We start from the raw sequence: 57,671 nt of genomic DNA, 5'->3' as shown, positions 1-57,671 counted from the left end.
GGGGAGGTAACCGCAGGAACGTCTGCCGGAGCCGCAGTAGGCGGAGCAGGCGGACTGCTTGCCGGGCTCGGCATGCTGGCCATTCCGGGCCTTGGTCCGATCGTTGCAGCCGGATGGCTTGCGGCCACGGCGGTCGGGGTTGGTGTCGGCGCGGTCGGAGGAGCGGCAGCTGGCGGCATAGTCGGCGCGCTCAAGCACGCCGGACACACGGATGAAGAGGCGCAAGTCTATTCCGAAGGCGTGCGCCGGGGAGGCGTGTTGCTGAGCGCAAAGGTCGACGATAGCGACCTCGAACGCGCCAATGCTGCGGTCAATACTGCTCCCTCGGTGGACATTGGCGCGAGAGAGGCGAGCTATCGTGCAAACGGGTGGACGCGTTTCGATGAATCAGCGCCTGCTTATTCCATCGATGAGATCGATCGCGATCGCGCGATATACGGACTGCCGCCTCGAAATTGATAGATAACGTCGCCGCTTGATCACCAGCAAAACGAGGACGGCCCGCTTTCGAAAAAGGCGGGCCGTCTTGCAGGCCTTCCATCGGTACCGTTGCCAGAAAACAATTTTCATTGCACGGGTTGAGCAGATGATGGTCCGCGCTCAGGCGGACGATTTTGATTTGTCGGACGAATGGCCGCTGCTCGCGGCCAATTTTCTGTGATTTCGGGGGTTGGGGAAAATGTCGCCTTCACAGGCACCCGAGAGGGTGATGCCAAAATCCGGGCCAAAATCCGGTCTCGATGGCCGGGTGTGGCTGGGCCTTGTGGCCGTGGTGCTGTTTTTTCTCATCAGCGGCACGGTGGCCTTCCGTAATATCGAAATGCTGCGCGACGACGCAGCGAGGATCGCGCATTCGCACGATGTCATCGCCTCGCTCGATGAACTCCTTTCCGTCATTCAGGATGCCGAAACCGGCCAGCGCGGCTATCTGCTGACGGGCAACGAGGAGTATCTCGCGCCCTATACGGCGGCGGTTCCCCGGCTTGGTTCCAAGCTCGATGCCATCGGTGTGCTTACCACGGACAACCCTTCGCAGCAGGCGAGACTGGCGACGCTTCGCCGTCACACCGATTCCAAGCTGGCGGAGCTGGGCCAGACCATCGACTTGCGCCGCAAACAGGGCCGCGACGCGGCGCTTGCCGTGGTCTCCACAGATCGCGGCAAGATCGAGATGGATGCGATCCGTGCCCAGCTGGGCGAGATGCAGCAGGAAGAACTGCGGCTGCGCCAGCTCCGGCTCGACGAAATGGACGGCGCCTACAAGAGCGCCTGGACCAGCGGCGTGCTCTCGACCGTGCTGGGCATTGCCCTGACACTGGTAATCGCGTTCCTGCTTCGCCGCGCGACGATTGCGCGGGACCGGCAGCAATGGCTTCAGGCGGGGCAGGCCCAGCTTGCCGCGGCCATGTTGGGAGACCCTTCGACCGGGCAGCTGGGCGAGAACATTCTCACGTTCCTCAGCAAGTTCCTCGATGCACAGGGCGGCGCCATCTATGCGGGCGACGGCGCGCGCTACCAGCGGGTGGCGACGCTGGGCGTGCCTGCCGAGGCAGGCGTGCTGGAGAGTTTCACGATCAAGGACGGCCTGCTCGGCCGCGCCGTCGCCGAGCGCGAACATACGGTGCTGAGCGATATCCCCGACGGCTATCTGACCATCGGATCGGGGCTGGGCCACGACAAGCCGCGCCATCTGGTGATCTCGCCGGTCTGCGCGGACGAGGCGGTGCACGGCGTGATCGAACTTGGCTTCCTGGGCCCTGTCGATGACCTGGCCGTGGCGTTTCTGTCCGAGGCTTCGGCGCCCATCGGCGTCGCCTTGCGCTCCGCAAGGTTCCGCACCGAACTGCGCAACCTGCTGGAGGAAACGCAGCGCCAGTCGGAAACGCTGCAGGTCCAGAGCGAGGAACTGCGCGTCTCCAACGAGGAACTGGAAGAGCAGGGCCGCGCGCTCAAGGAATCGCAGGTCCGGCTCGAACAGCAGCAAGTGGAGCTGGAGCAGACCAACGCCCAGCTGGAAGAGCAGGCGCAGCAATTGGAGAGCCAGCGCGACGACCTTGCGCGGTCCAACACGGCGGTCGAACAGAAGGCCAGCGAACTGGAGCGGGCCAGCCGCTACAAGTCCGATTTCCTTGCGAACATGTCGCACGAGCTGCGGACGCCGCTCAATTCGCTGCTGATCCTGTCCAAGCTGCTGGGTGACAATCCGGCGGGCAATCTCACCGAAGAACAGGTGAAATACGCCGTTACCATCCAGTCCTCGGGCAATGACCTGCTGGCGCTGATCAACGATATCCTCGACCTTTCGAAGATCGAGGCCGGCCACGTCCAGGTCCGGCCGGAGACTGTCGCGCTCGACCGGCTGGTGACCGACATGCGGCAGCTGTTCGAGCCGGTGGCGAGTGAGCGCGGGCTGGAATTCGGCATTGCCGTTTCCTCCGATTGTCCCGACACGATCGATACCGATCGCCAGCGGCTGGACCAGATCCTCAAGAACCTGCTGTCCAACGCGTTCAAGTTCACCGAAGCGGGACGGGTCGATCTTTCGATTGCACGCGGCGGCGCGGATCGGCTCGCCATTTCGGTGCGTGACACCGGCATCGGCATCGCCGAGGACCAGCAGCGCGAAGTCTTCGAAGCTTTCCGTCAGGCGGATGGCACGATCAGCCGCCAATATGGCGGGACGGGGCTGGGCCTGTCGATTTCACGGGAATTGGCGCGGCTGCTCGGCGGGGCAATCGAACTGGAGAGCAAGCCCGGCGAAGGCAGCCGTTTCACGCTGTCCATCCCGCTGTCGCTCGACCCGACGGCCGCGCCGCGCAGCGAGGGGCTGGCAATCGCCGCGGGCACGCCTGCGGTTCGCCGCGTGGAACCGCAAGTCCCCAAGGCTCCGGTGCGACTGCCGCGCCGGGTGGAGGACGACCGCGAGCGGCTTGGCGCCGCCGACCGGATCCTGCTGGTGGTCGAGGACGACGGAAGCTTCGCGGGCATCGTGCGCGATCTGTCGCGCGAACTGGGTTTCCAGTGTCTGGTCGCGGGAACCGCAGGCGAAGCGCTCGAACTGGCGCGTCAGTTCAAGCCCAATGCCGTGGTGCTCGATCTGGGCCTGCCGGATCAATCGGGGCTGGTCCTGCTGGATCACCTCAAGAGCGATGGGGCCACGCGGCACATCCCGGTCCACGTCGTATCCGCGAGCGACCATGCCCAGACCGCGCTGTCGCTGGGGGCGATCGGCTATCTGGTCAAGCCGGTGAAGCGCGACGAGCTGGTCGAAGTGCTCAAGGCGCTTGCCGCCAAGATGGCGCAGAGCGTGCGCCGCGTCCTCATCGTCGAGGACGATCAGGTGCAGCGCGACGCCGTCGCCAGCCTGCTCGCCACGGCGGGCGTGGAGACGGTGGGCGTGGGCACGGCGGCGGAATGTCTGGAGCGACTTGAACGCGAGACTTTCGATTGCATGGTGCTTGACCTGAACCTGCCCGATGCATCGGGCTTCGCACTGCTGGAGACGCTGAAAAAGGAAGGCCGCCACGGCGTCCTGCCGGTGATCGTCTATACCGGGCACGACCTGTCGCCCGACGACGAGCAGCGTCTGCGGCGCTATTCGGATTCGATCATCATCAAGGGCGCGCGTTCGCCGGAACGGCTGCTGGACGAGGTGACGCTGTTCCTCCACCAGGTGGTGACCGAGCTGCCGCCCGAACAGCAGCGCATGATCCAGCAGGCGCGCAGCCGCGACGCCATTCTCGAAGGACGGCGGATTCTCCTTGTCGAGGACGATGTGCGCAACGTCTACTCGCTGACCAACATCCTCGAACCGCGCGGCGCGATCATCGAGGTTGCCAGGAACGGGCGGGACGCGATCGACAAGCTGGAGAAATCGGCCGCTGACGGCGGCACGGCCATCGACCTCGTGCTCATGGACGTGATGATGCCGGTGATGGACGGGCTGACGGCAACGCGGGAGATTCGGACCGATCCGCGCTGGAAGAAGCTGCCGATCATCACGCTGACGGCCAAGGCCATGCCGGACGACCAGCAGCGCTGCATCGAGGCGGGCGCGAACGACTACATGGCCAAGCCGCTCGATGTCGACAAACTGCTGTCGCTCGTCCGCGTCTGGATGCCGCGCTAAATGTCGGACGCGGTCGAGGATATCGAGATCCGGTTGCTGCTGGAAGCGCTGTTCCAGCGCTACCACTACGACTTCCGCAAATACTCGCAGGCGTCGCTGCGCCGCCGCCTGCGTCAGGCGCGCGGGCAGCTCGGGTTCGAGACGTTTTCAGGACTTCAGGAAGCCCTGCTGCACGATCCGGCCATGCTGCCCCGGCTGCTGAGCTTTCTGACGGTCCAGGTCAGCGAGATGTTTCGCGACCCGTCGTACTTCAAGGCGATCCGCGAGAAAGTGGTGCCGCATTTGCGCACCTACCCCTCGCTCAAGGTCTGGATCGCCGGGTGCAGCGCGGGGGAGGAACTGCACTCGTTCGCGATCCTGTTCCGCGAGGAAGGGCTGGAGGAACGGACGCTGTTCTACGCGACCGATATCAGCCAGGACGCGCTCGACATGGCCTCGCGCGGGATCTACTCGCTCGACCGGATCAGGACCTTCACCGAAAACCATCGTGCCTCGGGCGGCCGGTCGTCGCTCTCGGACTATTACAGCACGGCCTATGGCAACGCCGTTTTCGACAAGAGCCTGCGGGATCGTGTGGTATTCTCGGACCACAGTCTGGTCACCGATGCCGTATTCTCGGAGATGCACCTGATTTCCTGTCGCAATGTGCTGATCTATTTCGACCGCGAGTTGCAGGACCGGGCCATTGGCCTTTTCCGGGATTCGTTGATCCGCGGCGGCTTCATGGGTCTGGGCGCCAAGGAAAGCATGCGCTTTTCGGCCCATGCCGACGCCTTCAGCGACTTCGTGCGCGAGGAAAAAATCTACAGAAAGCGCGAGGTATGACGGCCGATATTCCCATCCCGCGCACTCCCGTCCCCCGCGCAGTTGTGATCGGCGCCTCGGCCGGCGCCATTCAGGCGCTTTCGGAGGTCCTGCCCGCACTGCCGCCGACGTTCCCGCTGCCGATCCTGATCGTGGTCCATATCCCGGCGGACGGCGGCAACATGCTGGCGCCGCTGTCCGAATGTCCCGAGGCGCGCGTGCTGTCGCTGGCCGGGATCGCGGACTTTCTCCTGGAAGTCGGGAAGGGTGAGGGCGCATGACTCCCCCGGTTAAATTTCTGCTGGTCGACGATCTTGATGAGAACCTCATCGCGCTTGCGGCGCTGCTGAAGCGCGACGGACTGGTCCTGCTGACCGCCCGCTCGGCGGACGAGGCGCTAGAATTGCTGCTCGAACACGAAGTGGCGCTGGCGTTTCTCGATGTGCAGATGCCCGAAGTCGACGGTTTCGAACTTGCCGAATTCATGCGCGGCAGCGAGCGTACGCGGCATATTCCGATCATCTTCGTCACGGCCGGAAGCGCCGACAAACAGCGCCGATTCCGGGGCTATGAGGCAGGTGCCGTCGATTTCATCCAGAAGCCGATCGAAGCGGACATCCTGCGCAGCAAGGCGAATGTCTTCTTCGAACTCCACCGCCAGCGTCAGCTGGTGGCGGCACAGCGCGACGAACTGAAGGCGGCCTCGCAGGCGCTTCAGGAAGTGGATCGGCGCAAGGACGAGTTCCTGGCGGTGCTGGGGCACGAATTGCGCAACCCGCTGGCGGCGCTCAGTTCCGGCTTGCAACTCCTGCAACGCCGCTCGGCGGACGAGAGCGTGACGATCCGCGAGAGCATGGAGCTTCAGATATTCCACCTCTCGCGCCTTATCGAGGATCTGCTCGACACCGCGCGTATCAGCGAGGGCAAGATCTCGCTGCAAAAGGAGCGCATCGAACTTCAGACCATCCTGCGTTCTGCCATCCAGGGGTGCCGGAACAATCTGGAAAGTGCCGGGCACCGGTTCACCACCGACATTCCGGCCGAGCCGGTCTGGCTGGAGGCCGACCACACCCGTTTGGCGCAAGTCGTCGCGAACCTGCTCAACAATGCCGGGAAATATACGCCGAAGGGCGGCGAGATTTCGCTACGGGCCCGCGCGACGGCAGACTATGTGGAGATCGAGGTCGCCGATAACGGCGTGGGTATTCCGGCTGATATGCAGTCGCGGATTTTCCAGATTTTCGTGCAGGTTCCCGATCACCGGCAACACGCGGCGGGCGGGCTTGGGGTCGGCCTCGCGCTGGTACATCAGCTTCTTGCCCTGCACGGCGGAACGATCACCGTGGCCAGCGGCGGCGCGGGCAAGGGCAGCGTGTTCACCGCACGGATACCCCGAGGGACGGCCGACCGTGCACTGGCTTGATGCGTCGCTACCAAGCTATGCCAATATCGAGGACAAAAGCCTGTACGTTCGACCATGGTGAGACGATCACGTCCGGACCGCAGGCTTGAAGTTCGGGTGGTGGCGGGAGTGCCCCCTGAAGGCCCTCAAATTTGCATCGTCGTTCAACGAGACGAGCAATTTAATCGGACCAAGCCTGGTGTTCGTTTACGAATCGGCAAAATCGCCCTGCGACACGCTTACAGCTCACTGCAATTGACCTGTAAGAAAGCGCCATATCAGCCATGTATCGCCGGAAATGCGCGCCTCAGAAGCGAAAGCAATTCCGCCTTGCACTGCTACCCGGGTATTTGTCCCTTCCGAGACACGGCGGGGCGTTGGTTAGGTATCCGCGTTTCGATGGCGATACTTATGCCTTAAGGGGAGGCTTGACGTGATCGGTAAATTTGTCTCTTCCGTCGTTGGCCGCAAGATTGCCCACGACACAGCGAGAGCCTGGCGACGCTGGCGGTTCGGCGAGCGAGAAAGGAACAGATGGGCAGCTTTCCGGTCGCGAACTCGGCAAGTGAGCCTAGCCTGCCAGAGCCTCATCCCCTCCCCGTTCTCAGTTCAAATGCTCTGCTACAGGCAGCCCTATTGTTATCAGTCATCGTTGCGGCAAGGCGTAGGCAATCACTTCATCGCCGATCGGCGTCTCCATGAAGTGATGGCCACCGGGTGCGATGACCAGGTACTGCCGGCCGTTGACCATGTAGGTCATCGGTGTTGCCTGGCCGCCCGCCGGCAGCACGTCCTTCCATAGCACTTTGCCTGTTTTCAGGTCGATGGCACGGATTAGGTTGTCGGTAGCGGCCGCTACGAAGATTACGCCTCCCGCCGTTACGACGGAGCCGCCGTTGTTAGGGGTGCCGATGGTCCAGGGCAGCATCGAAGGGATGCCGAACGGGCCGTTGGTGCGCGCTTCGCCCAGTGGCTTGTCCCAGATCGTGCGGCCCGTTGCCATGTCGATGGCGCGGATACCGCCGTAAGGAGGCTGTTTGCAGAGCATGCCGGTCAGCGGCAGACGCCAACCCGCATTCACGTCAATGGCATAGGGGGTGTGGGCTTGCGGGTCGCCCGCGCCCTCGGCGCCGCCGATTTTTCCTCGGGCCTGGTCGCGCGGGGCCCACCCCTTCCGATCGGCCTCGGCGCGCGGAACGAGCCGGACATAATTGGGCATGTCATTGTAATTGGCGACGATCACCCCGCGACGTGGATCGACCGCGATGCCGCCCCAATCGGTGCCGCCGTTGTAGCCGGGATACTCGATCGAGCGACGGTCGCTCTCTGGCGGCGTAAAGAAACCTTTGTAGCTCGCTTTGCGGAACTGGATGCGGCAGATCATCTGGTCGATAGGTGACATGCCCCACATGTCGCGTTCGGTGAGGTTGCCTTTGCGCAGGGTATGCCACAAGGAAACCCGCTGAATAGGTGCGCGCTGCTGCGGCTCCACCCCGCCGCCCGGCGCCTTGATTGTGCCGACTGGCGTAAGCGGCTGGCCCGTGCGGCGGTCCAGCACGTAGATATCACCCTGTTTGGAAGGCAGCACCAGCGCAGGGGTGCCCTTGTAATCCACCAGCGTCGCCTGGGCTCCGAAGTCATAGTCCCACACATCGTCGCGAACGGCCTGGAACTTCCAGCGCGGCTTGCCCGTGGTCACGTCCAGCGCCACCAACGAGGTCGAGAAGTCGCGTTCCTGAGGGCGGCGCAGACTGGAGTAGTAGTCTGCCGCCGAATTGCCCATCGGCAGGTAGACGAGTCCCAACTGCTCGTCCCCGCTGGCGATCGTCCACATGTTCGGAGTGCCGCGCGCCCAGGTCTGGCCCGGCGGCGGGTAACCGTTCCAGTCGGGATGCATCATGTCCCAGGCCCAGCGCAGTTTGCCGGTGACCGCGTCATACCCCCGGATGACCCCCGATGGGGCCCAGCGATCCTGGCCGTCCAGAACCTGGTGGCCCGTCACCACCACGCCCCGCACGATGGTCGGCGGGGAATTGATGGAGACGTAGCCCGGAGGCGTGTCTCCCATTCCGATCTTGGTATCGACCTCGCCGTTGGAGCCGAAGGCGGCGCAGCGAACACCTGTCCGGGCATCGATCGCGAAAAGGCGCGCATCAAGCGTGCCGTAGATGATGCGCTTCGCGCAGGGTTGATCTGCAGGAACGCCGGGAACTACGAAGTAGCTCACTCCGCGGCAGGCCGCCGTGTACGGGATCGCTTCATCGGAAACTTTCGGGTCGAACCTCCAACGCGGCTTACCGGTCGCAGGGTCAAATGCGACCACGATGTTCTTGGGAGTGCAAACGTAGAGCATGTCGCCGATTTTCAGCGGTGTGTTCTCCCCTCCGTAGGTCTTGGCGACTTTGCTCGAAGAAGGCATGTCGCCGGTGTGTGCGACCCAGACGCGCTCCAGATTTTTCACATTTTCCGGCGTGATCTGTCCTAGCGGTGAGAATCGACGCGCCGCATCGGTGCCGCCATAGGCCGGCCAGTCATCACCTGCGGCAAAGCGCGACGGATCGCCCATTTCGAAACGAAGATCGGGAAGCGGAGAATTCGGGCCGGTCTCGGCCATGCGAGCGAACATCAGCCCGGTCACCGCCGTCAGCAGCACCGCTGCAGCACTGGCGCACAGTGCCAACTTCCAGCGATGTGGACTTGCGGACAGCGTGGGCATCACCAACAGGGTCGCGACCAGCAGTACCAGCGGCGCAATCACGCGCGGCACCAGAGCCCAGTTGTTGGGCCCCGCTTCGGCAAGCGCCCAGATGACCGTCAGCACAAAGATTCCGCAGTACAGCCACCCTCCCAGGATGTTGTGGCGGATCAGCAGCGCGCCGGAAACCAGCAGCGCGATGCCGGTGAGGACGTAATAGAGCGAGCCGCCAAGCACCGCGAGGTAGAAGCCGCCGATTGCCAACAGGAGGCCGATCAGAGCGATGACGGTTCCGAGAATGAGGGATGGCAAGCCACTTGCCTTGCGCTGCATCCGGGGAAAATCCATCATTCGCGCTCCACAAATGTTCACGGCCGTCTGGTGTGAATGGCGCACCTCCTGGAATGTTCCGTGCCTTCATAACTTACGGGTTGGAATGGAGAGTTCGGCGGCAGCCATGCAGCGAAGGAACGCTTTGGAACGCTCGCCTCCAGCAGGGCCCTAGGCTGGAGGCTGGAGGCTGGAGGCGGGGGGCGTTGATCATCGAGCAGGAGAACAGCGCGGCTCACAATGCTGAAAATATCTCGGATCTTTGGATTGTTTTGAGCCGATCGCGGGCTGCCGTTCCAAAGAATGGGCAGCGTTAATTTTCAGGACTGCGGCTGCCTTATGTTTGCCAACACCGCGTTCCCCGAAAGCGAGCGCCCCCGCAGGATCAAGGGGGCAAATCTGCCCTCTAGGGCAATAGGGCGCGAGGTGACTGCGAACTCAATTTGCGCATCGCGTTCGATCATGCGCGAGGATGCGCGTCAGAAGAAAGGGCGAGGTGGACCGCCGTTTTACCTGCTTGCGGCCCACCGATAAATTACGCCGCTCGCCTCAAGCAGTCTGTCTCGTTGCCGTGAAGATCTCGCATCCAGCAGCCGATTTGTTCATTCACCGCTCGATGAAGAGCTTTCAGACGCCGAATCTCGTGCTGACTCGCTCGACCATTCGCTTCGATGATCGCGATTTCCAATTCCAAGCGTTCGCGCTCTTTGCGCAGGAGGCTGAAGAGTTTTTCGGCCATCGTCATGCCTCGCGGTTACCAAGAGTTCGCATGGCAGATATAATGCCGTTGAACCGGACCGGTTCCGATGCGCCCGGCGGCCGCTTCGGATCTGGCGCACCCTCCGCGGCAGATTCATTTAAAGTCCATGACGCCAAGATCGCGCGCTTTACCTCAGGCTCAAGCTGAGGGCGTTCGATGAATTCGAGCGGGTGACGAAATTTGGTGAGGGACATTGCGTTGTCTCCTTTCTTCCAATGCTCCTCGTTGCGACAGGCGGGACCTGTCGGCCAAAATATGTTCAGACTCGCGATAACGATCAAGACCCAAAATTGAGGATTCGATTTCAGTGCTTGGCAAACAGGGCATTCAATGGCGCGTTGCTGGGAAGAAGTGCTGCTCTGTCCGCGACGACAAAGCTCCTGCCCTATCCCTGCAAACAGAGCAGAAATGGCCGTTAACCGGCCATGGCATGCCGCGACCCAGATGCGTGAGAATTGACTGCAGCCACGTAGTAGTGCGGCTCCCTCAGAGCCGAGTGGACACGGCGGTCCATCACGCAGGAGGAGGTGGCTGTCATTGAGGTGGTCACCGTGATTTTCGGATCGGCTTGGGCTGAAAGCTGAAACCTCATAGAAGGCTCACGATCACCGATCAGGTGACGCACGCGTTCGCTGCCAGAGAAGGCCCCGCACGCAGTGTTCCACGCATAATGACCTCGTTCGCCGCCGAACGGCTGATGGAGATGGAAGGCCTTAACCTTTCCTGACCAGGCTAACGCCGAAGCGAGCGAACCCTGGCCTCAGCTTTGCCGGCTGCGGGGCACGATTGCATCATGCCTCCTGAGGGACCCTAACTGTAGCTTCGTTGCAGGAAATGAGCGCTGCACACTGTATGCGGCTGTAATTCCTTTACTCGCTGGCAAAAATTGCTCTCCGATTTTCTTACAGGTCTATGCGGATTGACCTGTAAGAAACTTCTGCATCAGCGAATGCACCGCTGCAAACGCGTCTCGCAGAATTGGCAGAGTCTGTCCTTGCGCTGTTACAAGACCGACGGCGAAGGCATCTAAAGGGTCGCGCCTGTTCGAGTGCCCCGAGAGCCCGTAAACTAAAAGGCCAGGAGTGCCGCCCAGCCCGCGGTGAAGCCGGACGGGACGTCTGGCGCAGCTTGCCATAGAATGGCATCGAAGGTTAGCCATTCCTTGCGGTTCATACCCTTCACCCCGCCAGAGGCCCTACGATCCGGAGGCGGGCCCGGACCATCGCAGGTTGAGTTCTCCGCCCACGATATAGATTTTCGCCCTAACTCCGCGTGCATGCTTCCGGCTTCTGACCTGGTTCCCGCTTTGGTGATCGAGGAGCAAACGAACTGTCTAAAGATCTCTCAGCCTCCGCCTTGAAATCAAAGGATCAACATCGGCCCTTGACTGGCTCAGCGAATTCCCGGGGCATGATTTTGCATGTTCGCCACGATGACGTGGTTTCGAGCTGAGCTTAAACGTTCGACGATTTCGCAGAACGTAGGCGATATGCCGCTCCCCTCCAATATATCCCATTCAGTCTCCCGCTTCGCGGGATGGGCAAAAATGCTTGGCGGGAGGAAATTTAGGAAGGATTGTCTACTTTTATCGAGATAAATTATAAGAGAGTAAGTGAAATTTAAATACCCTCGAATCGTCGACTCTAAATTGTGAAAAATCTGGAGATTCGAAGGCCAAAGACGCGCTATTTGACTCTGGCACAGATCGGATTCTGGATAGGGTCACTTGGTCATTGGCGCGTCCGACGTTGAGCCTCCAGATGATCAATCTTTGATCTGGTGGTCAAATCGGAGCGCTAAATGTAAATTGAGCCGCTGCATTTTGTAACATTACCGGGGGTCGCCTGGTTTGGGCAGGCCTGGATGGACATCAGAGACGCTCTTAAGAAACCTTACCGCGCATCCGTGATCGGATAATCGATTAGGCGCGGCCTTGAGAGGCCCATCTTTTGCTGCGGCGGAACAAGCGTTCTTGATCACAAGGGATCCCGTCTGGAGGAAGCGAGCATGAGTCCAGTTGAAACGACGGAGCCCGACAATGCGCTGTGGCATGCAATGTCCGTGGCGCAGGTCACACAACAATTCCGTGTCGATCCAGTCAACGGCCTCGACACGCACGAAGCTTCTGATCGATTGCGAATTTACGGACTCAATCGCTTGCCACAGGGCAAAAAGAAAGGGCCACTCATTCGGTTCCTTGCCCAGCTCAATAATATTCTCATTTATGTGTTGCTGGCCGCCGGATTCATCAAGCTAATGCTGAGCCTTTGGCTCGACGCATCGATTATCTTTGCTGTTGTCGTGCTCAATTCTCTTTTAGGCTTTGTGCAGGAAGGACGGGCGGAAAAGGCGCTGGATTCCATCCGGGATATGCTTTCCGCTGAGGCCCGTGTGCGGCGCGGGGGAGAAGCGCGCCTGATCCCGGCGGAGAATCTCGTGCCGGGCGACATTGTATTGCTGGAATCCGGAGACAAGATCCCGGCAGATCTGCGGCTTGTGGAAACGAAGAATTTGCGCACCGAAGAGGCGGCATTGACCGGAGAGTCCGTCCCGGCAGAGAAGACCAGCGAGCCTGTGCCAGCTCAGGCCACGGTCGGCGACCGTGAAAATATGGCTTTCTCCGGCACGATGGTCGTTTCCGGCCGGGCCAGCGGCATCGTGGTCGCCAGTGGCAGCCAGACCGAACTGGGCCGCATCAACCAGATGCTTGCCGAGGTCAAAACCGTTGAGACGCCGCTGCTACGGCAGATCAAGACGTTTGGCTACGTCATTACCGCTTCCATCGCGATAATCAGCGTACTGCTCTTCGCTTGGGGGCATTGGCTTGGGCAGAAGACTTTCGTGGAGCTGTTCCAGGCAGTCGTAGGCATCGCTGTGTCTTTGATCCCGGAGGGTTTACCTGCGCTGATCACAATCACGCTTGCCATTGGTGTGCAGCGCATGGCCCAACGCCATGCCATTATCCGGCGGTTGCCCGCAGTGGAGACGCTGGGCTCGGTTGCGCGCATATGTTCGGATAAGACCGGCACCCTGACGCTCATGGAAATGATGGTGACCTCTCTCGTCACCGCGGATTCCAGCTACGAAATCACCGGGAACGGTTACGCCCCGGAGGGAAGCGTGATGGCCCAGGGCAAGTCAATCGACGCAACGACGGAAGTGCTAAGACAGATCGGCCGTGTGTCGCTGCTTTGCAACGACGCCGAGCTTTTTGAAGAAGACGGCAAGTGGAAGGTCGAGGGGGATCCGACCGAAGGTGCACTTTTTCCGTTGGCTTTTAAGTTTGGCATGGACCGCGCCAAGGAACGGCTGGCCGCGCCGCGGATAGATGCCATTCCCTTCGAATCCGAACACAAGTTTATGGCCACGCTGAATCGCGCAGCGGATGGCGATATGCTGTTGGTAAAAGGGGCACCGGAAGTGATCCTCGAGCACTGCAACCGTCAGCAGACGGCTACAGGTCCGGTGCCGCTCGATCGCGAGCGGTTCATGCGCGAGGGGGATCGGCTCGCAGGACAGGGCGAGAGGGTGCTGGGGCTTGCGTGGTTGCCCCAACCAGGACTGGCCGCCGGCACTCTGGCCCCCGACCGCTTGCCCAAGACGCTCATTCTGCTCGGGCTCGTGGGCCTCATGGACCCGCCGCGCAAGGAAGCCGTAGACGCCGTAAAGGAATGCCACGATGGCGGCATCCGGGTAACGATGATCACTGGGGATCACAAGATAACGGCCGCGGCCATCGCCAAGATGCTGGGCATCGGTGATGGCAGAACAGCCGTGGCCGGCACCGAAATCGAGGCTATGAATGACGCAGCACTGCAAGAATGCGTTCGCGAAGTCGACGTCTTCGCCCGAGCAAGTCCCGAACACAAACTTCGGCTCGTCAAGGCAATCCAGGCCAATCGGCAGATCGTCGCGATGACCGGCGATGGCGTGAATGACGCACCGGCGCTCAAGAAGGCCGACATCGGCGTCGCCATGGGCATCAAAGGGACGGAAGTGACAAAGGAGGCCGCAGGGATGATTTTGGCCGATGACAATTTTGCGTCGATTTCCGCAGCGGTGAAGGAGGGGCGCACAATCTACAATAACATAGAGAAGGCCATGCTTTTTCTGTTGCCGACCAATATTGCCCAAGGCGGGGTAATTGCGGTTGCCATCCTGTTCGCTTTCACCCTGCCGATCACCGCTCCGCAAGTGCTATGGGTGAACATGGTGACTTCGGTAGCCTTGGGCCTGGCCATTTCGTTCGAGCCGCATGAAGTCGATGTGATGCAGCGACCCCCTCGAGAAACCGACCGTCCGATCGTCACGGGATTCGGAATATGGCGTATCCTTTTCGTCGGGGCAGCTCTGGTCCTTTATACCCTTGCCACATTCTTCTGGATGAAAGGGCAGGGCGTCTCGGATACGCTCGCGCGCACCGCAGCTGTCAATGCGATAACGGTGGGCCAGGCTTTCTACCTGCTCAACAGCCGTTATTTACTCGATTCGTCTCTTAAGCTGCGTGCGCATATGGACAATCCCGTGCTTTGGTACGGAATTGGGATCGTCGTGATTTTGCAGCTCATGTTTACTTACGTTCCGCCGTTTCAGGCCATTTTTGATACGGAGGGCTTGTCGGTGTCGGCTTGGTTGTGGCTACTCGCGGGCGGCGCCATTGTTTTCCTTGTCGTGGAACTCGAAAAATTCGTGATCCGGTCGGTCCCGGCATTGAGAAGGGCCGCACTCCCCTCTTGAGACTGAGCGGTCAACTTTGCGTGAGCAATCGAAACGCAGACGATCCGAAGGGGAGCCGCCTACGGCAATTGGACAACGCGCCGCATCGCAAACATATGGAAATATCATTTGATGCGCACCCAGGCCTTGCACCGGCATGCCGCCGATTGCCACGCTGCGACATCGCTGGCAGCATCGGGGGCTTAAAAAGAGCGCGCCGCTATTCCGTTCGGAACTGTCGCTCTTAGGCAGCTCATAACTGCGGCATCTCGGATATAGCGCGCCTTGCCGCGTTCAATCCGATACCAAGCGTGTTCTTGGGACCTTTTTCGCGTCTCGTGCACTTCAGTAGCAGGCCACATGAAGTGCCACAGGAGAGTTCGATGAGCATTAAAGGTGAAATCAAGGAAGCAGCCGGCTACGTGAAGGAAGAAGCCAACGAGCACGGCAAGTCGGCCAAGAGCCAGCAGAAGGCACAGGAAGGCCGCGATCTGCGAAATGAAGGCCGCATCGAGGACGGCAAGCCCCCCAAGACGGGCAAGCCGGGTTCTGATAAGGCCTAAGAACACATTGAGGCCGCTCTTCGTTTGGAAGAGCGGCCTTTTGCTGTGCCCGGCAGTCGCCACAACGACAAGCGATAGCCACTAGGCTGACTTGTCCAATTTCCGGGCGAACTGCGATGCATGAGCGGCATATCGGCCGCGATCGGGCGAAGCCAATACATCTGTGAACAGAGTTTTGGCGAACCTTCCAGCTCCGGCCGGCCGCCTCGCGGCCGCCTTCAGGCCAGATCGCGGACTTTGGGCTCGCGGCCCCAGTTTCTGCTCGCGCCGCGCTTCAGAAAATCGCTGACGGGAATGACGCCTTCGTCCTTTTGGACACCGGCCTTATCGAGGATCACTTGTGTCCCGGGGCAATGGGCAATCGTCTTGCAATGACCATAGGCGTCCATGAACCATTGCACGGCTGCGCCTTGCGTCGCCAATTTCTCTGCCGCCTCCGGCATCAGGATCGAGGCGACTGCGTCGAAGATGACCGAAGGAGAACCAGCGAGCTGGCCGTCGGCCTCCAGTGTTCCGCCTTTAACGGGGATGCCGCCGACTTTGGGTGCCACCAGAAAGGCGGTTCCACCTGCACTCTCGATATCTTTCTTGAGACTGTCGATCGCCGCCTTGTCTGACCCTTCAGCGAAAAGGATGCCGATCTTGCGCCCTTGCAGCGTGTCGAGCGCTTTCTTCTGAATCGAGAGCGCATCTGAGGGTTTCATCTGGATCGGCGCGCGCGCCGCTTTGGCCTTTTCAGGCACGTCGATGGCGAGCCCTTCGGCGACACGCCGGGCAAGGTCCTCATCGATGTTGCGCAAATGTGCGACGACCCGCAGCCGCACGTGCGCAAGAGCGACTTTCGATAGTTCGAAGACGATGGCCGAGGCGATGTGCGCCTGCTCATTTTCGGTCTGCGAGTGATAGAACAGCGCAGCCTGACTGTAATGATCGGCAAACAGCTCCGCGCGGATGCGCAGCTTTTCGGCCGGGTCATTACGTTCGGCATTTTCGGGGAAGCTGGCGAAACCAGTGTCCGGGCACGCGCGTGGGCCGGCATCCTCTCCCGCTTGCGCCAGACTGTTCGGCTCGTAATTGGCGCGGCCGGTGGGCACCAGGGTCTGCATCATGCCGTCGCGCTGGAAATTGTGGAACGGGCACTTGGGCGCATTGATGGGGATCTGGTGGAAGTTGGTTGTACCCAGCCGCGACTTCTGGGTGTCCAGATAAGAGAACAGGCGGCCTTGCAACAGCGGATCGTTGGTGAAATCGATGCCGGGGATCACGTTGCTGGGCAAGAAAGCCACTTGCTCGGTTTCGGCGAAGAAATTGTCGACATTGCGGTCGAGCGTGAGCCTGCCGACCACTTGCAGCGGAATCTCCTCTTCAGGGATCAGCTTCGTCGCATCGAGCACGTCGTAAGGCTGCCCGGCGGCCCATTCCTCGTCGAAGACCTGCACGCCCAGATCCCAGGCAGGGAATCCGCCACCGGCAATCGCTTCGAACAAGTCGCGCCGGTGGAAATCGGGATCGGCACCGGCGATCTTCACCGCCTCGTCCCAGACCAGCGATTCCATGCCCAGTACAGGCCGCCAATGGAACTTGACGAACTTGCCCTCTCCGCTTTCGTTGACGAAGCGGAAGGTGTGCACGCCGAAACCTTCCATCATTCGAAAGGAACGGGGAATCGCCCGGTCGGACATGGCCCACATGATCATGTGCAGCGATTCCGGCATCAGCGAGACGAAGTCCCAGAAGGTATCATGCGCCGATGCGGCTTGCGGATAGCCGCGATCCGCCTCCATCTTCACCGAATGGACCAGATCCGGGAACTTGATGGCATCCTGGATGAAGAAGACCGGGATGTTGTTGCCCACCAAGTCCCAGTTGCCCGTCTCGGTGTAGAATTTGACCGCGAAACCACGCACATCGCGAGGCGTGTCGACCGATCCCGCGCCGCCGGCGACGGTCGAGAAGCGCACGAAGACCGGGCACGTCTTGCCGGCCTCCTGAAAGATCGACGCCTTGGTCAGCTCAGGGATGGCTTGAGTGCACTCGAACACGCCATGTGCACCGCTCCCCCGGGCGTGGACGATGCGCTCGGGAATGCGTTCGTGATCGAAATGGAAGATCTTCTCCCGGAGGATAAAATCTTCCAGAAGTGCCGGTCCGCGTTCGCCGGCTTTCAGACTGTTCTGATTGTCAGAAATCCGATGCCCGAAATTGTCCGTGAGATAAGCGCTTGGAGAAGTCTGCTTTCCGGCCACATCCTGATGGAGTTCTCCTGCATTGCCGGCATGGGCTTCAACTTTGTCTTGCCCGGAGCCAGGAGGAATGCTGCCGAGCGCGTTATCCATGGCAGGGCTGCGATCATCCTTGGGGGAGGGCATGTGGACATCTCCTGAACGGTAGCCGAGGTAGCATGCGTGCGCCTGGCGAGCTCCCTTCTCAAAGTCGCGCGATGGAGCCGATGTTCCCAGGCAAACGTTCGCCTCGTCCCATAATGAGTGTATTCTGGCGCATCCCGTAAAGCCTTGTCGACTGTGCTGATGTTAACCCCGCTTTCAGCCTCGACACGCTTCTGTTCATTTAGGTTGAAATTGTTTAGAAGTTATGTGCCGGACCGCCGAAATGCGCGAAGCGGTAAACGCGTGCGTGTTCAATGGTCCCTGGTATGCTATGCGTTCGCGACTTTCGCTTTTCCCGAGTGCAATAATGACCGATGTTCTGAGTGCTAATTTCGCAGCGTCGGTTGTCGGTACGACTAATGCGTCCGGGTGCGATTTTACCGATATCGAGCTCCTTCACACCATCAGTGTCGAGCTGATCGGTGAACATGATCTTACCCGCCTTTACGGGAAGATCGTGGACGCTGCGGTATCGATTACGCGCTCGCAATTCGGGACGATGCAGTTGCTGTGTCCGCCGGATGATCCTGCTGGGAATGGCGGGAAACTTCAACTCTTGAGCCACCGCGGCCTGCCACCCGAGGCCGTCGAGTTCTGGCAGTGGGTGAGCCCCGCCGCCTACAGCAGTTGTACAATGGCCCTCAAGCTCGGCCAGCGCGCGATCATCCCTGATTTTGAGGAATGGCGGGATATTGCCGGGACGGAGGATCTGACCGCTTTCCGCCGCGCAGGAATTCGATCCGCTCAGACGACACCGCTCCTCTCGCGCAGTGGACGTCTGCTTGGGATGATCTCGACACATTGGGCCGAGCCGCATCAACCGTCAGAACGCGATATTCGCCTGCTCGACATCGTGGCGCGGCAGGCGGCGGATCTTCTCGAGCGGACGATTGCCGAAGAATCTCTGCGTGTACGGGAACAGGAACTGGAGCGCACCTGCAAAGCTTTGCGTCAAGCCGAAGAGCACCAGCGTGATGTCGAGGCGGCTTTGCGACATTTCAATGAGACTCTGGAAAAGCGCGTCGAAGAACGCTCGCTGGAGTTGATGGTTTCCGAGAACCAGATTCGTCATATGCAGAAGATGGAAGCGATCGGGCAACTGACTGGCGGAGTTGCCCATGATTTCAATAATCTTCTGACGATCATACGCTCGTCTGCGGATTTGCTGGCCCGTCCGAATATCACTCCGGAAAAACAGCAAAAATATGTCACTGCTATCGCTGAAACGGCTGACCGCGCGGCCAAACTCACCGGCCAACTCCTTGCCTTCGCACGACGACAAGCGCTGCGCCCGGAGGTCTTTGACCCTGCCGTGAGGGTGACTGCCATAGCGGATATGATCCGAACAGTCGTCGGCTCGAGGATCGACCTGCGCGTCGATGGTGATGTCGGATCCTGTTATGTCGAAGTCGATGTCAGTCAGTTCGAAACGGCAGTTGTGAACATGGCAGTGAACGCGCGCGATGCGATGAACGGAGAAGGTCGACTGGTCATCGGGATCGACGCGGTCGAGGCGATTCCGCCGCTGCGTAGCCATGCCGGTTCAGAGGGAAAATTCGTCAGAATATCCGTTGCCGATGATGGATCGGGCATACCCGCTGATCAGCTCGATCATATTTTCGAGCCCTTCTTCACCACGAAGGAAATTGGCAAGGGAACAGGTCTGGGGCTGAGTCAGGTTTACGGCTTCACGAAGCAGTCCGGCGGCGAAATCGGCATAGATAGTGAATTGGGGCAGGGCACTACAATTAGCCTCTACCTGATCCGGGTCGAGGCTTCGCAGGAACTCCAGAGGTCTTTGGTCGAAAATCCAACGTCAGCAACCGAAGCGAGTATACTGATTGTGGAGGACAATGACCAAGTGGGCGAGTTTGCTTCGCAGCTGCTCGTGGACCTTGGTTACAAGACGTTCTATGCGGCCAGCGCATCCGAGGCCCTCGCCGTGCTGGAAAGGGAGCATGAGGCGATCGACGTCGTCTTTACCGATGTCGTTATGCCGGGAATTGACGGGGTCGAACTCGGCAGAAAGGTGCGTGCCCGTTGGCCCAATGTCAAAGTGGTGCTGACTAGCGGCTACAGCCATGTTCTCGCTGAAGAACCCAGCCAAGATTTCAAGTTGCTGCACAAGCCTTATTCGATAGATGAGTTGGCGAAGTTATTGGTTGAAGTTTGCGGCTTGGCTAATTGAAATGGAAAGAAGTTTGGCTGGCACCGCCTGCTTTCGTGTACGCGCCCGCGCGCGGCGTAGTTAGGGGACCCTACGCCCGGAACGCCAGGGCATCGCGCTGCCCCTCGCACGGCGCCAGTTCGAGCCAGAGGCTTTGAGGTCGCGAATGGGTTTCCAAGATTGGCGCAGGCGAAACGTCAAAGCAATTTATCGAGCGTGATCGGCAGATCGCGCACCCGTTTGCCCGTGGCGTTGTAGACCGCATTGGCAATGGCAGCGGCGGTGCCGGTTATCCCGATCTCGCCGATGCCGCGGGCGCCCATCGGGGTGTGGGGATCGGCTATGTCATTCCAGATCACGTCGATTTCCGGAACGTCCATGTGCACGGGTACGTGATATTCCGAGAGGCTGGGGTTCATCACCCGTCCGCTGCGCTCGTCGAACTGGGTCTCCTCCATCAGCGCAAGGCCCATGCCCATGATGATGCCGCCCCGAAATTGGCTGGCGGCAGTCTTCGGATTGAGGATGCGCCCGCAGTCGAACGATCCGAGGAAGCGGCTGATGCGCGGCTCGCCTGTCACCGCATTCACGCGCACTTCGCAGAACATCGCGGCATGACTGTGCATCGACCAGTGCATGGTTTCGAGCGGATCGGGCGGCCTCGCCTCGACGGTGAGGCTTTTCTGCCCGGCGCGCCGGAGAATCGAGGCATAGCTTTCCTGGCGATCGGGCGCGTCGTGCTTGCAGAGGCCCCCGTCGCGCCCGGCCACTTCGTCCGGACCGAGCCCTGCGAGAGGGGAATCGTTCCCGGCGATCCGCAGCAGTTCTCTCACCAGCGCGCGGTGCGCTGCGATAACCGAGGCACCGATGGACGCGGTCTGCTGGGATCCTCCCGCCAGCACCACGCCGGGAAGAGTGGAATCGCCATAGTTGAACGCAACCGCATCGAGGGGGAGGCCCAGACGTTCGGCCGCGACTTGCGTTTGGGCAGTCGCAGTGCCCATGCCCATTTCGTGCGCAGCGATATCCACCGCGGCGCGGCCCTCGTCGGTCAGCGTGATCCGCGCGGCGCCGCCGGGCATGCGGTAATACGGATAAGTGCCGGTGGCGCAGCCCATGCCGACCAGCCATTCCCCGTCGCGGTGAGCTGCGGGGCGCGGACTGCGCAAGTGCCAGCCGAAGCGCTCGGCCCCGGCGCGCCAGCTCTCGGACAAGTGGCGCGAGGAGAAGGGCAGGCCGGAGAGGGGATCCTTCTCCGGCTCGTTGCGCAGGCGCAGTTCAATGGGATCCATGCCGAGCGCTTCGGCAAGTTCATCCATGGCGCTCTCCAGCGCAAAGGTGCCGACGGATTCTCCCGGCGCGCGCATGAAGGTGTTGGCCAGCATGTCCAGTTCCACGGTCTGCACATCGAGCAGCAGGTTCTCGGCGGCGTAGGCGCTTCGCGTGGGCATGATAAAGGGTTCGGGGAGGACGTTGTGCCTGGTCTTGGCGGTGGTGCCCGTATGGATCAGCGCCGCGAGTTGGCCTTCGCGGTTTGCGCCGAGAGCGACGCGCTGCTCTGTCAGCGATCGCCCGCCGACCAGCCGGTAGACACCCTCTCGCGAGAGCACGAGGCGGACCGGGCGCCCCGCCAACTTTGCCGCGGCAGCGGCGATGATCTGATGCTGCCACAGACACTTGCCCCCGAAGCCGCCGCCAACGAAGGGTGACGTGACGACGACCTGGTTCTCCTCTATCCCGAACATGCGCGCAATCGACCAGGCGGTGTGGGCGACGAGTTGGGAAGCATCGTGAATGCGCAGTGTGTCGCCGTCCCAGGCGACGGTTGCGGCGTGAAGCTCGATGGCATTGTGATTGTGGCGCGGCGTTCGATAGGTGCGATCGATCCGCACTTCTGCTGCGGCGAGGGCGGCCTCGGCATCGCCGCTGGCATTGTGGAGCGGCTGCCCCATGAACAGGCCGGGCGCAGTGCCCTGCGCCATGGCCTGCGCGAAGCTGGTGATGGGGGGCTCTTGCGCATACGTCGCGCGGACAAGCGAAGCGGCATGATCGGCCTGCTCCTGCGTCTCGGCCAGAACAACGGCGATGGGCTGGCCGTTCCAGTGTACCCGATCATCCTGCATCACCGGCAGATCGTCCCCGCCGGCCGCCTTGGCAGCCGACATGAACACCGGCGGCGGATTCAGGCGCGGGGCATTGAGATGCGTCATCACTGCGACCACGCCGGGCGCCGCTTCTGCCTCGGCAGTATCCAAAGCAGTGACGCGGCCGCGCGCGATCGTGGCGTAGGAAAGCGCGCCGTAAACCATGCCTTCGAATGAGAATTCGGCCGCGAACCGTGCATTGCCCGTTACCTTGAGCGGGCCGTCGATGCGGGAGACGGGCTGGCCGACGTGGCCATGGCGATGCTGGATCAGCGGGTCGGGCTTGCCACCGGGAACCCAGCTGTCGGGCGCCAGCGCAACGGCCTTGGCCATCATTCCCTGCATTGCGCCCTGGGCCGCCTGCTTGGCGTCTTTTGCGATGCTCATGCCTGCTCTCCTGCCAGTTCGCTCAACACGGCTGCGATCGTGCGACGCGCCAGTTCGATCTTGAAACGGTTGCCCGGCAGCGGCTGGGCTGCGGACAGTTCCGCATCTGCTGCGGCGAGAAAGACGGCCGGTTCCGGTGGTTTGCCGCGTATCAGTGCTTCAGCCTCGTGAGCGCGCCACGGTTTGTGCGCTACCCCGCCCAGTGCGAGACGGACATCGGTGATGATGCCGTCCTGCACGTCCAGCGCCGCAGCGACCGAGATCAGTGCAAAGGCATAGCTCGAGCGGTCGCGCACCTTGCGGTAAGTGGAGTGCCGGGCAATGGGGAGCGGGGGCAGGACCAGGGCGGTGATGAGTTCGCCGGGCTCCAGGCATGTGTCTATCTGCGGAAGATCGCCGGGCAGGCGGTGGAGCTCGGCGAAGGGGAGACTGCGCGCGCCGTGCACGCTTTCCACATTCACGGCCGCGTCGAGCGCCGCAAGCGCCACGCACATATCGGACGGATGGACAGCGACGCAGGAAGGGGATGCGCCGAGAATTGCGTGGTAGCGGTTGAAGCCGTCGATGGCATCGCAGCCCTCGCCGGGCTGGCGCTTGTTACAGCGGGACCCGCCGTTGTCGTAGAAATAGGCACAGCGCGTGCGCTGGAGCAGGTTGCCGCCGACCGTTGCCATATTGCGGATCTGCGCGCTGGCGCCCGCGACGATGGCGCGCGAGAGCATGGGATAGCGGGTGCGGATCAGTGGATGCTCGGCAACCGCGGTATTGCGCGCAGCGGCGCCGATTACGAGCCCGCCATCGGCGCTTTCACCGATATCGGCGGGCATGCCGGTGACGTCGACGAGAGCAGTGGGGCGCTCGACTGTCTCGCGCATGAGGTCAACCAGATTGGTCCCGCCGCCGAGGAAGCGGGACCCGGCAGCCTGCGCTTGCCGCACGGCATCGCTGACATCGGCGGCGCGGGCATAGCGAAACGGGCTCATGGCACCAGTTCCGCGAACGTCTCGGCAATGGCCTCGACGATGCCGTTGTGCGCGCCGCAGCGGCAGAGATTGCCGCTCATCCGCTCACGCAGTTCATCGTGGGTGAGCGCGATCACGGGGGCGGCAAGGTCCCGCGTGACATGGCTGGGTACGCCGCGCCGCAGTTCGTCGGCCATGCCGATGGCAGAGCAGATCTGTCCCGGTGTGCAATAGCCGCATTGGAAGCCGTCATGCTCGATGAAGGCCGCTTGCAGGGGATGGAGCCCCTCATCCGTAGCAAGGCCCTCAACCGTAGTGATCGCCCGCCCTTCGTACTGCACCGCCAGGGCGAGGCAGGACAGAATGCGTTCGCCGTCGGCGAGGACTGTGCACGCCCCGCATGCGCCCTGGTTGCAGCCCTTCTTGGTGCCCGGCAGGTGAAGATGCTCGCGCAGCAAGTCGAGCAGTGACACGCGTGGGTCGTCGGGCAGGGAAACTATCGTACCGTTGACGGCGATGGTCATCGCAGTGCCTCCGTAATATCGGCAACCGGTTATTGTCTGCGCCTGGCGCAGTGCCATCCACCCAACGTCACGGATGACGCTTGGTGCCTGAGCAGTGGACCTTCTTCGACATTGGGCTGCTCGAGGCGAGCTCCGAACGCGGCCCTCGTCGGGTGAATAATTTAATAATTCTCATCATCTGGGCACCGCAGCGTCCAAACAGGCCTCCAGGTTCGCCCATCAAAATCGCACAAGTTCGGCACTTATCGTTCAGCGGAGACGTTTTCGTTGGCATCCACAAGCTGGGAGGTCCGCGTGAATTATGTCCGATCGACGCTCACGCGCTGCGGCGTTCTCATGGCGCGCCCCGCGGCGTTTCTCATTCTAGCGGTCTACTGCGCTGCATGGGCCATTTTTGAGCCGAAGACACTGGACTGGCATGGCTATGCGACGCTGGCCACATGGCTGATGACACTGTTTATCCAACGGGCCGAGCACCGCGACACACAGGCTATCCATGCCAAACTCGATGAGTTGTTGAGGCATGATCCCAATGCTCGCACATCACTGGAACACGAGGATGAAGCTGAGCCGGAAGTCATTGAGCGCCACAGACAGGAAGATCAAACCTGATCCCTGCCCGGCAGGGCCATGCCCTTTGCTCGCCATGCCGTTTCGCAAGGAATTTCAACGAGAAACGGGCTCAAATTCATGCCGGAACAAAATACTTCGGCCTTACCCGTTTTCCCGGCTTCTCGTGCGTCGCAAACTCGCCGCAACGTTTACACAAAAGGCCCACCGGATCGCCTCGGAAAGCCCGGGCGGCGGCCGCCCCGCGCCGCCTGATAGACATGCCGCCGCTCAGTCCGATATCATGGGGCCAATCCCGCGTCCGGCTGCGCCGGCCGCTTCAGGCAACCGGTGGCCTGGCCCGCACGAGCCTCGCCGATGGCATAAAGTGTGCGCATATTGTCGCGATCGAACAGCGGGGCCTTGGTATCGATTTCGGCAGGCACCAGTGCACAGAGATGAAACGGTATGCCGCGGTCCCGTGCAAAGGCCTTTAGCTCGTCGGCATTGTTTCGATCGAGCTGGCCGAGAACCGTCCCCAGGGCATGCGACATGATGGTCAAGGTTCTGGGCTTCACCACCTCGAAATCGGGCTCGAGGACACCGTTGTATATGAGGAAGATCGCGGCATTGGATCGCGGGGCGGCCGGGTTGGCCGCGATCAAGCCTGTCGGCAGCGTGAAGAAACCGCCGATGGCGCCGCCGTCGACGTGCATCTCGCTGATCCGGCGACCGCCGATTGTCGTGTCGATCAGTACTGGCGGGAAAGCGCCGGGAATGCTCGCCGAAGCGAGCAGGACACGCCGAAACAGCGCGGCACGTTCGGGTTCATTACTCGCAGCGATAGCGCTCATGTCCCAGATCGTGCCCTGCTGAGCGTCGAGCTGCGTGGTCATGACCAGCAGACGCCGCCCCCGCCGATGCTCGGCAGCTATCCGGTCGAGCAGGGCGGGGGTGACATAGCGCGCGATCAGCGCGGCGAGCGGCCGGCTGTCGAGCAGGCTCGGACCGCCGAGAAGGCCGCCAAGCACGCGCTTGCGGTAAATGTCCTTGCTGCTGATATTGGTGTAGATCGCCGTGAGAGTCGGATCTTCCGCAGACCCCAGAAACGCAAAGGGCGCGATCAATGCCCCGGTGCTCACCCCGGTAACGATATCGAATTCGGGCCGGGTTCCCGTCCGGGACCAACCGGTCAGGAGGCCGGCACCGAACGCCCCCTTATCCGAGCCGCCCGAAAGCGCTAGCAGTGTTGCAGGCGCCGCGAGCCCGCTCTCCGCGCGATCCTGGCGCAGGATCTCGCCCCACCGGCGATAGGCGGCGTCATCGCCTTTCGCCCAAAAGCGGACAGGCTGCGCCTGCACGGCCGACGCCTGAGCCAGATCGCCCACACTGTAAGGGGATCTGGGCGGCATGGTCGCACATGCAGCCAGCATCGAACTCATCAGCATTGCCGCGAGCAGACGTGAAAAGCTCATACGTCGATTGGCCAGCGTGAGAGCGGCAGCCATGCGCTTTGGCTGAGAACCCGCACTGCAATGAGAAATTGAAGCCCGGTCAGGAGCTCGGTCAGGAGAAGCTGCCACGAAGCCAGTCTCTCCGAGCACGCGTCGAAGACAGTTTATCGTCGATAGGAATGCAACCCCACGAGAGATTTCCAGATCTGCCTCCATTCAATCAGCGCGATATTCCAGAACGTTCTCCTCGCGCATCGGTGGCGGATCGATAAGCAGGCACGTGCATTTTTGCAGCTGCGATTACTGGATCTGTGCCGGCACATCCCTCTGGAACGCGAAAACGATGGCGGCGTTAGCTTTCAAAGGAGAGTGAGGATGATGGAATGGCCGTGGAAAGAGCATCATTCCCAAAGCGCCTCGCGCGGCGTCAGGCCAAAATCCCGGCGGTGCTACCCGGCGCCTTGTCAGCAACGGCCCGCCCATGAAGCGTCTTGGCTCGGCCGGGCTCGGCGATTCTGCAGACCGGGCTGACGCGCCGCCGAAATCCTGCAGCAGCGCTTCAACGCCGTGGCGGATGTCGAGGGCCGCCTGGAGCGAAATTCTCGTCAGAACCTTCAGGGAGACGAGCGATGACAACATAAGCCTCGTGGCGGCAGGCGTGGCCTACTACGGCTTCCTGGCCCTGGTCCCGCTGCTGGGCGCTGCCATCCTCAGCTACGGCCTTGTCGCGGATCCGCAGGATATCGTGCATCATGTCACAAGCATGAGCGAGGTGCTGCCTGACCAGGCTGCCAAGCTGATCGGCGAACAGCTGCTCAATCTTGAACAGACCTCTGCGCAAAAGAAAGGTTTCGGACTGTTCCTGGCGCTGGCGCTCGCTTTATTCGGTGCCCGCAACGGCGCCGCGAGCATTATCACGGCTCTCAACATTGCATATGAAGTCGAGGAAACGCGCGGCTTTCTTTGGGTCAATGCCCTCGCTTTTCTCATCACAGCAGGCGCTGTATGCGTGGGCATCGTCGCGGTCATCGCTATTGCTAGCCTGGGACATCTCGAAGATCTGTTGCCGGGGCTCCCCCAGGCGGTTCTGGTGGCGGGAAAGGTGCTTTCCTATGTCTGCCTCGTGCTTGCCGGTGCGGCCGGCGCCGCGACGCTTTACCGGTTCGCTCCATCGCGCCACAAGGCGCGCTGGGTTTGGCTCACACCGGGCTCGGTGATGGCCGCCGTTCTCTGGCTGGCAATGACGGCGATTTTCGGGATCTACGTGGCGAATTTCACCGATTACGGCGCAACCTATGGCTCGCTCGCGGCGGTGATTGTCTTGCTGACCTGGCTATATCTGTCGTCCTACGTCCTGGTTCTTGGCGCTGAACTCAATTGCGAAGTCGAACAACAGACGACCGCTGACACCACAGAAAAAGTCGAGCAGGGTGGTTGAAAGTGACTGGCGTCCGGTCAGACCAAAACCTGGTCCACCGGAGTGGTGCATCTGTTCACATTATGTTCGCATCGTGCTAGACCGGTCCCATGGAAGCTGCTACTGATCCTCCAGCCACCGCGATGGGGAACCCGGGCCAGCGGGATAGCTCGCCGCGCGCTGGGAGCCGCCGATGAGCAGGAGAGGTGGGAGCGCAGACCTCCCCCTCCATGGCGGACGGGTGCCGGCATGGCTCAGTGAACGCATGGCCAAGCTCGGTGCCGTGATTACCGAGGCCATCGTCGTCGAATATGGCCGCGATGAGTTCCTGCGGCGGTTGTCCCATCCCTTCTGGTTTCAATCGCTGGGTGCCGTCATGGGAATGGATTGGCACTCATCGGGCATCACCACGAGTGTGCTTGGCGCGCTTAAGCGAGGATTGGCTCCTCTGTCGGGGGATCTTGGGCTGCATGTCTGCGGCGGACGGGGCAAGCACAGCCGTAAGACGCCGGCCGAGCTTCTGCTGGTGGGAGAGCGCACCGGCCTTGACGGCGCTGCCCTGTCCCGCACCAGCCGCCTTGTTGCCAAAGTCGACAGCGCGGCAGTTCAGGACGGCTTCGATCTCTATCTGCACGGCTTTATCGTTGCGAACGACGGGCGCTGGGTCGTGATCCAGCAGGGCATGAACGATAGCCGGCGGCAGGCCCGGCGCTATCACTGGCTCAGCGAGGGTATCGAGGACTTTGTCGATGCGCCGCACACCGCGATCGAAGGGCAGAGCCAGGGGGAAATCGTCAACCTGACCGACCGGCGCGCGGCAGGCTCGCGCAGCGGTCAGCTTGATTTGCTGGGAACCGCAGGCCCCGATGGTATCTTGCGGGAACTGCGCCGTATCACGCCGCAAGCCCCACCTGAGCAAGGCATGCTGCCCCATCTGGTCATGCCGGATCACCACGAGGTCCGTCCGGAAAACATCATCGAGAAGCGCCTGCACGGTGCCCTGGCCGCGGCCGCGGAAATGGGACCCAAGGATTTCTCGCAGCTCCTGCTCGTGCCGGGCGTGGGCGCGCGTACCGTTCGCTCGCTGGCCATGGTTGCAGAAGTCGTGCACGGCGCGCCGTGCCGGTTTAGCGATCCGGCTCGCTTCTCGATGGCACTCGGAGGCAAGGACCGGCATCCATTTCCCGTGCCGACCAAAGTCTACGATCATACGATCGCGGTCATGAAGTCCGCCGTGCGCAAGGCCAAACTGGGCCAGAGCGAGGAACTGGCAGCGATCAGGCGGCTCGACGCACAGGCTCGCACGCTCGAAGCGGAGGCGAGAGGCCCCTCGTTCGATAACTTCATCGCAGAGGAAAAGGCCCGTTCGCACGAATATGGCGGACGGAGCGTCTTTGGATGGGAACCGGCTTCCGGCAAAAGCACGCAGGCCCGATTACGCGCCAAGCGCTGATGCGGGCCGCGAATGCCGGTTTTTTCGATAGCCGTTTCAGGCATTCGGCACGGCGAAGAAGATACCTCCAACGCCGCCCACCCTGCCGCACAGCGGGCTGGTCATTGCACAGGCCAATGAGCGTCAACGGTCTTGTTCGGGTCTATCGCAAATCCGGGCGGCAGGGAACAATTTGGCGTGTTTGCGTTTGGTTGGAGGATGAACGAAAACTCTTCGACCGTTTCGCACGCGGCTCCCCCAGCGCCCGGTGCAATTCATCAGAGCCTCGATCAGCAAGCAAGAACCCTCTTCGCCGAGGCATCTGGGTGGGTGCAGGCGCATTCCTTCCATATTGCTCTGGCAATCGGACTTGGCGTAGCCGCCTATACGCTGCTCAATCTCGTGCGCCGATGGGGCGTAAAACTCTGCCGGCGAGAGGCGGGAAGCGCGAGTTGGTACGGAATTGTCGCCAGCGCGCTCGCCCAGACCAGTCAGGTCTTCATGATCCTTCTCTCGGCCCGGCTGGTCATGGCCTATTCCGATGCGCCGCCCCTCCTGGCCGCCACGATACGTACGCTTTTTACAATCGTCGTCGTTTTTCAAAGTGCCTTGTGGCTGCGAGAGATCGTATTTGGCGCGATCGAGCATCGCACCCGTGACCAATCCCACGGCGGCAAGGCTCTGGTCAGTGCGCTCGGCATCATCCGACTCCTTGTCACGATCGCACTTTTCGCTGTCGCGGTTGTTCTCGTGCTCGGAAATCTCGGCGTCAACGTAACCGGCTTGATAGCGGGCCTGGGCGTTGGCGGTATCGCCATCGGTCTTGCCGCGCAGGGGATTTTCGCAGACCTGTTTGCGGCGCTTGCGATTCTCTTCGATCGCCCGTTCCGAATTGGCGACAGTATCGCCTATGACGACGGCGCCGGGACTGTTGAGGAAATCGGACTCAAGTCCACCCGCGTGCGAGGAGCCGCTGGGGAAGAGCGGATTATCGCCAACAAGAAGCTGCTTGATTTTGAGATCCTCAACACGACCCGGCGTCTTCACAACCGCTTCAAGTTCGATTTCTGCCTTGGCTATGCGACTCCGCCGGAACTCATCCTGCAACTTCCGGCAATACTGAAGGAGGTCGTGGAAAGCGAAGGTCACACTCTCATCCACGGCGGTCTCAATGGATTTGCCGCCAAGGGGCTCAGCTACGATGTGGAGTTCGAATCGAAGGGAACCGACTTCGAGGCAGATGCCCGCGACCGCCTCGCGGCCGCGATCCTGGCGTGCTTTCGCCACCATGAAATCAGTTTGGCCTATCCACCCGAGGTCAATCTGCGAGCAGCGGACAAGGATGCCCCGCCTGCCAGCCTGAGGGCGCAAGCCCGCCATTAGGCTCACCTCGGGGCCGCCTTGTGGCCGCATTTGCTGGGATATTTCAAACGGGAAGACAGCGAAAGCAAATGATTTGGAGGCGCTCGAGCCCGAATTGATAGGGCTTGGTCGACCTGAAAGTTTGCCAAGGCAAAATGGAAAGTCCGACGAAAACGGACCTTCCATTAACAATCTTGCGTCATACGGTGACGTAAGACTCTGGGACATCCCATTCTTTGCTGGAATACGGCAAGACAAGAAACAAAATGCCGCGCCGGGCATTGGGAATAACAAAACTTCATCTCCGAACGGGAGAGTCAATTTGCCCAATCCCCAGTCATTTGGCCGGAACATTCGCCAGACGCGCATGGCGCTTCATCCGCTCCAGGCGGTTTTGCTGGCATTTCCGGTCGCCCTCTTTCCTACCGCGTTGCTCACCGACATTGCCTATCTCGAAACGGCAGAAATCCAGTGGAGCAACTTTTCCGCGTGGCTGATAACCGCAGCCCTGATGATCGGCGCCTTTGCATTGCTCTGGGCCCTCATTGCCGCGTTGAGGAAGGGGCCACCTCAGTCTCGAAGGCACTATCGTTTCCACGCGTTACTGCTCGCTCTCGCCTGGCTAGCGGGCCTTATCAACGCGTTCCAGCACAGCCATGACGGATGGGCGTCTGTAGGAACGCTCGGGCTCGTGCTTTCCGTGATCAGCGCAGTTCTTGCGCTGGCGGCAGGATGGCTCGCCTATTCGGGTGTTAGGATCGAGACGATGGAGACGGCTCCATGAATCTTCACGGTTTTGCCTTCTGCACGACAGCACTCTTGCTCGTTCTCACATCCTGCGGGAGGAGCGAATCCAATCTCGACCAGACAGGTTCCCAGCTCGATCTGCCGAAGCAGCACCAAACGCTCCTGCCGCCGATGAACATCGCGACACCGGCAGGGTGGGGACGTGAAGCGCCCCAGGCACCCGCCGGCTTTACGGTGACGGCCTTTGCGACGGATCTGAAGGTTCCGCGTCAGATCCTGGTGCTCCCGAATGGCGATGTTCTGGTGGCCGAGGGGATGGGAGGCGCCGATGCGCCCAAGTCGCGTCCCAAGGATTTTATCGCAGGCTATATAAAATCCCTCGGAAAGACGTCCGTGAAAGGCGGCAACCGCGTGACTCTGCTGCGCGATACAAACCACGACGGCCGGCCGGACTTGCGCACGGAGTTCGCGACGGGGCTCAATGCCCCCTATGGTCTCGCCTATGTCGACGGGAATATCTATGTCGCGAACCAGGACGCGGTAATCCGGTTTCCATATCGAGACGGCATGACCCAGGCGGCGGGACCGGGCCAGGAACTGGTGAAGTTGCCCTCCCGCATCAACCATCACTGGACGAAAGCGATGGCAGTCTCGGCCGATGGATCGAAACTGTACGTGGGAATAGGATCCAACAGCAATATCGGCGAACGCGGTCTGAACGTCGAACAGGACCGTGCGGAAATCTGGGAGATCGATCGCCAGACCGGAGCCCATCGGACATACGCGCAAGGCGTGCGCAATCCGACGGCGCTTGCAATCAACCCTGCCAGTTCGCAGCTCTGGGCCGTGGCCAACGAGCGCGATGAACTGGGGCCGCAACTCGTACCCGACTACCTCACTTCGGTGCGCGACGGGGCTTTCTATGGTTGGCCCTACAGCTATTGGGGACAGAACGTAGATCCGCGCGTTTATCCCCAACGCCCCGATCTCGTCAATAAGGCGATACGCCCCGATTATGCGCTCGGCTCGCACGTCGCGACATTGGGCCTGACATTTGTGGCGCAGGGCGGATTTGGCGGCCCATATGCAGAGGGCGCGTTCGTCGGCGAGCATGGCAGCTGGAACCGTCAAGATCTGGCCGGCTACAAGGTTGTCTGGATTCCCTTTGCGGGCGGACGGCCGTCGGGCAAACCCCAGGATTTCCTGACCGGGTTCATAAAGGACGGCCATGCCCGCGGCCGGCCTGTCGGCGTAGCCTATGATCCGGTCAGCCATGCGCTGCTGGTCGCCGATGATCTTTCCAACACCGTCTGGCGAGTGGCACCGTCGACACGATAGCAGACAATTCGAAGCGCTTCGCGCGAGGGCAAGATCACCCTGTCCAGAACCGGGTGAGGTAGTCCGCCGCCGTCAGTGTGAACAGGATCGTCAGCCAGACGAAGCCCGCGATCGCCGCCAGTCGGACCAGACCGCCCTCCCGCCGCAGCTCCATGAAGAACCACAGGATGAGCGCGGCCTTGGCCGTTGCGATTCCATAAGCGATCCAGGGCCTTGCCGCTCCAAGCGGCAGGAATGCCGCGCCCAAAGTGATCGCCAGCAGCACCATCAAGGCGGCCCAGACCAGCACCCGGCGAAGCACCGCGTTCATCGTGCACCGGCCAGATAGAGCGTGGGATAGAGGAAGACCCACACGACATCGACGAGATGCCAATAGAGCGCGACATTGCCGATGAGAACCGCATGTTGATCGTGCCGCGCCTGCCTGTTCAGTGCTGCCACTACCAGCAGACCCAGGCCGATCGTGACATGTACTGCATGAAGGCCCGTGCCGATGAAATAGAGGTTCATGAAAAGGTGCTGGGTGGTTCCTTCGAAATGCGCCTGCGCCGTGCCCGGCATAAGGCCTTCGCGAAGGTCGCCGGCATATTCGGCACCCTTGATCGCCAGGAAGACACAGCCCAGCAGTACCGCGGCCCAAAGAGCCCGCGCTGCCCATGCAGGCTTGCCATCCCGTGCCGCCTGTACTGCAATTGCAGCCATCAGGCTCGAGGTTAGCAACACTGCCGTATTGGCGGTGCCAAGCCACAAGTTGAGGTGATGTGCCGCTGCGCCATAGGCAGATTCATGTTCAAGGCGGAGCGCCAGCGCGGCGGCGAAGATTCCTCCGAAAAGCATCACCTCGCTGGCGAGGAAAACCAGCATCCCGAGCCGCTCGGCTTCGCGCTCCTGTCCGCCTTCCCGGAATGGACCTTGCCGTGAGGCGCTGTGGGTGCGGCTTTCAGCCATCGTCCCGGCTTGCCGGATGCGCGAGCGGATAGTCATAGGGCTGGCGGGCCACGACCGGTTGCTCGGTGAAATTGTCCTTGGGCGGAGGCGAACTCGTCGTCCATTCCAGACCGGTGGCGCCCCATGGATTAGCCGGCGCGCGGCGCCCGCCCGGAAGCAGGGACGCGATCAGGTAAATCGCGGGCAAGGCGTAACCGACGGCCAGGAGCGCCGCGCCCATCGAAGAGATCACGTGCAGGACCTGAAACTCCGGCGGATAGACATGGTATCGGCGCGGCATGCCCTCGTAACCTAGCAGGAACTGCGGGAAGAAGGTGACATTGAAGCCGACCAGGATCAGGACTGCCGCGATCCGTCCGAGAGTTTCGTTGTACAGGCGACCGGTGATCTTGGGCCACCAGAAATGCAGGCCGCCGAAAAAGGCAGTCACGCTGCCGCCGACCATGATGTAGTGAAAATGGGCGACGACGAAATAGGTGTCCGTCACATGGACGTCGATTGCCAGCATCGCCAGCATGAGACCGGTAAGGCCGCCCGCCACGAACAGGCCGATGAAGCTCAGCGCAAAAAGGAGCGGCGCGTCGATTGCGATATCGGCTTTGTAGAGCGTGGCGGTCCAGTTGTAGACCTTGATGGCGCTCGGCACTGCGACAGCGATCGACAGGAATGAAAAGACCGCGCTCGCATAGACCGACTGGCCCGAGACGAACATGTGGTGGCCCCATACCATGAAACCGATGACGGCTATCGCGATCGACGCGATGGCGACGAACCAGTAGCCGAAAATGCGCTTGTGTGCCGCCGCGGTGATGAGCTCGCTTATTACGCCGAGGGCCGGCAGAATCATGATGTAAACGGCGGGATGGCTGTAGAACCAGAACAGGTGCTGGAACAGCAGGGGATCACCGCCGAGCCGGGGATCGAACACGCCGATGCCGATGAGCCGCTCGGCCGCGACAAGCAGCAAAGTCACGGCCAGTACCGGCGTCGCCAGCACGAAGATGATCGAGGTTGCGTAATGAGACCAGATGAACAGCGGCAGGCGTCCCCACGTCATGCCCGGCGCGCGCAGTTTGTGGATGGTCACGATGAAGTTGATGCCGGTGAGGATCGTTGAAAAGCCGCTGATGAAAACGGCGACGATGGTCGCGACTACCGCGCCATTGGCATAGGCGGAAGAGAGCGGCGTGTAGAACGTCCAGCCGGTATCGACACCGCCGCTGACCACGACGTAAAGGGTCAGGAGGCCGGAGAAAATGTAGATATACCAGCTGAGCAGATTGAGCCGTGGGAATGCCAGGTCCCGTGCGCCGATCATGATCGGCACCAGGAAATTGCCGAGCACATTGGGAATGGCGGGAATGAGGAAGAACCAGACCATGACGATCCCGTGGATCGAAAACGCCCGGTTGTAGCCTTCGTTGGTCAGAAGATCGGCTTGCGGCGTCAGGAGATCGAGCCGGATCAGGGCCGCCGCGCTGGCACCGATCAGGAAGAAGAACGTGATCGAAACCAGATAGAGGAGAGCAATGCGCTTGTGGTCCGTGGTCAGGAACCAGGATCGCAGGCTGTGGCCGTCGGCCAGATAGCTGATGGCCGCTTCCTCCGGGGGATGTTCGAAGCGCGGTTCGGTCATTTGCTGTCCTGCGCGGCGTGGGTTGACTTGAGGTAGGCAACGAGAGCGTTCACCTGTTCGGCGGTGAGCACATTGCCATATGTCGGCATGATCGACGGGTAACCCGCTGCGATCTCCTTGTTGGGCAGCAGGATCGCGTCGCTCAGGTACTGTTCGTCGGCGATGACTGTCCTACCATCGGAAAGCGCCACCGGCCGTCCGAAAATGCCTCCCAGCGCGGGCGCCCTGACGGGGGATGCGGCTGCGTGACATCCACTGCATCCCATTTGGCGAAATAGCGTTGCCCCGGTTTCGGCGAGCGTGCCATCCAGTCCGCCATCTGCGCTTCGCGAGAGCCACGCCGCATAGTCCTGGGGCTGCAGGACGATCAGATTTCCACCCATGACGCTGTGATCGGTACCGCAGAATTCCGCGCAGCGCAGCGCGTAGCGACCGGGCCTGCTCGCGTTGAACCAGAGCGAGGTGTAGCGGCCCGGGACCAGATCCTGCTTAATGCGCAGCCCCGGCACGAAGAAACTGTGGATCACGTCTTCGGAGGTCATGACGAGTTCAACCGGCTCTCCCGCCGGCACATGCAGATCGTTGATCTCGCGTGCGCCTTCGGGATGCTGGTATTTCCACATCCATTGCTTGGCGACGACATGGATTGTCATCGCATCGGGAGGCGGGCGATGAATGTCGAAGAAAAGCATGGTTGCCCAGACGTAGAAGCCCAGCGTCAGGAGGAAGGGAATGACCGACCAGCCAAGCTCGACCCACAGGTTGTGCGTGGGCGCGTGCTGGCGGTTGACCTGATGGCTGCGCCGGTAGCGGATGGTGAACCACGTCATCAGGACGAAGACGGGCAGGGTGAGCAGCCACACCATCGCGCCGAAGCTGCCGATCAGCAGATCGACCTGCTCGGCATGGTGAGAGGCCTGCGGCGGCCAAAGTTCAATGCCCGCGCTCACGCCGAAGCTCCGCGCAGGCGCCATATCAGCGTGCCGATGGCGATCACGGTCATGGCGGCTGCAAGCCGCAGGATCTTCTCGATCGAAGCGGTGTAGCGCCCGGTTACCGGGTCGTAGTGGAAGCAAAGCAGGAGCAGCCTGTCGCCCCATCGCGCTTCCTTGTCCTGCCGTGCGTCCACGATCGCCTGGTGCAGATCGGCAGGGCGGGGCGCCAGTCCGTAGAGCCAGCCCGACAGTTGCCCCTCCGGCGTCAGCACCGCGGTAGCCGCAACGTGCGCGTATTGGCCGATGCGCTGGTCCCAGGCATAACGATACCCCAGCGCGCCTGTGACGTCATGAATGGTGCTGTTCGTTCCCGTCAAAGCGAAGACAGGACCAATTTTGCTGGCGCCTAGCCGGTCGTTTAGCCTCGAGAGGTTGGTGGCCGCATCCTTTGGGGTTTCCCTCGGATCGATGCCGAAGGCCACAAGCGCGAAGTCGCGGCCGGGGCGAAGCGGCTGTCCGGCGATCGCATCGGCCACTCCGGCGAGCGTCACGCCGCAAATATTCGGGCAATTGTGCAGAACCGGGATCAGCAGGACGGGTTTGCCGTTACCCAGTTCTCGCAGATTGGTAATCTTTCCATCGGCATTCCGGAACGGCGCGTCCATGGGGACTACCGCGCCCGGCCGCTCATCGATCCGGGCCATGCCGAACGGGTCGAAACCTGGCTCGCCAGCAGGTCCGGCTGCGGCCGGCGCCGCAAGAAGCAGGGCCAGAACCATGCAAAGGGCGCGCCTCATTGCGGCATCTTCCCGTGACCGCGCGCGCCCTGCTGCGCCGGCGGCGCGCCCTCATCGTTCCAGCCGCGCCGGGCGACATCGGCCATGGCCTTGTCGATCGTCTCGGGCCCTTGTTGCAGGCGCTGAGCGGCGGCCTGCTCGATCCCTTCGCGTTCGGCCGGCGGGTCAGCAAGCAGATGCGGCGGCGGGGGCTGAACCTGGGTGCGGCCCGCTACGGAAGGGGTGGGCCCACGGCTTTGCCAGACGCTGGCGACGAGCCCCGCCGCGCCAAGCGCGGTGGGCACGAGCATCATGAATACCGCGACGACCAGCGCAACTTTGACCGGCGGCGCATCGCTCCGCTCATATTCGCGCGCGTGGCTCGCGGGGTCGGCATGCTGTGAGCGGCCTCGCTGGACCCGGGTCTTGGCGTGGAGCGGCCGGGTCATTTTGGAGCCCTCCGCGCGATACGCCGGCGCAAGGCGAGGCCCAGCGCAGCCGATGCGAGAAGGGAGAAGGCAAGGCTTGCAAGCAGGAAACTTACGACAGCAATCACGCCCCGTCCTGGCAGGGCGAACCATGCAAATTCGATGAGCTTTCCGGCGATCACGAGAACGCTCAGACGCAGCAGCCAGACCGCGTCCGCGCGAATTGCGGCAAACAGCAGCATGATGAGCGGAATTGCGCCGAGCAGCGCGAAGGCCCATTCCGCCAGGTCCCAGCCTCCTGCCCGGCGGCCATACCATTCCGCGCCTTCCGGCAACCCGGGCGACCATGAAATGAAAAAGGTCAAAAACTGGATATACGCCCAAATGAGCAGGAGAGTGAGCAGCAAGGCGCCCAGCACGCCAATTCGATAAGGCCGGCTGCCGATCGCGATCCGAAACATCAGCAGCGCGCAATAGGCAAGACACAGCGAGAGTATCAGCATCTGGAGCCCGAAGGCCGACGATGCGAATTTCAGATCGAGCGACATCAGCCAGTCGACAGCGACCAGACTTCCCAGAACCGGCAAGGCAATCAGAGCGGCGACCGCGATAGCCCGGCTGCGGCGGCGCGCGCGTATGCTGCGCGCCGCGCCCCACAGCAGTGCGAACCACAGGACCGTGCGCAGGGCAAAGGCAAACGGTCCGAGCCAGAAGATCTGGAACGCGGTATCCGGGCGGTGGCTCATCCACGGGTAGATGAACGCTGTTCCGGCCATGACCGGCAGGAACGTTATGAACGCGGGCAGGGCGAGCATTGTCCCGGCCTCGCATGTGAGACGCAGCGCCTCTCCCCACGCGCCCGGGATCAGCTTCATCATCGCAAGCAGGCAGAGCGAACCGGCAGGAAGTCCCGCAAAGGCCGTCGCCGCCCCGAGCCACCCCGTCAGCGCTGCTCCGGGATCGAACCATGTCAGCGCGAGCGCGGCCGCCGCGCAGAGCGCAGCGATGGCGAGTGTCCACAGATCGGCCCGGGACAGTCTAATGCCCATGGGCGCTGCCCGCTGTCTGGAGCGCGCGAACATAGGCAGCGATTGCCCACCGATCGCGCGGCGCTACCCGGTCCGCATAGCCATACATTACGCCGTAGCCGTCGGTGATGACCGTGTAGAAATGCGCAGGAGAAGCCGCGATCAGACGGGGCTCGAGATAGCTCGGCGGCCGGGGAAACCCTCGCGCAGGGACGATTCCGTCGCCTCGCCCGTCAATTCCATGACACATAGAACAGTAGATGCCGTATCGCTCGCGGCCACGCGCGATGAGGGCCGGCGTCATCGCCGGTCGCTGTTCCTGAAGAATGGCGGCAGCCGTATCCTGCGCCACCGTACCGTCGGGCGGTGCTTGCATGGCGCTGCCATTGGCATTCAGCGGCGAGCGCTCGAAATCATCGTAGCGGGACTGCTGCTCCATGTTCTGGTGACACCCGCACAGCAGCGGCAGGAGGACCATCAGAGACACGAGGCACGACGCTTTCATAGCTGCACCTCGATAATGGCACGCGGCGTGAGTGCGGCCAAAGCCTTGCCGGCAGCGTCGCGGTCAAACCCCGCGTCCGGCAGGATCGCCAGGAAGAACCGCTCGGCGGAAAGGTCGAAGCGATCCGCGGCAAAAACCGGATGGTTGAGACGGGGCAACCGGTTGGCAATGAACATCGTCGCAATCCCCGAGAGGACGGCGCCCAGCACCAGCATCTCGAAACAGATCAGCATGAAGGCGGGAACCGCGATCAGCGGCCGCCCGCCGATCCAGAGCGGGTAGGCCAGGTTGATCCCGGCCTGCATCAGGAAAGCCGCGAGCGCGCCCACCGTGCCGCCGATCATCATTGCGCGTGCAACGGCATTGTCGGTGTAGCCGAGCAGCCGATCCAGTCCTTCTACCGGGAAGGGCGTGAAGGCTTCCAACCGGTTCCAGCCCTGGGAACGGAGCCGGCGCGCTGCATCGAGCAGGCGGCCCGGGCTCTCGAACTCGGCCATGAGAGCATAGAGCTCAGCCATCGAGAGCCTCCTGCGCTTCCTCACGCACCTCGAACGCGGAGATCACCGGCAAGAAGCGGATAAACAGCAGGAAGCAGGTGAGGAACAGCCCCAGCGTTCCCGCATAGAGACTCCAGTCCCAGAAAGTCGGCCTGAACAATCCTTCGGAGCTTTCCAGCCAGTCACGGTAGAGCGAGGAAACCAGCAGCATATAGCGCTCCAGCCACATGCCGACGGCGACGCTGAGGCCGATCAGAAAGAGCGCGATTGGAGAGGTGCGGACGCGCGCCCACCACAACGCTTGCAGCGGCACGAAATTGAAGACGACTGCGCCCCAATAACTCCAGGCATAGGGGCCGACGAAACGGTCCCACATGGTTTCCGCTTCTCGCCCGCCCGACCAGGCGGCGGTGAAGACCTCGGCCAGGTAGCCATAGGCCGTCATCAGGCCGGTCGCGAGCAGCAGGATACCCAGCATGTTCAGATGGCGCGGCGTAACAAGAGCGCCAAGCTTCAGCATGGCCCGCAACCAGAGCGTCAGCATCGAGACGACCGCAAAGCCCGAAAATGCGGCGCCGAGCACGAAGTAGGGTGGGAACACGGTCGAGACCCATCCGGGCACCGGTCCCGCGGCCATCAGCAGCGAGATTTCCGAGTGGACCGAGACGACAAGCGGCACAGCTATGGCCGCGGTCAGGCGATAGCTTTGCTGCCAGCGGTGCCAATGCGCGGCCGAACCGCGCCAACCCAGCGCGCCGAGGCCGAAGAAGATCTGCCAGCGTCGCTTCTCGGCCCGGTCGCGGGCAGCGGCAAGATCGGGCACGATCCCGATATACCAGAACAGCACCGACACGATGAGATAGGTCAGCACCGCGAAGAAATCCCAGGTCAGCGGGCTCCTGAACTGGGGCCATATGCCCATGGTGCTGGGGTAGGGGGCCATCCAGTAGAACCGCCAGGGGCGGCCGAGGTGCAGGATCGGGTAGAGACCCGCGCACATCACTGCGAACAGCGTCATCGCCTCGGCAAAGCGGTTGAGCGAATTGCGCCATTGTTGGCCCACCAATAGCAGCATTGCGGAAATCAGCGTTCCGGCGTGACCGATACCCAGCCACCAGATGTAGTTGGAAATGGGAAAACCCCAGCCGACCGGAATATTGTTGCCCCAGATGCCGGGCCCCCTGGCAAACAGGACCGCGACGGACACGAAGAAAAGGGCGAGCAGGCAAAGTGCGAACAGGAACATCACCCACCAGCCCATCGGGGCGGGAAAACGGGTCGGGATCGCGGCGATCCGCTGCGCGGCGGCCTGTTGCTGCGCGGGATCGGTCATGCCATATCCCCGCGCCGGATCCGCGCCTGATAGGTCGTGCGCGGGCGGGTATTGGCCTCGCGAAGCAGCTCGTAATCGCGGCCATTGGCCTTGCGCTTCGAGACCGCACTCTCGGCGCGTGATACGTCTCCAAATACAATCGCCTGTGTGGGACAGGCCGCCTGGCAGGCGGTGACCACTTCGCCTTCGGCGATCGGCCTGTCCTCTTTCTTCGCCTCGATCCGGGCCGCGCTGATCCGCTGGATGCAATAGGTGCACTTTTCCATCACCCCGCGCCCGCGCACGGTGACTTCGGGATTGCGCACGGCGCGAAGTTCCGGTGGATCGCCGCCGGTCAGGTCGAACCAGTTGAATCGCCGAACCTTGTACGGGCAATAGGCCGAACACGTGCGTGTACCGATGCAGCGATTGTAGACCTGAAGGTTGAGACCCTCCGGGCTATGAACCGTCGCGTTGACCGGGCACCCCATTTCGCAGGGCGCATCCTCGCAGTGCATGCAGGTCACCGGCTGGAACACGTGTTCCGGATCCTCTGCCGAGCCCTCATAATACCGGTCGACACGGATCCAGTGCATTTCCCGGCCTTTTGCAACCTGCTCCTTGCCGACCATCGGGATATTGTTTTCGGCAACGCAGGCGACGACGCACGCGTTGCAACCGATGCAGAGATCAAGATCGATCGCCATGCCCCAGGCGGGGCTCGATTTTTGCGGCGGAAAGAAACTGAAACGCGGCGGCTCCTGCGGCAGCTTGTCGCCGGCGGCATCGACAAAACGGACAAACTCGTCGTCCTCCATCGCGAAATGGTGCTGGGTAGAGGCGACCTGTTCGCTCCGTCCGGTTTTTTCGAGCCGCACCTCGCCCGTAGCCCCGACCAGCGGCCAGGCATTGAAACCGATGCCTTGGGCAACGCGGCCGCCAAGGGTCCGACCATGACCCAGATGCACCAAGATGGTGTCACGCTGCTGGCCGGGCAGGATCCAGACAGGTCCCTCCACGCTGCGATCGCCAACCGACAGGCGCACGACATCCTCGTTCCTGAGCTCCAGCGTTTGCGCGAGAGCCGGGCTTACGTGGATGGCACTGCCCCAGGCGATCTTCGTCAGCGGCTTGGGAAGTTCCTGGAGCCAGGGGTTGGAGGCGAACTGGCCGTCCCAGACACAGGGATCCGGACGGACGATCACGGTCAGGCCCTCGTCTCTTGGCGCGGGCACCTCCGAGCCCTTTGTGATCGGGTGGACTGAGGCGGCCGCCGCGGGAGGCGGGGCTGCGATCCAGCCCTGAAGCAGTGTCTGGCGCCAACGCTCATCGTCCAGTTCCCAGGTTTGACGTACGATCTCGAGGCCCGTCTGCTCGGCGCCAAGGAGACCGCTCAGCAAGGCATGGCGCGATCGAACCGCCAGCCAGGGGCGGACCAATGGCTGGGTAATCGTCGCCGATCCGTCCGCGCAGCGCCCGTCGCTCCAGCTCTCGAGCGCATGGGCAAGCGGCAGGTGCCAGTCGGCATGGGCGGCGGTCTCGTCGGCGTGGAGACCGGCATGGATGCGTAAGCGCACCTTTTTCATTGCTGGCGCAAAACTTGGGTTCGCGTAGACGGGATTGGCATCCAGCACGAACAACGCTGTCACTGCGCCCTGGCTCATATCGGCGACAAGCGCGGAAAGGTCCTCACCCTCGGCGGGAAGGTCGGGCTGGGGATTGCCGAGCCGGGCCGCGATCCGCCGTACGGCGTCATGGAGATCGGCGGCATGATGCGCGCCGAGCGCGATCACCCCCTGACCGCGATGCAGGTCGAGCGCCTTGGCGACGGTTTTTATCCACCCCGCTTCCCGTGTGTTGAGAACCGCCGGTGCTGGCCGTTCGTCAAGCGCAGCCTCCAGCGCGGAGATCAGGACTGCGATCCGGTCCTGCCGCACCGGCAAACGGTCCGTTGCCGTGACTCCGGTGATCGTCGGGCTTGGCTCGGCAACGAACATCAGCGCGCTGCCTTGTCCGGCCTGATATGCGCGCCGCCGCTCGGCCCAGCGCCTGGCGTGACAGGTCTGGAAAGGGCCGGGACCGATGATATCGTCGTCCAGCGCGACGACGACTTGCGCGCTGTCGAGAAGCAGGCCTTGCGTGCGGCGCTGGAGGGGGGACCATTCGTGCCACCGGGCCCGCGGCCAGCGAGCCATGATCTCGCCGATCTGGCGCTGCAGAGTGGGCGAGCCCACCGGCCCGGTCAGGAGGCGAAAGCCCGCGCCGCCGCTTTTATCGAGGCCAGCGCGCAGACTGCTGATTGCGGCATCCACATGCGTCCAGTCGGTCTCGCTGCCTCGGAACGCGGGCGCTTTCGACCTCTCGGGATCATAGAGTCCCAGGAGAGCCGCCTGGGTAAAGGCATCGGTTGCCCCCCCGCTTGCCGGATGATGGAGATTGCCCTCCAGTTTGATCGGCCGCGCCATCCGTGTTTTTCCCATCACCGGCTGCGCGATGCCGTCCAGTTCCACTGCCGTTGCGTAATAGCGCGCAATACCGGGCACTTCGCCATCGGGCTGCACCACATAAGGCAGCGCATCTTCGTCCGGAGATCGCTCGCACCCGTCGAGGCCGGCGAGCGCCAGCGCTCCGCCAAGGCATTTCAGGACGTCGCGGCGCCGCCAGTCGCTCGCCGCGCCGCCAAGCGCCGGAAATTCCTGGGCAAGGCGTTCCCGCACGTCGGCGCGTTCGATCAGATCGTCGAGCCCGCGCCAGAACGCGCGGCCGCGCGCGCTGCGTAGTGCCGAGAGGGCGGTCTCGAGTGAGGGCTCGCCGCTCATCGGTGACAAATCCCGCAATTGACAAGGGTCTTGGGATCGATGCGATGGGCGGCCATCACCCGCTCGCCATAGCGACGCTTGTCGGCTTCCGACCAACCGAGCGGCGTCATCCTGGTAACGCGATCGGGAGGTCCGAGGTGAGGGGCGGGATCGCGGTGACAATCGATGCAGAACTGCATCTCGAAGGGCTGGGCACGAAAGGTGAGCGCCATCTTGTCGATGCGGCCATGGCATTCTGCACAAGCAACGCCCCGGGCAACATGGATCGAATGATTGAAATAGACATAGTCCGGGAGCTGCGACACCCGGTGCCAGACGAGTGGCTGTCCCGACGCGAGGCTCTGCCGGACGGGCGCAAGCACATCGGCGCCGGTCCACAGCTGCGAGTGACAGGTCATGCAGACATGGGTAGAGGGCAGGCCCGCCTCAGCGCTCGTCTCCACGCCGGCATGGCAATAGCGGCAATCAAGGCCGATATCGGCCACATGGTGCTTGTGACTGAAGGGGACCGGCTGGTGCTGGACCCAGCCCTGCTCGGTTTCATAGGGTGAACGGACACGCGCCCAGCCGGCAATCGCTAACACCGCTGCCGCAAGACATGTCATCATTGCGCCGATCCGCAACCAGGTATCAGCTGCGGGAGGGAATATCTGTGCCAGTTGACCCTCCCTGCCTGTGCGGGAGGAACGAGCTCGGCGCCGATAGGTTCCTCACGCAACCTTGAGATGGGTATGTCGCGCGCCCATTTGCCGAAATCGGCGGGCACCGAGCATCGAAAGCCTTTTTCTGGCTGTCTGAACGAGCAGATCGTGTTCCGTAGGAACTTCGGCGCTTGCAAGGTGCGAGCCGCTGGCCGGGCAGCCATCTGCGGCGAAATGCAGGCGCAAGCATTGCCGTCTGGAACGACGTCGCGGGGCCGGTGGTTATTTGTCTGGAAAGTATCACCGCCAGAGGAGGCTGGAATGGAGAATGATCGGTCACGGCCAAAGAACCGGGAAGTCGAGGATGAGATGATCAGGCCCCCCGCAAGAGAAGGCGAGCCGCCCAAATCCGCGACGGACGCAAAAGGGAGCGGATCTCCATCGAAGGGCAAGTCGCAGGGCGCTGCGCCGCCGGGGCAGATCCGGGAGGTCGACCAGGACAACGCTGATGTGCCCGACAGCTAGATCGCGATCGTCAGCACAGGGCCCACCGCGCTCTGGTGGAGAAAGGAAAGAAACGCAGTTCCAGAATCTGGATGCCCTCTACAAGACTCTGCAGGACGAGGACATGCCGCCCACATCGCGGTTTTCAGATCGCTTGGTCCTAGGAAAGGGACCGGTCCATGCCCGCTTGATGCTGATAGGCGAACAACCGGGCGATCAGGAGGACCGCGCAGGGTTGCCTTTCGTTGGACCCGCAGGAAAATTGCTCGACGCATGCCTTCAAGAAGCGGCCATCCCGCGCAACCGGGTATTCGTTACCAACGCGGTCAAGCGTTTCAAGTTCGCTCAGCGAGGCAAACGGCGGCTTCACCAAAGGCCCACCAGCGATGAGATTGTCCATTATCGCTGGTGGCTGGAACAGGAAATCAGACTCGTCGATCCTGCTGTTCTCGTGACCCTTGGAGCAACAGCCTTGCAAGCGGTTCTCGGCAAACGGCAAACGCTGGGTCCCCTGCGAGGGAATGTAATGTGCTGGGAAGGAAGGCAGCTTGTTGTAACCGTGCATCCCAGTTTTCTGCTCCGGTTGCGCGACGCATCTGCAAAGGCGGTCGAACGTTCACGCTTGGTCAGCGAGCTGGGAAAGGCTTGGGCAATGAGCGAAGCTGCGCAGACGCTTAGCCCGTGGCGAAATCGCAATGTTCCGACCAAGGATACGAACTGACCCGGTTCTCATGTTTGTGCAGGTCGGCGTAAGGCAAATTTCGGCGCGACACCGCGCGGGGAAGGCCAACCTCATCATACGGGCCAAAACGTCATAATGAGGGGTGGTCCTGCGAGGAGAACAAGCAATGACAGCGGCGCACCCAGGCGCGCATAATCTGTAAATCGATAGCCTCCGGGGCCCATGACAAGGGTATTGCACTGATGACCGATCGGCGTCAGGAAATCGCACCCTGCACCAATTGCCGTAGCCATCAGAAACGCGTCCGGTCGATATCCCAGATCATGGGCAAACACGGCCGCGATAGGTGCCATCACGAGAACTGTCGCGGCATTGTTGAGGAAGGGCGTCACTGCCATCGAAATCAGGAGCACCATCGCCACGGCGCCCCACGGCGGCAGATGCGAAGCCAATCGGGCCAATTCGACCGCGAGTACGTTTGAAGCTCCGGTGGTCTGAAGCGTTTCGCTGACGGGGATGAGCGCACCCAGCATGATGAGGATTGGCCATTCGATCGCCTTGTAAGCATCCTCGGCTGGCAAAGCTCCGGTAATGAGGACAACACCGGCTCCGGCGAAAAACGCGAATGCGACCGGCACGAGCCCGGAGGCGGTTGCGATCATGGCGCTGGCGAGGATGACGATAGCGAGCCACCCCTTGCGCTCGCGTCCCAGGCGGATCGGTCGCTGCGCCAGAGCCAGCACTCCAAGTTGGGAAAGCTGGCTCGGCATTGCGTCGAGATCGCCCTGCAGCACGACGATATCGCCGGCCTGTATTTTGACTCCGCTGGGCTTGTTTTTAAGCCGCGAGCCCTCGCGGGAGATCGCGATGAGCCTTAGGCCCATACGCTCCTTCAGCATCAGCCGGCCGGCATTGGACCCAACCAGGACGGATCCGGCGGTGACAACGGCTTCGATAACGCCAGTCTGATCGTCCGGGTGATCCGAAGCATCAGGTTCGTGGAGTATGAGGCCCGCGCCGGCGATCGCGCGTTCCAGAGCATCGGGATCGCCCATCAGGATCAAGATGTCATTTTCCTCGATCATCGTATCGGGCAACACCTCGGCGCGAAGCCCATGCCGCAATACCGCCGTCACTTCGACCGAACCTTCCTGGCTGTCGACGAAAGACCCGACCGTATCTCCGATAATCGACGCCTGCGCCGCCACTGTCGCCTCGGTCGTGTAGGCCGAGATATTGAGCGCCTCTCCCATGGTGACAGGCGCCTGACGTTCCGGCAGGAGCCGTTTGCCGAACTGCAAGAAGGCCAGGCCGATAACGAGCAATCCGAGCCCCGTCGGCAAGTAGTCGAACATGCGGAAGGGCTGGCCCGTCATCTCTTCCCGCACGCGGCTGACGATAATGTTCGGAGAAGTTCCCACCATGGTCGTCAGCCCGCCCAGGAGCGAAGCGAAAGCCATGGGCATGAAAAACCGGGATGGATTGGTTTCACTCCGCTTTGCCAATTGCGAAGCGGCGGGCATTAGCATTGCAAGAGCGCCGATATTCTTGATCAGCCCGGAGGCCGCACCGACAAGCGCCGTCAAGGCGAAGAGCTGAGAGCCGGGTCGGTGCAAACGGTCTGCCAGTCGGTCAACCGCCAGTTCCACCAATCCGGAGCGCTGGACCGCCGCCGACAATATCAGCGCGGAGGCGACGATAATGACGATGTCGTCGGAAAAACCGGAAAATGCCTTGTCTGGCGGCACAAGTCCCAGCGCAACGCTGGCGAGCAAGGCAATCACCGCAGTGACGTCAAACCGGAAGCGGCCCCAGATGAACAGCGTCATCATCCCGCATAAAAGGCCGATTGAAAGCCATTGTTGAATATTCATGACACCCCGCGCAGAAGATTGCTGCCCATCGGAAATGGCCGGGGTCGACATTTGTTCGCATTGTAAGGGGCATTCTTTTTCAGCAGGAGGATTTAATCACAAAGATCAAAGCGCTCGTGAAACGCTGTGTGAGGTTGGCCCGGCCGAACATAGACCCGTCGGGCCTTCTGTATCGCGGTGGACTTCGCAGGAAACGTGCACTGTGCGACGGTATCTCGCTTCCCTGCATGGGGGCGGGGTCGATACGACGGGCGGTATCGATATATCGTTTTTTCATACGGGTTTATGCGGACAATTTGCCCATCGTAAGCTCAGCCGAGGCGGGCCAGTCATCGCTTGTGAGCGGCTCGATACGCTCAAATTCGGCTTGGGAAATCGTCAGCGTCAGCAGGTCACAACCAAAGGCGATCACCGTGGCGGGAACGGGCCGCAACACTTCCTCCAGTCCGCCGATCGTACTGGTCGCCACTACGGCGTAGCTAACTGCGCCCGACTGGCATTCGATAAGCGCCTCAATCGCCTTGCCTAGCGCGGTGCCGTCTGCCGCCACCACGGGCATTCCCGCCATCCCCGTGGCCGGAAACAGCGTGGGAACCGTTGATTTCCGGCTAGCCACGGCGGCGGATCGGGCGCCGTCCTCGTGTGCGCGCTGTCGTCCGAGCCACCGCCAGATGCCGGCAAGATTGACGAGCGTCAGGAACGCATTCGCGATGATCAGATTCGGCTGGCCGGACGTGAAGCCGACGATCGTCCAGCAAATGGAGCCAAGCGTGAAAACCGCAAAGCCCCACCCCGTCACGCGTGCGCCCAGATTGGCGGCCGTCATCATCGCGGCGATCATCGTCGCGATTGGGGCGATCCAATTGGCGATTTCGTTCAAGATGCATCCCCTTAGGTCGGCGCTGGGCGGCCCAAAACACGGGACTTCAGTATCGCGCCAACAAGCTGTCGACGGTCCGCGTGACTGTGCGGTCCTTGTCGTCTTCGGAACGAATGTCTTTCTCAAGTGCGTTGCGGATTTCGCAGATCTGCGCGTCGGTCAAATGCTCGATGCCCACGAACTGCGACCTGGCTTGTTCCAGTGACCTGAGGATTTCGTCGAGTTTGGCCTGCATCGCTGCGCCGTCGCGGTTTTGGCTGTTCTGGATGAGGAACACCGCGAGGAACGTCATTACGGTAGTGGCGGTGTTGATGAGCAGTTGCCAGGTGTCGGAGTAGTGCAGGGCGGGCCCGCTTGCGGCCCACAGGATCACGCCGGCGAGCGATAATACGAAGGCCAGCGGGTGGCCCATCCAATTCGCGGCTTTCGACGCGATTGCAGTGAAAAAGCGATCCATGCAAAATTCCTGAAAATCAAGGCCGCAAGAGCGACCGATACGGCAATCGCACCTGCCATGAAAACGCTGGACCGGCCTACTTTGTTGCTGCGCGGCGGGGTGCGTCAGCGGGCGAGGGGACCATTCTCTGCAAGGTCGTTTCGGATTGTTGTGGCTGCTACGCCCGCTTCACCCATCGCGTGGCTGATCTGGTCAAGACCTTTGCTGACATCGCCCGCGGCATAAAGCCCGGGAATACTCGTGCGCTGATGCGGATCGACCAGGAGACACCCATCCGGGCTGACCCGGGCACCGAGCGCGATCGCCAGTTCCGAGCGAATGCGCGATCCCAGCGCAGGGTAAAGCGTGTCGAACGGAATATTTCCGGCAGGCGTAGGAACCACAATCGCATCGTGCTCAACCCGCAAGGTTGCACAGGGCCCGTCAACGATGCGGACGTTCAGGCCACCAAGCCTTTCCCGCTCGGTTGGAGATAGATCATGCAAACTGTCAGGTGCGATCAACGTTACGTTCTTGGTGAACATTCTCAGGAAGATCGCTTCGTTGCAGCCATGGCTGTGCGTGCCCAGAACTCCGACGTTCTTGTCCGTCACTTCATAGCCATCGCAGATCGGGCAGTACCGGATCAGACCTCTCGCAAGTGCGTGGTCGTGCAGCGAAGGAGCAAGATCGGGCCGATTGTTGACGACGCCGGTCGCAAGGAGGATCGTGCGAGCCTGCAGGGCCCGGCCGCCCAGATCGGCGCTGAAGGCGCTGCCCTGCCATTCGATCCTCTCGATCGTTCCCGATATGACCTCCGCGCCGAACTCGGCTGCCTGCTCGCGCATGCGGCGCAGCAATTCCCTGCCAGAAATTCCGCCCGGGTAACCGGCATGATTGCGTGTGAGGGGAATCAGGGCCGCACGACTATCTCCCGCATCGACGATGCGCAGGGCCAAATGGAAACGGGCCAGGTAGATGGCCGCAGTGAGGCCCGCAGGGCCGCCTCCAACGATAAGGCAATCAAGCAGTGGCGCCATTCAGTCTCAAGGCTGTGCGGTCTATTTTGTTCCGCTTGCGAGCGATGAAGTGAAGGGCGGGGGACAAGGGACGGATCTATCGGTCAAAATACCCGGCGTGATATCTTAGAAGCCCGGCGGCCGTCCATTCTCATTGCGCAGCGCAAATGGCACGGCGCTGCCTGCGCTGATTTGCTGCTCAATCTGCCGGCGGGGGTATCCACCGGGTGCGATTTGCATTGTCTCGCGCCTTTTGGCGGAGGAACAATTATTGCCGGTGTCCTGCGCCGCAGCGCTGGCGCCTTACCCAAACTCATCAATTAATGGGCCGCCATCGGCTCCCCGAAGTCGTCTCGGGTGATCGCGTGGCGTCGTCGCATCGGCTAACTACCGCCGGACGGCCGGGTAGTCCTCTATTCCGTGCGAACGCCGCGAAGCTGCGGTAGATGAAAGCGGACGCCAGGCTCCGGGTCCACCACTAAAGCAGCCTGCGAAGACTGCAGTTTCTCACTGCGAACTGCTTGACGGCCTTCAATAGCTACCGGGCGGATCGCTTGCGGGGAAACTCTCGTCGATCTGTTCATCAAGAGGGTCCCAGTCGTCATTATGGATGCCGGATTGGTCTTCCGGGCCTGCGTTGCGAACCACGCCCGATGAACCCACTGGGCCTCTATCATCCTCGACCGCGTGATTTGCTGTTGAGAATTTAGAGTACAGGAAATAACCAATGGCCGATAATAAGCCCAATTTTATAATTCTGCGCATTGCTTTTCTCCATAATTCGAGATCTGTCCGGCAAATGGTTCCGAATGTTCTATATCGAAAGGTAAGTCGTTCGCCTTAGTTATTCGGTTTGTCATTCATTAACGGCTTCGCGCCAAACGATCCTTGGCTGCGCTCAGTGAACGAGCGAAGGCAGCATAAGGAGCCCGCCTGCTGCAAATATTGTCGCAACGAGACCCGGAAGGGGTGCAGCAGCAAAACCGCACGCTTACTGGCGAAAAAAAAGGGCGGGCAGCCGTCGCGATCGTTCCTCCGGCATTGATCCGTCATGTTCGGACAGAGCAATTTCTTTGTGATTGACGGTTTGCCTCGGCCAACTATTTGCGCGCCGTCTCGAAAAGCATCGGCGCTCGACTACCGGCGCGGGCCGGACCACTATTATGCGCCGCTCGGGAACGACAGGTACGGAAAGTCTTTATCCGAATGAGCCGGAGGAGGCATTTATGGCCGCGCGTCCCTACTGGAGAGGCCAGATTCGACTGGCGCTGGTTTCGATCCCCGCCGAGATTTACTCCGCAACGAAAAGCGGTGCTACCATCGCTTTCAATCAGATCGACGAGCCGTCCGGCAAGAGGATCAAGTGCGAAAAGGTCGTGCCCGGCATTGGACCCGTCGATATCAACGACATCGTCAAGGGCTACGAGTATGCAAAAGGGGAGTATGTCCTGCTCGACGAGGCGGAGATCGAAGGAGTCAAGCTGGAAAGCAAGAAAACCCTGGAACTGACCCAGCTTGTGGATGCCCCGGACAGCGACATGATTTACTTCGAAAAGCCGTTCTACGTTATTCCGTCCGACGATCTGGCGGAAGAGGCGCTCGTCGTTCTTCGAGAAGCACTTCGACGCAGTCACAAGATCGGTCTGGGCAAGTTGGCGATGCGGGGGCGCGAGTGCGGGGTTAGTATCAAGGCATGTGGACGCGGCATGGTCATGGAGACCCTTCGCTATGCCGACGAAGTCCATAACGCGGCAAGCTACTTTCGCGAGATTGGCGAGGAAGATCCCGACGAGGACCTCCTCGATCTTGCAACCACGCTCATCGACAAGAAGACGGGGAAATTCGAAGCAAGCGAATTTCACGATCGCTACGTTGACGCGCTCATGGATCTGATCGAGCGCAAGAAAAAAGGAAAGACGCTCAATATCGGAGCGGAAAGCGGCGATGCGGAAACCGGGGGTAGCAATGTGGTCGATCGGATGGCGGCGCTCAAGAAGTCGCTGGGCGCTGGGCTCAAGGCTACTCAGCCGGCGCCAAAGGCGGGGTCTAAAACCACGGCAAAAAAACCGCTGCAAAGGGAAGGGCTAAATCAACCACGCGTAAGAGGGCGTGAGACCGATCGTTTTTCCAAAGCGGCCGGTAGATGATCCCTGATCGGTTTGCTCACACGGGCGGGGCAAGTGGAGAGAAGTGGTTTTATCCTGATTAGACGGCAACTGCTCGAGGACACAATGGTGCGTCAAGATGTCCTGGTCGAAGATGTTTCTGGAGACCAACAAGCAGAGCGTCCGCTCGACGAGCGTTCCTGCGGACATGCCCATCCCCTGCGAGCGGCCGATCATCGTTATCGGCGAAATCGGATCATAAACATGGGTCCATTGGCGGAGGCTTGAAATGGTAAGTTCCAAATCAGAGGCCCCGGCGCAGGCGATGGGTGAAACCGAACAAGGCCGCGCGGCGCTTTTGATCGTCGACATGATTAACCGTTTCGACTTTCCGGGCGCTGATATTCTCAAGCCTCGGGCTCTTGCGATCATGCCGGCGATCGAAATGCTCATTCGGCAATTCGACGCGCTCGAGTGGCCCGTCATCTACGTCAACGACAACTTTGGCGAATGGCATTCGGATCGGTCGGTATTGATTGAACGAGCGCTTGAGGGCGGAAATCAGATCGCGCGCAGATTGCGCCCGCGCGACACGGATTATTTCATCCTGAAGCCGCAGTTTTCGGGCTTCTACGCCACGAACCTTCCCGTGCTTTTGCCAAAGCTAGGTGCCACACGGCTGGTTCTAACCGGTATCGCCGCCGACATCTGCATTCTCTTCACCGCCGCGGATGCCCACATGCGGGATTATTCGCTGTGGGTGCCAGCCAATGCCGTTGCAGCCGAAAGTGAGCAACGCCAGAATTGGGCGCTTGAAATCATGAAAGCGTCCATGGGTGCGCGAACCGATGCGACCGCGCAATTGGAACTCAGCAGGTGGCGGGACGAAACGGCATTTTGCGAGAAGACTGTGGCTTGGGACCCGCCAAAGTGAGCGATTGTGCGACACTCTCACCGGATACACCACGAGCAGCTCGGAAGTTTGCCCATGCTCTTCCTGCTTTGGACACTCCCCAACCGACCGCGGTGTGCGCCGCCGCAGACAGTATTTCTCATCGGACAGCTTGACGGATTCCAGCGGCAACTCAACCTCCGCGTGAACTGCTACTGCCGCACCGATCGCCTGATATCTTCGTGCTGGTTTATCCTCTTGTCAGGGTTTGTTTCTCGGCACGACGCTGATCTTGCCCCCTCGCTCGATCGTCGCGACTTCGACGTCTTCGATCCGAAGCACTTGCTCCATTCGCAGGCTCTCCATCAGATCGGCATGGCTTATGTCGTGCCGAGCCATGGCTCGGTCATCGATTTGCCCGTCCCGCACAAGCACCATCGACTTGCCTTTGACGAAGCTCGCCAGCGGGTTCCACCGAACAGTCGCCATCGCTACGAGACGGTGAAGCGCTACCAGTAGCAGCGTTGCTGCAAGAGAGGGCAGGAATGGCGCCTTGCCTGTCATGGCGCGACTTATGTTGGAGCCTACGATAACAGCTACAATGATATCGAGCGGAGTGAGGTTGGAGAATGTACGCCTTCCGGCGATTCGGATGCATGCCAGTCCATAGAAAAAGAGGATGGCGGCGCGCGCGCACAACTGGGCTGTAGTGGGCGTTCCCTCGTCCGAGCCGATTATCGCGTGCAGCCATTCCATGACGCATCCCTTCCGAGATATCACGCCGCGGTCGCGAACATCGCAGCGACTGCAGCGGCCATGACCACCGTGGCGAGCCATCCGAACACGCGAAGCGCAGGCGGCGCCACGAATTTCTTCATGATCTGTTTGCGAGCGACAACGATCATCAGGCCGACGAGTACCGGCACGGCGGCGATGCCGTTGAGCACAGCGCTCCAGAACAGCGCTTTCATGGGGCTGAAGGGCGACCAGTCGATCCCTATGCTGAGCAAGACGCCCAGGACGATGACGAAGTAGAACGCCTTGGCCCGGTGCGGCTTGGCCTCAAGGCTCGCGTTCCAGCCGCCAATCTCGCAAATGCCGTAGGCTGAGGATCCTGCCAGCACCGGCACGGCGAGCAGCCCGGTTCCGACGATCCCGAGACAGAAGATCGCAAATGCGAAGTTACCGGCCACAGGCTGGAGCGCCTTGGCTGCGTCGGCCGCGCTCTGAATATCGGTCTTGCCTGTATGATGGAGTGTTGCCGCCGTGCCGAGGATGATGGCTAGTGCCACGATATTGGACACAGCCATCCCTGCAAACGTATCCCATCTGATGCGCCTTAGCGCATCTCCGCCTTGCTCTTCAGCTTCCGTTAGAGGCTTTCGCTCCTCTTTTTGTTCAATTTCCTCCACCTCCTGCGCAGCCTGCCAGAAGAACAGATACGGACTGATGGTGGTGCCGAAAATCGCAACAATGGTCGTAAGTTCGTCCTTCCCCGCAATTCGGGGAATAATCATACCTTTTACCACTTCCTGCCCGTCGATCTTCACCATGAACAGGAGAGCGACGTAAGCGAACAATACGAGCGTGAGCCATTTGAGCCACGAGGCATAGCGATGATACGGTATACGCAGCTGCAGGAACAGCGAGATCACCGCGAAAGTCCCGGTGAGAAGATGCTTGTTGATCGGGGCAACCAGCCCGCCTGCTTCTCCCATTGCGGCAAGGTCTGCCCCCACGTTGATCGTGTTGGCGGCGAAAAGGAGCAATGCGAGCAAGATAACCAGCCAGCGCGGCATGACTGTCTTGAGACTGTGCGCAAGTCCTTTGCCGGTGACACGCCCCACCCGCGCGCTGGCGAGTTGTACAGCAACCATCAGCGGATAGCACAACACCAGCGTCCACATCAGGCTGGTGCCGAACTGCGCGCCCGCTTGAGAATAGGTGGCGATGCCACTGGGATCGTCATCCGCGGCGCCTGTAATGAGCCCTGGTCCAAGCTGGCGAAGCTTTTTGCCGATGCCCATTCATTCTTCTCCAGCGAGGGGCCAAAGATTAGTCGATATCGGCCCGATCTCTCTCAATTCTTGCGTCTCGCATTCCAATCGATGAATTCTCAGGTGCCGGAGAAGTTGCCTTTGGCGGCATGGGAGCATGCTTGTTCGGGTTTGCAAAGTGCGTCCGCATCAACGCGGCAACAATATCGGTTAACTTCCTGGCGGTTCAATCGTACCGTTCAGCCCCATGACGCACTGCCCTGCGGAATATTGGCTATACCGTATTAGAGCTTACGCGGTCTTAGGGGCGATACTGGGCGATCTGCATCAGCGCCTCGATCTCGGGGTCAGTCATGCCGCGCCGGAATGCATTTCAGCAGGTTTAGGGAGGCGGCTTGCGAAGCGGGATGTCAGCGGGATATTGACGGACGCCTGCGCTGGCATCGCATGCGCATTTGAAAATCGCTGAAGGCTTTGACAGTCCGAGGTACCGGTCTGATCGGGCGAGGTGGATGTGCTGGGACCGGAAACCATGGAGCGAATGGGCGGAAGGGAAGGGGCGACCTAATTCGATCGCGAGTTTGTCTTGCCTTCTGGAATGGCATTACGTGACTCAGGCTTCGGCCGCGATCTTCGCACACAGCGCGAGACTCTTCCAAGCCTGCTCAAAATGGGTTTTCACGGCAATTAGAAGCGCTGGGTCACGTTGAACAGGAAACGCGTATCGTGGCGGCAGTTCAGGCAGTCCGCCGGATCGCCGGTCAACTGGTGACTGACTTCGGGATTGAAGCTCAGCGCCTTCAGCAGGTTGAGGCGCAGCCCCAGGCCGATGGTGGAGAGATCGTTCCAGTCATAGGGGCTTTTCGTCACATCGGACGCGAAGCCGTAGTCGTAGCGGCCGTAGATCTGGAAGCCGGTGAGCCACTTGTTGGAGAGTTCGTGGCCATAACGCAGTTCGCCCCGGACGCTGAGGCCGCTGTCCCCGGTGATCGCACCCGGCGGATAGCCGGTGCCGTTGCGCGGGCCGCCGACGCCGAAGCGTTCGGTGGTGGGCAGCGGATCGTTGCTCCACTGGAAGTCCATCTGGCCGAAGACGGCGAAATGCCCAAAGACCGGTTGCAGGCGCGCGAGGCTGCCGCTGATGTAGAAGAAGTTGCCATCGGCGTTCACGCGGACCAGTCGCGGATCGTCGCGCTCGCTCGATCCCAGAACGCTCAGCCCCATGTTGAACAGGACGTCCAGCATGGTAACCGCGCCCGTGCCGTCCACCACGTCATAGGTGAAGCGTGGCTGGATCATGCGGACATGTTCGCGCGTGGGATTGCGGATGTCGTCCGGCAGGTCGGTCACGCGGTTTTCAAGGTCGCGCCAGATCAGCGAGATACGGGCCGAGAGGTTATCCGTGCGGGAGCGGATGATGGGCTGGAAGAACGTGATCCGGCCCTCGAAATTGTCGCTGCGGGTGTGGAAGGGGAAGACTTCCTCAGGCAAGTCGGGCTCGGACTGGCTGTACTGCGCGGCGAACTGGATGGTATTGCCGGCAAAGGGCCCGCCGCGATTGACCGGCAGGGTAAGCGCGCCCTGAAAGTAGAACATGGTCTGGTCGACGATATCGCCCGCACCCGTAAGGTCGATCTGCTCACCCATGCCAAGCCGATCGTATGCGCTGACACCCGCCGACAGCGCGTAAGGGCCAAGGAAGCGAGACCCCTGGTTGTCGAAGCTGACGAAGCCCTCGAACGGCAACCGCTGCGTCACGATTTCGAGGTCGGCGGCGCCGAACGTGGTGGACGACGGACGCAGGACACTCTGGACGTTGACGCCGGGGATGTCGCCGATCAGCAGCACATTGCGCTCCAGATCCCGCGCACGCAGCGGGCGCGAGCCGGAAATATTGGCGGCAAGGTTGCGTGACAGCCGCTCGGGACGGGGCGGCGTGCCGCTGAACTCCACTTTGTCGATGAAGCCTTCGACCACGCGCAGCGAGATGCGGCCGTCGGAAATGTCCTGTGGCTCCACCACCGCCAGCGCGAGCAGATAGCCGTCGCGCCGGTAACGGGCCGTGATCTTTTCCGCCAGCGCGTAGAGGTCGCTCAGGGCCACTTCACGGCCGATCAGGTCCGTGTAGAGCGGCTTCAGGTCCTCTTGCGTGTAAACAGTCATCCCGGGGAACGAGACGTCCTTCAACACGAAGCGCACCTGCTCGGCGCCGGGCGGCGGGGCCGTGGGCGCGACCGGAGGCGGCAGTTCCTGCGCATTGTCACGCTGCGGCGGGGTTTGCGGCTCGAAACGCCGCTGCGCCTGCGGCACTTGCGCAGCGCCCGGAAGAGCTTGCGCGAAGGCACCGCCGGTGGGCGCCAGACAGCACAGCGCGAACGCGGCGCTGCCGCATGTGCGGACAAATGGCATCATCTGCGGGTCGTCCAATAGTCCGTGAGGAAACCTTGGGCCTGGCAGGCCACGGCGTCGGTCAGCGATGCGGCCGCGCAGGGCTGCGCGCCCTCGGGCCGCCGGTCGGCATGCTGGCCGGTCCGATCGTTGTCCACCGCACGCCAGTCAGTCGAGGCGGCGCCCTTTTCGATCATGACATAGCCCAGCGCATAGCTGCGCATCAGCGGATCGGGGATATAGGGATTTTCATAGCGCGTGGTGCGATAGACCGCGTCTCCCGGCGTATCCGGATCACGGCCGCGCTGGATATAGTCGATCCGCCATGGATCGTAGGATTGCGCCGTTAACGTATCCAGACCGCCAGGGCGTTGAACGATCGTGAACAGGCCTTCCACGAACTGCAATTCGTAATTGCCGCTGAGGAGGGACAGATTGCCTTGCCGGATCGGAAACGTGCCGATGTCCTCGCCGGGATCGCGAAGGAGCTGGCCCGTCACCACATCGATCCCATCGCCGTTTTTCAAGCCATCCACGCGATAGGTCAGCAGCGGATCGGGTTCGCCGACCACCTTGCCGTTGGGATCGGCCGTAACGATCAGTCGGGCCCGGGTAATTCCCAGCACACCGTCCACATAAGTCAGCACATAGTTGCGGGTCGCCAGCCCCAGCGAGCCCTGCTGCACGGCATAGTTGCCCACATCCTCGCCCGGCTCGCGGCCGAGCGCGCCGTTCAGCACGGTGCCAGCCGTGTCGCCGTTCCGCAGGCCATCCACCGTATAGGTGAACCGGGGATCCGGCGTGCCGTAGACTTTGCTGAACGTCCCTCCGGTCACCAGCAACGGGGCAGGCGTGATGGTGAAATCGGCCGAGGTGAATCCCAGCGTATAATTGGCACTGATAAGCCCAAGCGAGCCGAGCCGGATGGCATAAGTTTCGACATCCTCACCCGGATCGCGGGCCAGCGCGCCGGAAAGAACCGAGGCCGCGGTGTCCGCGAACTTAAGTCCGTCCACCGTGAAGCCCAGCGCCGGATCGGACGTGCCGTAAACTTTGGTGGCATCCAGCGCGGTCACATGCAGAAGGGCCGGTGTGATCGC

General features: G+C 61.5%; 46 protein-coding genes (1 of these 46 running past the window's edge). 19 read left to right on the top strand and 27 right to left on the bottom strand.

Annotation, left to right across the window (positions count from 1 at the left end):
* The 6 genes in view from EDF56_RS23765 to EDF56_RS23740 are tightly spaced (at most 48 nt apart) and all read left to right on the top strand, a layout consistent with a single transcriptional unit that may run on beyond the window.
* On the top strand, positions 1-459 hold the 3' portion of the coding sequence (locus EDF56_RS23765) for a hypothetical protein (RefSeq protein WP_132392287.1). 159 nt of this gene lie to the left of the window's left edge; 459 of the gene's 618 nt are visible here — the last part of the coding sequence; the start codon falls outside the window, past its left edge; its stop codon occupies positions 457-459.
* Between the two features lie 16 nt (positions 460-475).
* Positions 476-661: a hypothetical protein gene (locus tag EDF56_RS23760; RefSeq protein ID WP_132392285.1), complete on the top strand. Its 186-nt coding sequence runs from the start codon at positions 476-478 to the stop codon at positions 659-661.
* 48 nt (positions 662-709) lie between these two features.
* A complete protein-coding gene (locus EDF56_RS23755) occupies positions 710-4,129 on the top strand; it encodes a response regulator (RefSeq protein ID WP_132392283.1) in 3,420 nt (1,139 codons plus the stop codon).
* Positions 4,130-4,954, top strand: coding sequence for a CheR family methyltransferase (locus EDF56_RS23750; protein ID WP_132391248.1), 825 nt, complete (start codon positions 4,130-4,132; stop codon positions 4,952-4,954). It abuts the gene before it with no gap.
* Complete coding sequence (locus tag EDF56_RS23745; protein ID WP_165912358.1) at positions 4,951-5,214, top strand: chemotaxis protein CheB; 264 nt, start codon at positions 4,951-4,953, stop codon at positions 5,212-5,214. The genes EDF56_RS23750 and EDF56_RS23745 overlap by 4 nt, the downstream gene beginning before the upstream one ends.
* Positions 5,211-6,356 (top strand): hybrid sensor histidine kinase/response regulator, encoded by a 1,146-nt coding sequence (locus EDF56_RS23740; protein WP_132392281.1) that lies wholly within the window; start codon positions 5,211-5,213, stop codon positions 6,354-6,356. The genes EDF56_RS23745 and EDF56_RS23740 overlap by 4 nt, the downstream gene beginning before the upstream one ends.
* A gap of 625 nt (positions 6,357-6,981) precedes the next feature.
* Here the strand turns inward: EDF56_RS23740 and EDF56_RS23735 are convergent.
* Entirely contained in the window at positions 6,982-9,378 is a 2,397-nt protein-coding gene (locus EDF56_RS23735) for a membrane-bound PQQ-dependent dehydrogenase, glucose/quinate/shikimate family (protein WP_207905029.1), read from the bottom strand.
* 553 nt (positions 9,379-9,931) lie between these two features.
* On the opposite strand from EDF56_RS23735, the gene EDF56_RS26115 reads away from it, so the two are divergent.
* From EDF56_RS26115 to EDF56_RS23715, 3 genes are all read left to right on the top strand, one after another.
* On the top strand, positions 9,932-10,267 hold the full coding sequence (locus EDF56_RS26115; protein WP_165912357.1) for a hypothetical protein: 336 nt from the start codon (positions 9,932-9,934) through the stop codon (positions 10,265-10,267).
* Positions 10,268-12,127: 1,860 nt separating this feature from the next.
* Positions 12,128-14,857, top strand: coding sequence for an HAD-IC family P-type ATPase (locus EDF56_RS23720; RefSeq protein WP_132392275.1), 2,730 nt, complete (start codon positions 12,128-12,130; stop codon positions 14,855-14,857).
* 362 nt (positions 14,858-15,219) lie between these two features.
* The gene (locus tag EDF56_RS23715; RefSeq protein ID WP_132392273.1) at positions 15,220-15,399 is read left to right on the top strand and encodes a hypothetical protein; all 180 of its coding nucleotides are present in this window, start codon (positions 15,220-15,222) and stop codon (positions 15,397-15,399) included.
* Positions 15,400-15,617: 218 nt separating this feature from the next.
* On the opposite strand, the gene EDF56_RS23710 is transcribed toward EDF56_RS23715, so the two are convergent.
* Positions 15,618-17,768 (bottom strand): catalase, encoded by a 2,151-nt coding sequence (locus tag EDF56_RS23710; RefSeq protein WP_207904978.1) that lies wholly within the window; start codon positions 17,766-17,768, stop codon positions 15,618-15,620.
* A gap of 325 nt (positions 17,769-18,093) precedes the next feature.
* On the opposite strand from EDF56_RS23710, the gene EDF56_RS23705 reads away from it, so the two are divergent.
* On the top strand, positions 18,094-19,974 hold the full coding sequence (locus EDF56_RS23705; RefSeq protein WP_132392271.1) for an ATP-binding protein: 1,881 nt from the start codon (positions 18,094-18,096) through the stop codon (positions 19,972-19,974).
* 176 nt (positions 19,975-20,150) lie between these two features.
* Here EDF56_RS23705 and EDF56_RS23700 read toward each other — a convergent pair whose 3' ends face one another.
* The 3 genes from EDF56_RS23700 to EDF56_RS23690 are packed head-to-tail and all read right to left on the bottom strand — an operon-like array spanning position 20,151 to position 23,970.
* On the bottom strand, positions 20,151-22,484 hold the full coding sequence (locus tag EDF56_RS23700; RefSeq protein ID WP_132392269.1) for a xanthine dehydrogenase family protein molybdopterin-binding subunit: 2,334 nt from the start codon (positions 22,482-22,484) through the stop codon (positions 20,151-20,153).
* A complete protein-coding gene (locus tag EDF56_RS23695; RefSeq protein ID WP_132392267.1) occupies positions 22,481-23,467 on the bottom strand; it encodes a xanthine dehydrogenase family protein subunit M in 987 nt (328 codons plus the stop codon). The genes EDF56_RS23700 and EDF56_RS23695 overlap by 4 nt, the downstream gene beginning before the upstream one ends.
* On the bottom strand, positions 23,464-23,970 hold the full coding sequence (locus EDF56_RS23690; protein ID WP_132392265.1) for a 2Fe-2S iron-sulfur cluster-binding protein: 507 nt from the start codon (positions 23,968-23,970) through the stop codon (positions 23,464-23,466). The genes EDF56_RS23695 and EDF56_RS23690 overlap by 4 nt, the downstream gene beginning before the upstream one ends.
* Positions 23,971-24,264: 294 nt before the next feature.
* Here EDF56_RS23690 and EDF56_RS23685 point away from each other — a divergent pair, with 294 nt between their 5' ends.
* The gene (locus tag EDF56_RS23685; protein ID WP_207904976.1) at positions 24,265-24,582 is read left to right on the top strand and encodes a low affinity iron permease family protein; all 318 of its coding nucleotides are present in this window, start codon (positions 24,265-24,267) and stop codon (positions 24,580-24,582) included.
* Between the two features lie 239 nt (positions 24,583-24,821).
* Here the strand turns inward: EDF56_RS23685 and EDF56_RS23680 are convergent, their stop codons facing one another.
* Positions 24,822-26,027 carry a patatin-like phospholipase family protein gene (locus EDF56_RS23680; RefSeq protein WP_165912356.1) on the bottom strand — a complete coding sequence of 402 codons (1,206 nt, stop codon included), beginning with the start codon at positions 26,025-26,027 and terminating at the stop codon, positions 24,822-24,824.
* A gap of 427 nt (positions 26,028-26,454) precedes the next feature.
* Between EDF56_RS23680 and EDF56_RS23675 the strand changes: the two genes are divergently transcribed.
* The 5 genes from EDF56_RS23675 to EDF56_RS23655 all read left to right on the top strand — a co-directional run bounded on the left by EDF56_RS23675 (position 26,455) and on the right by EDF56_RS23655 (position 32,269).
* On the top strand, positions 26,455-27,411 hold the full coding sequence (locus EDF56_RS23675) for a YihY/virulence factor BrkB family protein (RefSeq protein ID WP_132392261.1): 957 nt from the start codon (positions 26,455-26,457) through the stop codon (positions 27,409-27,411).
* A gap of 172 nt (positions 27,412-27,583) precedes the next feature.
* Positions 27,584-28,843 carry a DUF763 domain-containing protein gene (locus EDF56_RS23670; protein ID WP_132392259.1) on the top strand — a complete coding sequence of 420 codons (1,260 nt, stop codon included), beginning with the start codon at positions 27,584-27,586 and terminating at the stop codon, positions 28,841-28,843.
* Between the two features lie 198 nt (positions 28,844-29,041).
* Positions 29,042-30,205 carry a mechanosensitive ion channel family protein gene (locus EDF56_RS23665; RefSeq protein ID WP_132392257.1) on the top strand — a complete coding sequence of 388 codons (1,164 nt, stop codon included), beginning with the start codon at positions 29,042-29,044 and terminating at the stop codon, positions 30,203-30,205.
* 73 nt (positions 30,206-30,278) lie between these two features.
* Positions 30,279-30,968 (top strand): DUF2231 domain-containing protein, encoded by a 690-nt coding sequence (locus tag EDF56_RS26510; RefSeq protein ID WP_243652820.1) that lies wholly within the window; start codon positions 30,279-30,281, stop codon positions 30,966-30,968.
* Positions 30,965-32,269: a sorbosone dehydrogenase family protein gene (locus EDF56_RS23655; protein WP_132392255.1), complete on the top strand. Its 1,305-nt coding sequence runs from the start codon at positions 30,965-30,967 to the stop codon at positions 32,267-32,269. The genes EDF56_RS26510 and EDF56_RS23655 overlap by 4 nt, the downstream gene beginning before the upstream one ends.
* Before the next feature lie 34 nt (positions 32,270-32,303).
* Here EDF56_RS23655 and EDF56_RS23650 read toward each other — a convergent pair whose 3' ends face one another.
* The 12 genes from EDF56_RS23650 to EDF56_RS23595 are packed head-to-tail and all read right to left on the bottom strand — an operon-like array spanning position 32,304 to position 43,761.
* The gene (locus EDF56_RS23650) at positions 32,304-32,579 is read right to left on the bottom strand and encodes a cytochrome C oxidase subunit IV family protein (RefSeq protein WP_132392253.1); all 276 of its coding nucleotides are present in this window, start codon (positions 32,577-32,579) and stop codon (positions 32,304-32,306) included.
* Complete coding sequence (locus EDF56_RS23645; protein WP_132392251.1) at positions 32,576-33,217, bottom strand: cytochrome c oxidase subunit 3; 642 nt, start codon at positions 33,215-33,217, stop codon at positions 32,576-32,578. The genes EDF56_RS23650 and EDF56_RS23645 overlap by 4 nt, the downstream gene beginning before the upstream one ends.
* Positions 33,210-34,853: a cbb3-type cytochrome c oxidase subunit I gene (locus EDF56_RS23640; RefSeq protein WP_132392249.1), complete on the bottom strand. Its 1,644-nt coding sequence runs from the start codon at positions 34,851-34,853 to the stop codon at positions 33,210-33,212. The genes EDF56_RS23645 and EDF56_RS23640 overlap by 8 nt, the downstream gene beginning before the upstream one ends.
* On the bottom strand, positions 34,850-35,803 hold the full coding sequence (coxB, locus tag EDF56_RS23635) for a cytochrome c oxidase subunit II (protein WP_243652819.1): 954 nt from the start codon (positions 35,801-35,803) through the stop codon (positions 34,850-34,852). Before coxB ends, EDF56_RS23640 begins: the two co-directional genes overlap by 4 nt.
* Positions 35,800-36,567 (bottom strand): SCO family protein, encoded by a 768-nt coding sequence (locus EDF56_RS23630; protein ID WP_243652818.1) that lies wholly within the window; start codon positions 36,565-36,567, stop codon positions 35,800-35,802. Before EDF56_RS23630 ends, coxB begins: the two co-directional genes overlap by 4 nt.
* A 14-nt stretch (positions 36,568-36,581) precedes the next feature.
* Complete coding sequence (locus tag EDF56_RS23625; protein ID WP_132392243.1) at positions 36,582-37,013, bottom strand: hypothetical protein; 432 nt, start codon at positions 37,011-37,013, stop codon at positions 36,582-36,584.
* Positions 37,010-38,041 (bottom strand): hypothetical protein, encoded by a 1,032-nt coding sequence (locus EDF56_RS23620; RefSeq protein WP_132392241.1) that lies wholly within the window; start codon positions 38,039-38,041, stop codon positions 37,010-37,012. The genes EDF56_RS23625 and EDF56_RS23620 overlap by 4 nt, the downstream gene beginning before the upstream one ends.
* Positions 38,031-38,498, bottom strand: a complete 468-nt coding sequence (locus EDF56_RS23615) for a cytochrome c (protein ID WP_207905021.1) — start codon at positions 38,496-38,498, stop codon at positions 38,031-38,033. The genes EDF56_RS23620 and EDF56_RS23615 overlap by 11 nt, the downstream gene beginning before the upstream one ends.
* A gap of 23 nt (positions 38,499-38,521) precedes the next feature.
* Positions 38,522-39,022: a DUF3341 domain-containing protein gene (locus EDF56_RS23610; protein ID WP_165912355.1), complete on the bottom strand. Its 501-nt coding sequence runs from the start codon at positions 39,020-39,022 to the stop codon at positions 38,522-38,524.
* A 13-nt stretch (positions 39,023-39,035) separates the two neighbouring features.
* Positions 39,036-40,355 (bottom strand): NrfD/PsrC family molybdoenzyme membrane anchor subunit, encoded by a 1,320-nt coding sequence (gene nrfD / locus EDF56_RS23605; protein ID WP_132392235.1) that lies wholly within the window; start codon positions 40,353-40,355, stop codon positions 39,036-39,038.
* Positions 40,352-43,153 carry a TAT-variant-translocated molybdopterin oxidoreductase gene (locus EDF56_RS23600; protein ID WP_132392233.1) on the bottom strand — a complete coding sequence of 934 codons (2,802 nt, stop codon included), beginning with the start codon at positions 43,151-43,153 and terminating at the stop codon, positions 40,352-40,354. Before EDF56_RS23600 ends, nrfD begins: the two co-directional genes overlap by 4 nt.
* Positions 43,150-43,761 (bottom strand): cytochrome c3 family protein, encoded by a 612-nt coding sequence (locus EDF56_RS23595; RefSeq protein WP_243652817.1) that lies wholly within the window; start codon positions 43,759-43,761, stop codon positions 43,150-43,152. Before EDF56_RS23595 ends, EDF56_RS23600 begins: the two co-directional genes overlap by 4 nt.
* A gap of 541 nt (positions 43,762-44,302) precedes the next feature.
* Between EDF56_RS23595 and EDF56_RS23590 the strand changes: the two genes are divergently transcribed.
* Complete coding sequence (locus EDF56_RS23590) at positions 44,303-45,019, top strand: UdgX family uracil-DNA binding protein (RefSeq protein WP_132392229.1); 717 nt, start codon at positions 44,303-44,305, stop codon at positions 45,017-45,019.
* A gap of 74 nt (positions 45,020-45,093) precedes the next feature.
* Here the strand turns inward: EDF56_RS23590 and EDF56_RS23585 are convergent, their stop codons facing one another.
* The 5 genes from EDF56_RS23585 to EDF56_RS23565 form a co-directional block, all read right to left on the bottom strand.
* A complete protein-coding gene (locus EDF56_RS23585) occupies positions 45,094-46,854 on the bottom strand; it encodes an SLC13 family permease (RefSeq protein ID WP_132392359.1) in 1,761 nt (586 codons plus the stop codon).
* Positions 46,855-47,137: 283 nt separating this feature from the next.
* Positions 47,138-47,734: a PRC-barrel domain-containing protein gene (locus EDF56_RS23580; RefSeq protein ID WP_347813001.1), complete on the bottom strand. Its 597-nt coding sequence runs from the start codon at positions 47,732-47,734 to the stop codon at positions 47,138-47,140.
* Positions 47,735-47,780: 46 nt separating this feature from the next.
* Complete coding sequence (locus EDF56_RS23575) at positions 47,781-48,191, bottom strand: low affinity iron permease family protein (RefSeq protein WP_132392227.1); 411 nt, start codon at positions 48,189-48,191, stop codon at positions 47,781-47,783.
* A gap of 104 nt (positions 48,192-48,295) precedes the next feature.
* Complete coding sequence (locus EDF56_RS23570) at positions 48,296-49,210, bottom strand: NAD(P)/FAD-dependent oxidoreductase (protein ID WP_132392225.1); 915 nt, start codon at positions 49,208-49,210, stop codon at positions 48,296-48,298.
* A gap of 510 nt (positions 49,211-49,720) precedes the next feature.
* A complete protein-coding gene (locus tag EDF56_RS23565; RefSeq protein WP_132392223.1) occupies positions 49,721-49,954 on the bottom strand; it encodes a hypothetical protein in 234 nt (77 codons plus the stop codon).
* Positions 49,955-50,415: 461 nt separating this feature from the next.
* Between EDF56_RS23565 and EDF56_RS23560 the strand changes: the two genes are divergently transcribed.
* Both EDF56_RS23560 and EDF56_RS23555 read left to right on the top strand, forming a co-directional pair.
* Positions 50,416-51,336 (top strand): Ku protein, encoded by a 921-nt coding sequence (locus tag EDF56_RS23560; protein WP_132392221.1) that lies wholly within the window; start codon positions 50,416-50,418, stop codon positions 51,334-51,336.
* Positions 51,337-51,583: 247 nt separating this feature from the next.
* On the top strand, positions 51,584-52,228 hold the full coding sequence (locus EDF56_RS23555; RefSeq protein ID WP_243652816.1) for an isochorismatase family cysteine hydrolase: 645 nt from the start codon (positions 51,584-51,586) through the stop codon (positions 52,226-52,228).
* A gap of 219 nt (positions 52,229-52,447) precedes the next feature.
* On the opposite strand, the gene EDF56_RS23550 is transcribed toward EDF56_RS23555, so the two are convergent.
* The 4 genes from EDF56_RS23550 to EDF56_RS26110 form a co-directional block, all read right to left on the bottom strand.
* The gene (locus tag EDF56_RS23550) at positions 52,448-52,942 is read right to left on the bottom strand and encodes a YetF domain-containing protein (protein WP_165912354.1); all 495 of its coding nucleotides are present in this window, start codon (positions 52,940-52,942) and stop codon (positions 52,448-52,450) included.
* 20 nt (positions 52,943-52,962) lie between these two features.
* Complete coding sequence (locus EDF56_RS23545; protein WP_132392217.1) at positions 52,963-54,213, bottom strand: Nramp family divalent metal transporter; 1,251 nt, start codon at positions 54,211-54,213, stop codon at positions 52,963-52,965.
* 657 nt (positions 54,214-54,870) lie between these two features.
* The gene (locus tag EDF56_RS23540; RefSeq protein ID WP_132392215.1) at positions 54,871-56,595 is read right to left on the bottom strand and encodes a ShlB/FhaC/HecB family hemolysin secretion/activation protein; all 1,725 of its coding nucleotides are present in this window, start codon (positions 56,593-56,595) and stop codon (positions 54,871-54,873) included.
* A partial coding sequence (locus EDF56_RS26110; protein WP_279389735.1) for an MBG domain-containing protein occupies positions 56,592-57,671 on the bottom strand: 1,080 nt, incomplete at its 5' end. The genes EDF56_RS26110 and EDF56_RS23540, both read right to left, overlap by 4 nt.

Source organism: Novosphingobium sp. PhB165, assembly GCF_004341845.1.
Taxonomy (GTDB): domain Bacteria; phylum Pseudomonadota; class Alphaproteobacteria; order Sphingomonadales; family Sphingomonadaceae; genus Novosphingobium.
Note: the sequence above shows the minus strand (reverse complement) of the source record. Positions and strands in the feature narration are given on the sequence as shown.

Coding starts and splice junctions, on each gene's coding strand:
- EDF56_RS23640 (WP_132392249.1), bottom strand. CDS start 34,853: ATGACCGAACCGCGCTTCGAACATCCCCCGGAGGAAGCGGCCATCAGC.
- EDF56_RS23735 (WP_207905029.1), bottom strand. CDS start 9,378: ATGGATTTTCCCCGGATGCAGCGCAAGGCAAGTGGCTTGCCATCCCTC.
- EDF56_RS23655 (WP_132392255.1), top strand. CDS start 30,965: ATGAATCTTCACGGTTTTGCCTTCTGCACGACAGCACTCTTGCTCGTT.
- EDF56_RS23690 (WP_132392265.1), bottom strand. CDS start 23,970: ATGACCATCGCCGTCAACGGTACGATAGTTTCCCTGCCCGACGACCCA.
- EDF56_RS23575 (WP_132392227.1), bottom strand. CDS start 48,191: ATGGATCGCTTTTTCACTGCAATCGCGTCGAAAGCCGCGAATTGGATG.
- EDF56_RS23540 (WP_132392215.1), bottom strand. CDS start 56,595: ATGATGCCATTTGTCCGCACATGCGGCAGCGCCGCGTTCGCGCTGTGC.
- EDF56_RS23745 (WP_165912358.1), top strand. CDS start 4,951: ATGACGGCCGATATTCCCATCCCGCGCACTCCCGTCCCCCGCGCAGTT.
- EDF56_RS23750 (WP_132391248.1), top strand. CDS start 4,130: ATGTCGGACGCGGTCGAGGATATCGAGATCCGGTTGCTGCTGGAAGCG.
- EDF56_RS23590 (WP_132392229.1), top strand. CDS start 44,303: ATGTGCCCGACAGCTAGATCGCGATCGTCAGCACAGGGCCCACCGCGC.
- EDF56_RS23585 (WP_132392359.1), bottom strand. CDS start 46,854: ATGAATATTCAACAATGGCTTTCAATCGGCCTTTTATGCGGGATGATG.
- EDF56_RS23565 (WP_132392223.1), bottom strand. CDS start 49,954: ATGCGCAGAATTATAAAATTGGGCTTATTATCGGCCATTGGTTATTTC.
- EDF56_RS23545 (WP_132392217.1), bottom strand. CDS start 54,213: ATGGGCATCGGCAAAAAGCTTCGCCAGCTTGGACCAGGGCTCATTACA.
- EDF56_RS23650 (WP_132392253.1), bottom strand. CDS start 32,579: ATGAACGCGGTGCTTCGCCGGGTGCTGGTCTGGGCCGCCTTGATGGTG.
- EDF56_RS23715 (WP_132392273.1), top strand. CDS start 15,220: ATGAGCATTAAAGGTGAAATCAAGGAAGCAGCCGGCTACGTGAAGGAA.
- EDF56_RS23555 (WP_243652816.1), top strand. CDS start 51,584: ATGGTAAGTTCCAAATCAGAGGCCCCGGCGCAGGCGATGGGTGAAACC.
- EDF56_RS23570 (WP_132392225.1), bottom strand. CDS start 49,210: ATGGCGCCACTGCTTGATTGCCTTATCGTTGGAGGCGGCCCTGCGGGC.
- EDF56_RS23700 (WP_132392269.1), bottom strand. CDS start 22,484: ATGAGCATCGCAAAAGACGCCAAGCAGGCGGCCCAGGGCGCAATGCAG.
- EDF56_RS23560 (WP_132392221.1), top strand. CDS start 50,416: ATGGCCGCGCGTCCCTACTGGAGAGGCCAGATTCGACTGGCGCTGGTT.
- EDF56_RS23600 (WP_132392233.1), bottom strand. CDS start 43,153: ATGAGCGGCGAGCCCTCACTCGAGACCGCCCTCTCGGCACTACGCAGC.
- EDF56_RS23645 (WP_132392251.1), bottom strand. CDS start 33,217: ATGGCTGAAAGCCGCACCCACAGCGCCTCACGGCAAGGTCCATTCCGG.
- EDF56_RS23705 (WP_132392271.1), top strand. CDS start 18,094: ATGACCGATGTTCTGAGTGCTAATTTCGCAGCGTCGGTTGTCGGTACG.
- EDF56_RS23615 (WP_207905021.1), bottom strand. CDS start 38,498: ATGGTCCTCCTGCCGCTGCTGTGCGGGTGTCACCAGAACATGGAGCAG.
- EDF56_RS23625 (WP_132392243.1), bottom strand. CDS start 37,013: ATGACCCGGCCGCTCCACGCCAAGACCCGGGTCCAGCGAGGCCGCTCA.
- EDF56_RS23675 (WP_132392261.1), top strand. CDS start 26,455: ATGAAGCGTCTTGGCTCGGCCGGGCTCGGCGATTCTGCAGACCGGGCT.
- EDF56_RS23710 (WP_207904978.1), bottom strand. CDS start 17,768: ATGCCCTCCCCCAAGGATGATCGCAGCCCTGCCATGGATAACGCGCTC.
- EDF56_RS23670 (WP_132392259.1), top strand. CDS start 27,584: ATGAGCAGGAGAGGTGGGAGCGCAGACCTCCCCCTCCATGGCGGACGG.
- EDF56_RS23720 (WP_132392275.1), top strand. CDS start 12,128: ATGAGTCCAGTTGAAACGACGGAGCCCGACAATGCGCTGTGGCATGCA.
- EDF56_RS23680 (WP_165912356.1), bottom strand. CDS start 26,027: ATGGCTGCCGCTCTCACGCTGGCCAATCGACGTATGAGCTTTTCACGT.
- EDF56_RS23595 (WP_243652817.1), bottom strand. CDS start 43,761: ATGATGACATGTCTTGCGGCAGCGGTGTTAGCGATTGCCGGCTGGGCG.
- EDF56_RS23620 (WP_132392241.1), bottom strand. CDS start 38,041: ATGGGCATTAGACTGTCCCGGGCCGATCTGTGGACACTCGCCATCGCT.
- EDF56_RS23740 (WP_132392281.1), top strand. CDS start 5,211: ATGACTCCCCCGGTTAAATTTCTGCTGGTCGACGATCTTGATGAGAAC.
- EDF56_RS23755 (WP_132392283.1), top strand. CDS start 710: ATGCCAAAATCCGGGCCAAAATCCGGTCTCGATGGCCGGGTGTGGCTG.
- EDF56_RS23550 (WP_165912354.1), bottom strand. CDS start 52,942: ATGGAATGGCTGCACGCGATAATCGGCTCGGACGAGGGAACGCCCACT.
- EDF56_RS23665 (WP_132392257.1), top strand. CDS start 29,042: ATGAACGAAAACTCTTCGACCGTTTCGCACGCGGCTCCCCCAGCGCCC.
- EDF56_RS23695 (WP_132392267.1), bottom strand. CDS start 23,467: ATGAGCCCGTTTCGCTATGCCCGCGCCGCCGATGTCAGCGATGCCGTG.
- EDF56_RS23610 (WP_165912355.1), bottom strand. CDS start 39,022: ATGGCCGAGTTCGAGAGCCCGGGCCGCCTGCTCGATGCAGCGCGCCGG.
- nrfD (WP_132392235.1), bottom strand. CDS start 40,355: ATGACCGATCCCGCGCAGCAACAGGCCGCCGCGCAGCGGATCGCCGCG.
- EDF56_RS23630 (WP_243652818.1), bottom strand. CDS start 36,567: ATGGTTCTGGCCCTGCTTCTTGCGGCGCCGGCCGCAGCCGGACCTGCT.